This window comes from Sinomonas sp. (assembly GCF_036848755.1).
Taxonomy (GTDB): Bacteria; Actinomycetota; Actinomycetes; order Actinomycetales; family Micrococcaceae; genus Sinomonas.
The window spans coordinates 1-46592 of record NZ_DAIUJO010000013.1 but is presented as its reverse complement, the minus strand read 5'-3'; the positions used below and the strand labels follow the sequence as shown (position 1 = coordinate 46592).

The 46592-nt window shown below is 69.8% G+C and carries 40 protein-coding genes, 3 tRNA genes and 1 pseudogene; 8 read left to right on the top strand and 36 right to left on the bottom strand.

The genetic code is table 11. The annotated features are described in order from the left end of the window. Nucleotides 1-111: 111 nt before the first annotated feature. The 4 genes from V7053_RS03570 to V7053_RS03555 form a co-directional block, all read right to left on the bottom strand. Nucleotides 112-450: a P-II family nitrogen regulator gene (locus tag V7053_RS03570; RefSeq protein ID WP_334170893.1), complete on the bottom strand. Its 339-nt coding sequence runs from the start codon at nucleotides 448-450 to the stop codon at nucleotides 112-114. Beyond that, complete coding sequence (locus tag V7053_RS03565) at nucleotides 447-1850, bottom strand: ammonium transporter (protein ID WP_334170892.1); 1404 nt, start codon at nucleotides 1848-1850, stop codon at nucleotides 447-449. The genes V7053_RS03570 and V7053_RS03565 overlap by 4 nt, the downstream gene beginning before the upstream one ends. Before the next feature lie 351 nt (nucleotides 1851-2201). Next, nucleotides 2202-2540: a P-II family nitrogen regulator gene (locus V7053_RS03560; RefSeq protein WP_334170891.1), complete on the bottom strand. Its 339-nt coding sequence runs from the start codon at nucleotides 2538-2540 to the stop codon at nucleotides 2202-2204. Further along, the gene (locus tag V7053_RS03555; RefSeq protein WP_334170890.1) at nucleotides 2537-3913 is read right to left on the bottom strand and encodes an ammonium transporter; all 1377 of its coding nucleotides are present in this window, start codon (nucleotides 3911-3913) and stop codon (nucleotides 2537-2539) included. Before V7053_RS03555 ends, V7053_RS03560 begins: the two co-directional genes overlap by 4 nt. A 208-nt stretch (nucleotides 3914-4121) precedes the next feature. Here V7053_RS03555 and V7053_RS03550 point away from each other — a divergent pair, with 208 nt between their 5' ends. After that, complete coding sequence (locus tag V7053_RS03550) at nucleotides 4122-5342, top strand: MFS transporter (RefSeq protein WP_334170889.1); 1221 nt, start codon at nucleotides 4122-4124, stop codon at nucleotides 5340-5342. Between the two features lie 70 nt (nucleotides 5343-5412). On the opposite strand, the gene V7053_RS03545 is transcribed toward V7053_RS03550, so the two are convergent. The 8 genes from V7053_RS03545 to coaD all read right to left on the bottom strand — a co-directional run bounded on the left by V7053_RS03545 (nucleotide 5413) and on the right by coaD (nucleotide 16975). Further along, entirely contained in the window at nucleotides 5413-8787 is a 3375-nt protein-coding gene (locus V7053_RS03545) for a fibronectin type III domain-containing protein (protein WP_334170888.1), read from the bottom strand. A gap of 98 nt (nucleotides 8788-8885) precedes the next feature. Next, complete coding sequence (gene ftsY, locus V7053_RS03540) at nucleotides 8886-10106, bottom strand: signal recognition particle-docking protein FtsY (protein WP_334170887.1); 1221 nt, start codon at nucleotides 10104-10106, stop codon at nucleotides 8886-8888. 58 nt (nucleotides 10107-10164) lie between these two features. Further along, nucleotides 10165-13743, bottom strand: coding sequence for a chromosome segregation protein SMC (smc, locus tag V7053_RS03535; RefSeq protein WP_334170886.1), 3579 nt, complete (start codon nucleotides 13741-13743; stop codon nucleotides 10165-10167). 133 nt (nucleotides 13744-13876) lie between these two features. Beyond that, nucleotides 13877-14830 (bottom strand): bifunctional DNA-formamidopyrimidine glycosylase/DNA-(apurinic or apyrimidinic site) lyase, encoded by a 954-nt coding sequence (gene mutM / locus V7053_RS03530; RefSeq protein ID WP_334170885.1) that lies wholly within the window; start codon nucleotides 14828-14830, stop codon nucleotides 13877-13879. Nucleotides 14831-14832: 2 nt separating this feature from the next. After that, nucleotides 14833-15570: a ribonuclease III gene (gene rnc, locus V7053_RS03525; protein WP_334170884.1), complete on the bottom strand. Its 738-nt coding sequence runs from the start codon at nucleotides 15568-15570 to the stop codon at nucleotides 14833-14835. 32 nt (nucleotides 15571-15602) lie between these two features. Beyond that, complete coding sequence (gene rpmF, locus V7053_RS03520) at nucleotides 15603-15806, bottom strand: 50S ribosomal protein L32 (RefSeq protein WP_241053399.1); 204 nt, start codon at nucleotides 15804-15806, stop codon at nucleotides 15603-15605. Between the two features lie 29 nt (nucleotides 15807-15835). Beyond that, complete coding sequence (locus tag V7053_RS03515) at nucleotides 15836-16366, bottom strand: YceD family protein (protein ID WP_334170883.1); 531 nt, start codon at nucleotides 16364-16366, stop codon at nucleotides 15836-15838. 120 nt (nucleotides 16367-16486) lie between these two features. After that, a complete protein-coding gene (coaD, locus tag V7053_RS03510; RefSeq protein WP_334170882.1) occupies nucleotides 16487-16975 on the bottom strand; it encodes a pantetheine-phosphate adenylyltransferase in 489 nt (162 codons plus the stop codon). 50 nt (nucleotides 16976-17025) lie between these two features. Here coaD and V7053_RS03505 point away from each other — a divergent pair, with 50 nt between their 5' ends. Together V7053_RS03505 and V7053_RS03500 are read left to right on the top strand one after the other, a co-directional pair. After that, nucleotides 17026-18222 carry an aminotransferase class I/II-fold pyridoxal phosphate-dependent enzyme gene (locus V7053_RS03505; RefSeq protein WP_334170881.1) on the top strand — a complete coding sequence of 399 codons (1197 nt, stop codon included), beginning with the start codon at nucleotides 17026-17028 and terminating at the stop codon, nucleotides 18220-18222. Continuing rightward, complete coding sequence (locus V7053_RS03500; RefSeq protein ID WP_334170880.1) at nucleotides 18219-18989, top strand: spermidine synthase; 771 nt, start codon at nucleotides 18219-18221, stop codon at nucleotides 18987-18989. Before V7053_RS03505 ends, V7053_RS03500 begins: the two co-directional genes overlap by 4 nt. Nucleotides 18990-19009: 20 nt before the next feature. On the opposite strand, the gene V7053_RS03495 is transcribed toward V7053_RS03500, so the two are convergent. Genes V7053_RS03495 through V7053_RS03470 form a run of 6 tightly spaced genes read right to left on the bottom strand, consistent with a single transcriptional unit; the run spans nucleotide 19010 to nucleotide 24469 of the window. Then, a complete protein-coding gene (locus tag V7053_RS03495; protein WP_334170879.1) occupies nucleotides 19010-19198 on the bottom strand; it encodes a hypothetical protein in 189 nt (62 codons plus the stop codon). After that, the gene (locus tag V7053_RS03490) at nucleotides 19195-19647 is read right to left on the bottom strand and encodes a hypothetical protein (protein WP_334170878.1); all 453 of its coding nucleotides are present in this window, start codon (nucleotides 19645-19647) and stop codon (nucleotides 19195-19197) included. The genes V7053_RS03495 and V7053_RS03490 overlap by 4 nt, the downstream gene beginning before the upstream one ends. After that, entirely contained in the window at nucleotides 19644-20222 is a 579-nt protein-coding gene (rsmD, locus tag V7053_RS03485; protein ID WP_334170877.1) for a 16S rRNA (guanine(966)-N(2))-methyltransferase RsmD, read from the bottom strand. Before rsmD ends, V7053_RS03490 begins: the two co-directional genes overlap by 4 nt. A gap of 12 nt (nucleotides 20223-20234) precedes the next feature. Then, entirely contained in the window at nucleotides 20235-22481 is a 2247-nt protein-coding gene (locus V7053_RS03480) for an ATP-dependent DNA helicase RecG (protein ID WP_334170876.1), read from the bottom strand. Beyond that, nucleotides 22471-23418 carry a DAK2 domain-containing protein gene (locus tag V7053_RS03475; RefSeq protein WP_334170896.1) on the bottom strand — a complete coding sequence of 316 codons (948 nt, stop codon included), beginning with the start codon at nucleotides 23416-23418 and terminating at the stop codon, nucleotides 22471-22473. Before V7053_RS03475 ends, V7053_RS03480 begins: the two co-directional genes overlap by 11 nt. Before the next feature lie 34 nt (nucleotides 23419-23452). After that, the gene (locus V7053_RS03470; RefSeq protein ID WP_334170875.1) at nucleotides 23453-24469 is read right to left on the bottom strand and encodes a thiamine-phosphate kinase; all 1017 of its coding nucleotides are present in this window, start codon (nucleotides 24467-24469) and stop codon (nucleotides 23453-23455) included. Nucleotides 24470-24544: 75 nt separating this feature from the next. On the opposite strand from V7053_RS03470, the gene V7053_RS03465 reads away from it, so the two are divergent. Then, nucleotides 24545-25159: a DUF3515 family protein gene (locus tag V7053_RS03465; RefSeq protein ID WP_334170874.1), complete on the top strand. Its 615-nt coding sequence runs from the start codon at nucleotides 24545-24547 to the stop codon at nucleotides 25157-25159. Between the two features lie 57 nt (nucleotides 25160-25216). Here the strand turns inward: V7053_RS03465 and V7053_RS03460 are convergent, their stop codons facing one another. The 6 genes from V7053_RS03460 to leuC all read right to left on the bottom strand — a co-directional run bounded on the left by V7053_RS03460 (nucleotide 25217) and on the right by leuC (nucleotide 31783). Continuing rightward, complete coding sequence (locus V7053_RS03460; RefSeq protein ID WP_334170873.1) at nucleotides 25217-26344, bottom strand: D-alanine--D-alanine ligase family protein; 1128 nt, start codon at nucleotides 26342-26344, stop codon at nucleotides 25217-25219. A gap of 1 nt (nucleotide 26345) precedes the next feature. Continuing rightward, entirely contained in the window at nucleotides 26346-27362 is a 1017-nt protein-coding gene (locus tag V7053_RS03455) for an NAD(P)H-dependent glycerol-3-phosphate dehydrogenase (protein WP_334170895.1), read from the bottom strand. Nucleotides 27363-27415: 53 nt separating this feature from the next. Further along, a complete protein-coding gene (locus V7053_RS03450) occupies nucleotides 27416-28210 on the bottom strand; it encodes a lysophospholipid acyltransferase family protein (RefSeq protein WP_334170894.1) in 795 nt (264 codons plus the stop codon). A 23-nt stretch (nucleotides 28211-28233) separates the two neighbouring features. Then, nucleotides 28234-29559: a UDP-N-acetylglucosamine 1-carboxyvinyltransferase gene (gene murA / locus V7053_RS03445; protein ID WP_334170872.1), complete on the bottom strand. Its 1326-nt coding sequence runs from the start codon at nucleotides 29557-29559 to the stop codon at nucleotides 28234-28236. Nucleotides 29560-29688: 129 nt separating this feature from the next. Continuing rightward, nucleotides 29689-30288 (bottom strand): 3-isopropylmalate dehydratase small subunit, encoded by a 600-nt coding sequence (leuD, locus tag V7053_RS03440; protein WP_334170871.1) that lies wholly within the window; start codon nucleotides 30286-30288, stop codon nucleotides 29689-29691. A gap of 52 nt (nucleotides 30289-30340) precedes the next feature. Beyond that, nucleotides 30341-31783: a 3-isopropylmalate dehydratase large subunit gene (leuC, locus tag V7053_RS03435; RefSeq protein ID WP_334170870.1), complete on the bottom strand. Its 1443-nt coding sequence runs from the start codon at nucleotides 31781-31783 to the stop codon at nucleotides 30341-30343. A gap of 121 nt (nucleotides 31784-31904) precedes the next feature. Between leuC and V7053_RS03430 the strand changes: the two genes are divergently transcribed. After that, on the top strand, nucleotides 31905-32624 hold the full coding sequence (locus V7053_RS03430; RefSeq protein ID WP_334170869.1) for an IclR family transcriptional regulator: 720 nt from the start codon (nucleotides 31905-31907) through the stop codon (nucleotides 32622-32624). A 40-nt stretch (nucleotides 32625-32664) separates the two neighbouring features. Next, complete coding sequence (locus V7053_RS03425) at nucleotides 32665-33270, top strand: DUF1697 domain-containing protein (protein WP_334170868.1); 606 nt, start codon at nucleotides 32665-32667, stop codon at nucleotides 33268-33270. Here the strand turns inward: V7053_RS03425 and V7053_RS03420 are convergent. The 3 genes from V7053_RS03420 to V7053_RS03410 all read right to left on the bottom strand — a co-directional run bounded on the left by V7053_RS03420 (nucleotide 33268) and on the right by V7053_RS03410 (nucleotide 33620). Next, nucleotides 33268-33340, bottom strand: a tRNA-Glu gene (locus V7053_RS03420). The genes V7053_RS03425 and V7053_RS03420 overlap by 3 nt on opposite strands. 83 nt (nucleotides 33341-33423) lie before the next feature. Then, nucleotides 33424-33496 (bottom strand) — tRNA-Glu (locus tag V7053_RS03415). 52 nt (nucleotides 33497-33548) lie between these two features. Further along, nucleotides 33549-33620 (bottom strand) — tRNA-Gln (locus V7053_RS03410). A 221-nt stretch (nucleotides 33621-33841) separates the two neighbouring features. Between V7053_RS03410 and V7053_RS03405 the strand changes: the two genes are divergently transcribed. Beyond that, nucleotides 33842-35311, top strand: coding sequence for a hypothetical protein (locus tag V7053_RS03405; protein ID WP_334170867.1), 1470 nt, complete (start codon nucleotides 33842-33844; stop codon nucleotides 35309-35311). On the opposite strand, the gene V7053_RS03400 is transcribed toward V7053_RS03405, so the two are convergent. From V7053_RS03400 to V7053_RS03385, 4 genes are all read right to left on the bottom strand, one after another. Next, nucleotides 35308-36078 (bottom strand): HAD family hydrolase, encoded by a 771-nt coding sequence (locus V7053_RS03400; RefSeq protein WP_334170866.1) that lies wholly within the window; start codon nucleotides 36076-36078, stop codon nucleotides 35308-35310. The two genes, V7053_RS03405 and V7053_RS03400, sit on opposite strands and share 4 nt — an antisense overlap. After that, a complete protein-coding gene (gene gltX, locus V7053_RS03395; protein ID WP_334170865.1) occupies nucleotides 36071-37594 on the bottom strand; it encodes a glutamate--tRNA ligase in 1524 nt (507 codons plus the stop codon). The genes V7053_RS03400 and gltX overlap by 8 nt, the downstream gene beginning before the upstream one ends. Nucleotides 37595-37670: 76 nt before the next feature. Further along, the gene (locus V7053_RS03390; RefSeq protein ID WP_334170864.1) at nucleotides 37671-38459 is read right to left on the bottom strand and encodes a fumarylacetoacetate hydrolase family protein; all 789 of its coding nucleotides are present in this window, start codon (nucleotides 38457-38459) and stop codon (nucleotides 37671-37673) included. Between the two features lie 31 nt (nucleotides 38460-38490). Then, entirely contained in the window at nucleotides 38491-40002 is a 1512-nt protein-coding gene (locus V7053_RS03385) for an HD domain-containing phosphohydrolase (protein ID WP_334170863.1), read from the bottom strand. A gap of 109 nt (nucleotides 40003-40111) precedes the next feature. On the opposite strand from V7053_RS03385, the gene V7053_RS03380 reads away from it, so the two are divergent. Then, entirely contained in the window at nucleotides 40112-40906 is a 795-nt protein-coding gene (locus V7053_RS03380) for an alpha/beta fold hydrolase (protein WP_334170862.1), read from the top strand. Between the two features lie 142 nt (nucleotides 40907-41048). Here the strand turns inward: V7053_RS03380 and V7053_RS03375 are convergent, their stop codons facing one another. From V7053_RS03375 to V7053_RS03355, 5 genes and pseudogenes are all read right to left on the bottom strand, one after another. Next, on the bottom strand, nucleotides 41049-42161 hold the full coding sequence (locus V7053_RS03375; RefSeq protein ID WP_334170861.1) for a branched-chain amino acid aminotransferase: 1113 nt from the start codon (nucleotides 42159-42161) through the stop codon (nucleotides 41049-41051). 103 nt (nucleotides 42162-42264) lie between these two features. Then, entirely contained in the window at nucleotides 42265-43317 is a 1053-nt protein-coding gene (locus V7053_RS03370; protein ID WP_334170860.1) for a 3-isopropylmalate dehydrogenase, read from the bottom strand. A 58-nt stretch (nucleotides 43318-43375) separates the two neighbouring features. Further along, nucleotides 43376-44092 carry a glycosyltransferase gene (locus tag V7053_RS03365; protein WP_334170859.1) on the bottom strand — a complete coding sequence of 239 codons (717 nt, stop codon included), beginning with the start codon at nucleotides 44090-44092 and terminating at the stop codon, nucleotides 43376-43378. Continuing rightward, nucleotides 44089-45483, bottom strand: coding sequence for a bifunctional PIG-L family deacetylase/class I SAM-dependent methyltransferase (locus V7053_RS03360; protein WP_334170858.1), 1395 nt, complete (start codon nucleotides 45481-45483; stop codon nucleotides 44089-44091). Before V7053_RS03360 ends, V7053_RS03365 begins: the two co-directional genes overlap by 4 nt. Continuing rightward, nucleotides 45480-46592, bottom strand: a pseudogene (locus tag V7053_RS03355) (PIG-L family deacetylase); the annotation flags it as partial. The gene V7053_RS03360 and the pseudogene V7053_RS03355, both read right to left, overlap by 4 nt.

The following is a 46592-nucleotide window of genomic DNA, read 5'->3' as shown; positions in this document are numbered from 1 at the left end:
GCTGGGCAACGTCGTCCCCCACCGAGGACGGAACGGCTGCGGGACTCGCGGGACCTGAGACGGCAGGCGACGCCTAGCCACTGCGGCGTCGGGTCCGACTCCGCTCGATGGTCAGATCGCCGCGGGTCCGCGCTCGCCGGTGCGGACCCGCACGACCTCGTCCAGCTGGATGACCCAGACTTTCCCGTCGCCCGCCCGGCCGGTGTTCGCCGTCGTGATGAGGATGTCGAGGATGTCCTCGGACTGGTCCTCCGCGGCGAGCACCTCGACCCGCACCTTGGGGAGCAGGTCGACGCTGTACTCAGCGCCTCGGTAGACCTGCGTGTAGCCCCGCTGGCGGCCGTAGCCGTTGGCACGGCTCACCGTGAGGCCCTGGACGCCGTAGGATTCGAGGCCTTCCCTGATCGCGTCGAGCTTCTCCGGCCGGACGATCGCAGTGATGAGTTTCATGCGCCTGCCTTCCCGCCGCTGCCGCTCTGCACGAGCTGTCGCTCGCGGTGTCCGGCCACCAGCTCGTCGTCCTCGAAGTCGAGGGCATCGCCCACCGGGCCACGCTCGCCGAGCGGATGGAAGCCGCCCGCCGAGGACGAACCCGAGTGGTAGGCGGTCTCTGCGTGGATCGCGAGGTCCACTCCGTCCTCCTCGACCTCCTTCGTGACGCGGAAGCCCATGACAGCCTTGATGGCATAGCCCAGCGCAAGCGAGACGAGGAAGGAGTACCCGAGCACCGAGACCGTCCCGAGGGCCTGCTTCCCCAGGAGCTCGAAGCCGCCGCCGTAGAACAGCCCCGCGCCGCCCACCGGCGCGCCCGGGCTCGCGGCGAGGCCGATGAAGAGAGTGCCGACGACGCCACCGACGAGGTGGACGCCGACGACGTCGAGCGAGTCGTCATAGCCGAACCGGTACTTGAGTCCAACCGCGAGAGCGCTGACGGCGCCCGCCACAGCACCGAGCACGATCGACCACAGGGGCGAGAGGGAGGCGCAGGAGGGGGTGATCGCGACGAGGCCCGCGATCGCGCCGGACGCCGCGCCGAACGACGTCGCATGGCCGTCCCGGAGCCTCTCCACCAGGAGCCAGCTCAGGACCGCCGCACACGGCGCCACGAGGGTGTTGATCCACACGTAGCCTGCCGTGCCGTTGGCGGCGAGGGCCGAGCCAGCGTTGAAGCCGAACCAGCCGAACCACAGCAGGCCGCATCCCAGCATGACGAGCGGAAGATTGTGCGGGCGGTGGTTCGGGTCCTTGCCGAACCCGATGCGCTTGCCGAGGACGATCGCCAGCGCGAGGCCCGCCGCGCCGGCGTTGACCTCGACCGCTGTGCCGCCGGCGAAGTCGATGAGGCCGAGGTGGTTGAGCCACCCGCCGATGAAGGTCCCTGCCGCGTTCTTCGAGCCGTCGAAGACCCAGTGCGCGACCGGGAAGTAAACAAGGACGCCCCACAGGGCTGCGAAGACCATCCAGGAGCCGAACTTGGCACGATCCGCGATGGCACCCGAGACGAGCGCCACCGTCACCGTGGCGAAGACCCCCTGGAAGCCGACGAAGACGATCTCCGGGATCGTCCCCACGAGCGGCATGTCCTTCCCGGTCGAGAGAAGCCCGTGGAGCCCGAAGAACTCGAACGGGTTGCCGAACAGGCCGGCGAAGGCGTCGTTGCCGAACGAGATCGAATAGCCGACGACGACCCACAGGACGCCGATCACCGCGAGGGCCCCGAAGCTCATCATCATCATGTTGAGCATCGACTTCACTCGGGTCATGCCGCCGTAGAAGATCGCGAGTCCGGGGGACATGAGCAGGACGAGGGCTGCCGAAACGAGAACCCAGGCGGTGTCGCCAGCATTCATGAGTCGTGGGGCCTTCCAGAGGGGGAACAGTCGTCGGGTCCCTCCCCACCGCTCGAAGCGATGGACGGTGGGACCACTCGGACTAGATTCCCCCCGCGGTGTTTCGGACTTTCACCCTCCGTGTTGCCCGTAAGTTACAAGATTGCCACCGAAGTTAAGAGGCGGTCACGCGCGTGTTTCCACCATGTTTCCTCTGCGTGATTCCGGGCCTCTCGAGACCTGGTCCCCGACGTTCCGCCTCGGCTGTGTAACATCCGGCGCAACGCAGGGCCGGGCGGACAGCGAACGACGGCGGGAGGTTCCCGCCGTCGTCCGCGTGCCTTGTGCCAGCACTCGCTTTCCCGCGGCTCCTTAGATGGCAGCCGCCCCGCGCTCGCCAGTCCGGACCCTGATCGCCTCGTGGACGTCGACCGTCCAGACCTTGCCGTCGCCGGCCCGGCCGGTGTTCGCCGTCGTGATGATGACGTCCAGGATGTCGTCCGTCTGCTCGTCGGTCGCGAGGACCTCGATCCGGACCTTCGGCAGGAGGTCGACGTTGTACTCGGCCCCGCGGTACACCTCGGTGTAGCCGCGCTGCTGGCCGTAGCCGCTGGCCGAGCTCACCGTGAGCCCCTGGACTCCGTAGGACTCGAGGCCCTCCCGAATGGCATCGAGCTTCTCGGGCCGGACGATCGCGGTGATGAGCTTCATGAAGTGACCTTCCGTGCCTTGGTGGATTCGGTGAGCAGGTCATCGGCATTGAACCCGGAGAGTTCTTCCGCCGCGGCCTTCCCGCCGAGGGGATGGAAGCCGTTGCCGCCCGAGGAGGCCGAGGAGTAGGCCGTCTCGGCGTGGATCGCGATGTCGACGCCGGCCTCCTCCGCCTCGGTCGTGACACGGAAGCCCATGGTCTTCTTGATCAGGAAGCCGATCAGGAGCGACACGATGAACGAGTAGCCGAGGACCGTGAAGGCGCCGATCGCCTGCTTGCCGAGGAGTTCGAAGCCGCCGCCGTAGAAGAGGCCCTGACCGGCGGACGGGGCTCCGGGGCTGGCCGCGAGGCCGATGAAGAGGGTGCCGACGATTCCGCCGACCATGTGGACGCCGACCACGTCGAGCGAGTCGTCGTAGCCGAACTTGTACTTGAGGCCGACCGCGAGGGCGCACACCGCGCCGGCGAGAACACCCAGGATGATCGCCCAGAGCGGGGAGATCGCGGCACAGGCCGGCGTGATGGCAACGAGGCCCGCGACCGCGCCGGAGGCGGCACCCAGGGACGTCGCGTGGCCGTCGCGGATCTTCTCCACGATGAGCCAGCCGAGGGTCGCGGCGCACGGGGCGACGAGGGTGTTGATCCAGGTGAAGGCAGCCGTGCCGTTGGCCGCGAGGGCGGAGCCGGAGTTGAAGCCGAACCAGCCGAACCACAGCAGGCCTGCGCCGAGCATCACGAACGGAAGGTTGTGCGGGCGGTGGTTCGGGTCCTTGCCGAAGCCGTTGCGCTTGCCCAGCACGAGGGCGAGCGCAAGACCCGCTGCGCCGGCGTTGATGTGGACCGCCGTGCCGCCGGCGAAGTCGATCACGCCGAGGTGGTTGAGCCAACCGCCGATGAACGTCCCGTTCGCCGTCGTGTTGGCGTCGAACACCCAGTGCGCGACGGGGAAGTAGACGAGGACCGCGAAGAGGGCCGCGAAGACCATCCACGAGCCGAACTTGGCCCGGTCGGCAATGGAGCCTGAGATGAGCGCAACCGTGATGATCGCGAAGACGGCCTGGAAGCCGACGAAGGCGAGCTCGGGGATCGTGCCCTGCAGCGGCATGTCCTTGCCAGTCGACAGGACCCCATGCAGGCCGAACTTGGCGAGGTCGCCGACAACGCCGCCGAAGGCGTCTGTGCCGAACGACATCGAGTAGCCGATCAGCACCCAGAGCACGCCGACAAGGGCGATGGCGCCGAAGCTCATCATCATCATGTTGAGGACGGACTTGGCACGCGTCATGCCTCCGTAGAAGAACGCAAGCCCGGGGGTCATCAGCAGCACGAGCGCTGCCGAGGCGAGTACCCAGGCGGTGTCGCCAGCATTCATGGTGAGTTGCCTTTCGAGGGGGTGGAACGGGGGGCGTCTGGCCCGCCTCCGCCGCTGCCCCGGCGGTTCGAAACGGACCACTGATAAAAGATTGACGCCGCGGTGTTTCATCTGCTCGCGGCCAAAATTGCTCCGCCGTTACAACTTCGTCCTCGGTGTTAATGCAGCGTCACGCGCTCGTTTCCGCTGTGTTTCGTAATCTTGTGGCATGCCCCGACCTGCCTTCCGTGTGCCCCTTCGCGGCGCCCCCCACGGCGAAAGCCCTTCCCGGCCACCCATTCCGAGAGACATCTGGGTGCTCGTCGTCGCGGCATTCGCCATCGCGATCGGCTTCGGCCTCGTTTCTCCCGTGCTTCCGCAGTTCGCGGCCAGCTTCGGAGTCGGCGCGACGGCCGCGTCGATCATCGTCAGCGCGTTCGCGCTGACGCGCCTCGTCCTCGCGCCGAGCGCGGGGGGCCTCGTGAACAGGATCGGCGAGCGCCCTGTGTACGTCATCGGAGTCTTGACCGTCGCAGTCTTCACGGGGGCGTGCGCGTTCGCTGGAAGCTATTGGCAGCTGCTCCTGTTCCGCGGGCTGGCAGGCCTCGGCTCGACGATGTTCACGATCTCCTCGTCGGGTCTCATCGTCCGGCTCGCTCCCCCGGAGGCCCGAGGACGGGTGAGCGGCCTGTACGCGTCGTCGTTCCTGCTCGGCAGCATCGCGGGCCCGCTCGTCGGCGGCCTGCTCGCCGGGTTCGGACTCCGCGTACCGTTCCTCGTCTATGCAGGGACGCTGGTCGTCGCCGCGTCGATCGTCGGCATCCTCCTCGGCCGCGGCCCGGACTCGGTCCCGCGCACCGCGCTGCCCCCGCTCCGTCTCGCCGAGGCCCTCGAGCTTCCGTCCTACCGTGCCGCGCTGGTGTCCAACTTCGCGAACGGGTGGGCTACGCTCGGAATCCGCATGGCCCTGGTCCCGCTGTTCGCCGCGCAGGCGCTTCAGGCCGCGCCTGCCGCGGCGGGGCTCGCGCTAGCACTCTTCGCCCTCGGCACGGCGGCGGCGCTGACGTTCTCCGGCCGCCTCGCCGACACCTGGGGACGGCGTCCCCTCGCCCTTTCGGGCCTCGCGACCGCCGCGGCCGCAACGGGCGTCATGGGGCTGAGCCCCAACGACGCGCTCCTGTTCGTGCTCTCCGCCGTCGCGGGCTTCGGCTCGGGGCTCCTGAGCCCGGCGCTCCAGGCGACGGTGGCTGACACGATCGGCCGGGAGCGCAGCGGGGGCGCCCCGCTCGCCGTCTTCCAAATGGTCTCCGACGTCGGAAGCATCGTCGGTCCGCTGCTCGCAGGCATCCTCGCCGACCGGGTGGGATATGTCTGGGCCTTCGGGGCGTCCGGCTTCTGCCTGCTGGTTGCCATGCCGGTGTGGGCAGGACGACGACGGCAAGCCGCTTAGACGGCCCCGGCAAGGGCCCTTGGGCCGCGCCGGACGCCAGAGGATCCGCTTCCCAGGAGCGGCGGGACTCTCACGCGTGCCGGAAGACGACGACTCCGGCCAGCCATAAGGTCTGTGCACCGGTCGAGAAGGTCGCGTCCGCGGTCGCGGCAGCGGCAACGGGCTGATCCTCGGCGAGGAACTCCATGTCCTGCTCCGGCGAGACGTTGATGCGCGGTGTGAAGCCTGTACCTGCGGCGAGCGTGTCGCCGAATCCCGAATCCGCGTAGAAGCCGACCGCGAGTTCGTTCGCCGAGCCCGCAGCCGCCGTGGCCCCTGAACCGACGCTCGCGGCTTTGGCACCCGTGGTTCCGGTGGCGTGGGCCTGGACGTCCACCGCACCGCTGCCGGCCGCCGTGGAGAGGCCCGAGTACTCGAGCACGCCAAGCCCGACGTCGGCTGGGGACGTGGTCTTGGCCGTCACGGTGAGCGTCGAGCCGCCCCCTCCCGTGATCGGCGCCGTCCACACGCTCATCTCGGTGTGGTCCGAGGCCGTGAAGTGCGTGAGCTCGGTGTAGGTGTTGCCCGCGGAGTCCGTGACGCCGTTCGCTGTGGCGTTCGACGAGCTCCAGACACCCAGCTCGACGACCAGCCTGTCCCCCGCGGTGATCGCGCGCCCGAGTGTCACCGTGGTCTGGGCTGAGTTGCCCGCATGGACCGCGCCCTCCTGGACGAACGCCGGCACGACGGCGGAGGTCGGGGTGACGCTGTTGGAGGGCGCCGACGCGGGCGACGTCCCGACGGAATTGGTGGCGCTGACGGTGAAGGTGTACGCGACACCGTTGGTCAGGCCCGTGATCGTTGCGCCGGTGGGTGCGGGGTTGCCCGTCACGGTGGTCGAGGCCAGGGCCACCCCACCCGTCCACGGCGTCACCGCGTACGACGTGATGGTCGAGCCGCCGTCGTTCGGTGCATTCCAGTTCACGTTGGCGGAGGCGTTGCCAGCCGACGCCGTCACCCCTGTGGGCGCAGCGGGAGCGGCTGGCGGCGGCGCTACGTGCACGGTAGCGGCCACCGAGGGCACTCCGGCTCCGTTGACGATGAAGAGCATGTAGTCCCCGGGAGGCGCATAGGCGCCTGAGGCTGGAGCTTGGACGCTCAGGGAGCCCGACCCTGCTGTGAAGCCGAGGGGGACGAAGTGCTGGTCCATGTCGGCCTGGTGCGTGTCGGCCGCGAAGGAGACGAGGTTGACCGCGCTGATCGACGCGGCATCCGGGGTGCCGATCGCGAAGCTCGCTCCGTACGCGATCGTTCCAGGGGTGGACGAGATGGCAGGCCGGGCGCCCCCGAACAGGTACGACGGAGAATAGACCTGCGCGTTGTACTGCCCAGGGTTGCTGAGGGAGTCTTCGTGGCCCCCGCCCGCGATGAGGACCGTCCCGTCGGGCTGCAGAACGGCCGTCGAGTGGTAGTTGCGCGCCGTCGCGATCTGGCCGATCACGCTCCATGCGCCGGTCGCCGGATCCCAGATCTCGGCGGGCAGGACGCCGCTCGTGACTTGAGTCTGGTCTGAGCTGGGCTCCCCACCCACTGCGAGCACGCGACCGTCCGCGAGGGTGGTGAGGGTGTGGTAGACGCGAGGGTAGTTCATGGGTGCGATGGCCTTCCAGGCCGGAGTGCTGGCCGTGAGGTCGATCGTCGCGGCCCCGGCGGCCGCCGTCGTCGTCGAGATCACGCTCGGGGCGCCGCCGCTGTACAGGATCTGCCCCGGCCGGTACATGACGGACGAGCCGTTCGTGAGCCCGCTCGCCCCGACCGGCGTCCACGTCTGGGCGCCGGCGTCGAGCCAGTAGGAGACGTCCTCGGACGGACCCATCGTGAAGACCTTGCCATTGGGGGCGAGGTAGGAGAACGGGTACTCCTCCTCGTGGACCTGAGCCGTGCTGATCTTCGAGAGCAGGGTCCACGTGTTCGCGGACGGGTCATACACCTCGGGGGTGTCCGCCCACGTCGAGGCGTTGGTCGAGTTGCCGCTGACCGCCAGGTAGCGGCCGTCAGCAAGTTCCACGAGATCGGGGTACCACCTCGGAATGTTCATGCTCGCGAGGCGGCTCCAGGCTTGGGTGCCCGGATCGAAGACGTTGGTGTCGGTCAGCCCCTGGTTGCCCGTCGTCGTGACGCCGTAGCCTCCGGCGACGATGACGCGGCCGTCGGCGAGCTTCGCATTGCCTGAGCAGAAGATGCTCGACGGCGCGGTGATGGTCGTGAACGAGCCGGTCGAAGGATCGTAGAGGGAGGTCGGCTCGGGCGTCTGCCAGCCGTCCCACTGGAGCAGCTTGCCACTGTCCAGGACAACAGAGTGGACGGCGACGATCGGCCAGGTGAGCAGGGCACCCCATTGGCCGTTTGCATACGTACTGGGCACGACGGCGTTCGACGGCGCAGACGCGGGCCCTGTGCCGACGGCGTTCGTCGCGGCCACGGTGAAGGTGTAGGTTGTCCCATTCGTCAGTCCGGACACCTTTGCCGACGTTGGGGGCGGCGATCCCAACACTGTCGTGGCCGGCTGCGCGGCCGTCCCCACGTACGGCGTCACCGTGTACGAGGAGATCTGGGAGCCGCCGTTGGAGGGCGCCGTCCAGGAAACGGTCGCAGAGCCGTCGCCGGGGCTGGCCGCCACGCCGGTGGGCGCGGCGGGAAGGGTCGGCTGGGGCGCTGCCGCGTTCTTGAGGACCACCGTCGCGGCGAGCCACACCGTGTTGGCGCCTGTCGTGAAGCTCGCGTTGGGCGTGGCGCCCGAGCCCACGACGGCGTCCTCGTCCACGAACTCCATGTCGGAGGTCTTCGACACGTTCGTGCGCACGGTGAAGCCCTGTCCCCCGCCGAGCGTGTCCCCGAATCCCGAGTCGGCGTAGGCGCCGAACGCGAGTTCGCCGTCGCCCATGGTCGCGGGCGTGGCTCCAGAGCCGACGGTCCCGCTTGTCGAGGTTGACCCCGACGCCTGGGCGTGGACGTCCATCGCCGAGACCCCGGACGCCGTTGACAGGCCGGCGTACTCGACCACCGAGACGCCCACGTCCGCATTGGACGTCGGCTTCGCGGTCACCGCCGGGCGCGTCCCACCGCCGACCGTGATCGGCGCGCTCCACACACTGAGCTCAGTGTGGTCGGACGCCACGAAGTGCACGAGCTCGGTGTAGGCATTCCCCGCCGAGTCAACCACGCTCGCGGCAGTCGCGGACGAGCTGTTCCAGACCCCGACGGTCACCACGAGCCGATCGGCAGCCGTCACGGCTGATCCGAGGGTCACGGCGAGCGAGGCGACATTTCCTGCGTGGGCCGAGGCCTGCTGGACGAAGCTGGGACTCGTTGCAGCCTGCGCCGGCGGCGTCCCCACGCTGAGCCCGACGGCCGTCAGAAATACGGTGGCGAAGGCGAGGATCCGGGAACGAAGGGCGGGGCGCATGGGTCCTCCCGCAGAGTGGAGACCGCAAAGAAACTCCCAGCCCGATCACCATGCGACCTTGCCCGCGTCCCGTCAAGAGCCGGACAGGGCGAATGGCCTCAGGCCAGGATCGCGTCCACGAAGCCCTCGACGTCGAAGGGGGCGAGGTCGTCGGGCCCCTCGCCGAGGCCCACGAGCTTGACGGGCACGCCGAGCTGCTTCTGGATGGCGACGACGATGCCGCCCTTCGCCGTCCCGTCGAGCTTGGTGAGGACGATGCCGGTGATCCGAACGACCTCAGAGAAGACCTTGGCCTGGTTGAGCCCGTTCTGTCCCGTGGTCGCATCCAGCACGAGGAGCACCTCGTCCACCTCGGCCAGCTTCTCGATGACACGCTTGACCTTGCCGAGCTCGTCCATGAGCCCGACCTTGTTCTGGAGCCGCCCTGCGGTGTCGACCATGACGACGTCGACCTCCTGCTCGATGCCCGCCTTCACGGCCTCGAAGGCAACGGAAGCAGGGTCGGCGCCGTCGACGTCGGACTTCACGGTGGGGACGCCCACGCGCGCGCCCCATGTCGCGAGCTGCTCCGCCGCGGCGGCGCGGAAGGTGTCGGCCGCGCCGAGGAGCACATCCTTGTCCTCGGCGACGAGCACGCGGGCGAGCTTGCCCACGGTCGTCGTCTTGCCGACGCCGTTGACTCCTACGACGAGGACGACGGCGGGCTTGCCGCCCTTGCGGTCGACGTTGAGGGAGCGGTCGAGCGTCGGATCGACGAGCTTCACGAGCTCGTCGCGGAGCATAGCGCGCACCTCGTCCGGGTTGCGGCTGCCCATGACCTTGACGCGGCCCTTGAGCGTCTCGACGAGTTCGAGGCTCGGCTCCGTGCCGATGTCGGCGAGGAGGAGCGTCTCCTCGACCTCGTCCCACACGGTGTCGTCGATGCGGTCGCTCGAGAGCAGCGCAAGGAGGCCCTTCCCCAGCACGTTGTTGCTCCTGGCGAGCCGCTCGCGCAGCCGCTGGAGGCGTCCCGCCACCGGCGCAGGCGTCTCGGTCGGGACCTCCTCGACCGTCGGCTGCTCGAAGACTTCAGGAACCTCAACCGTCTCGTCGGGCTCGAGGACCGGGGTGGGAGGCTCGTCGACCGCGGTCGGCGCCCCCGTGCGGTCGCCTGCGACGTTGGGCTGGTTGGGCGCGAGGACCGGATCGTTCGCGTCCCTCGCCCCCGGGTAGCGCACCTTCGATCGGCGGCCGCGCACAAGCCCGATGACGGACCCGGCGACGACGAACAGCACGATCACGGCAATGATGAAAGGCAGGAGTGCGGAGAGGTCTGTCACGAGACCTAGCTTCTCACAGGCGCTTCGGCCCCCGCCCTCCGCGAGTCCGCTCCGTCCGTCACACCCGCTCGAGCTTCTGGCTCACGACGGTCGAGACCCCGTCGCCGCGCATCGACACCCCGTACAGCGCGTCGGCGACTTCCATCGTGCGCTTCTGGTGGGTGATGACGATGAGCTGGCTGGATTCGCGGAGCTCCTCGAAGATCGTGATGAGCCGGCCGAGATTCGTATCGTCGAGGGCGGCTTCGACCTCGTCCATGACATAGAACGGCGAGGGCCGCGCCTTGAAGATCGCGACGAGAAGCGCGACCGCGGTCAGCGAGCGTTCTCCGCCCGAGAGCAGGGAGAGGCGCTTGATCTTCTTGCCCGCGGGACGCGCCTCGACCTCGATGCCGGTCGTGAGCATGTCGTCCGGGTCCGTGAGGACCAGGCGGCCCTCGCCTCCCGGGAACAGTCGGCCGAAGACCCGCTCGAACTGGGCGGCCGTGTCGGCGTAGGCCTCGGCGAACACGCGCTGCACGCGTTCGTCGACGTCCTTGATGATCGCGAGCAGGTCCCGCCGGCTCGACTTGAGATCCTCCAGTTGCTCGTTGAGGAAGCGATGCCGCTCCTCGAGTGCCGCGAACTCCTCGAGCGCGAGCGGGTTGACCTTGCCGAGGGCAGCGAGGTCCCGTTCGGCCTTCTTGAGCCGCTTCTCCTGCTCCCCACGCACGAACGGCGCCCCGTCCAGCGGCCGTCCCTCGTCGTCGACCTCGACGCGGAGGGAGGCCCACTTGTCGGCGCCGTCGTCCGGGACGGGGATCGGGAGGTGCGGCCCGAACTCGTCGACGAGCTGCTGGGCCGAGAGCCCGAGCTCCTCGATCGCGCGATCCTGCAGGGCCTCGAGCCGAAGGCCGAGCTCAGCGCGAGCCAGTTCGTCACGGTGGGCGGCGTCGCTCAATTCGGCGAGCTCCTTGGTCAGCACCTCGGTTGAGGCGCGCAGGGCCGAGAGCCGCTCGTCGAGAGCCTGCCGCCGCTCCTCCGCGGCGTCGCGCTCCTCCGCGGCCTCCTCCACGGCGCGGTCCATCGCGGCGACGCCGGCCAGCGCAGCGCGGGCGACGGCCTCGGCACGCGCTGCCTTGCGCGCCCGGTCCTCGGCACGCCTCCGCGCCTCGGCGGCCGCCTTGCGCTCGGCCGCGGCCGCGCGCTCGAGCGACTCGGCCCTTGCCTCGACCGCGCGGTGCTGTTCCTCCACCGTGCGCAGCGCGAGGCGGGCCTCGAGCTCGGCGGCCCGGGCAGCCGTCGCCTGCTGCGCGAGCCTGTCACGCTCGGCGGCTGAAGGTTCGTCGTCGTCCTCGGCCGCCTCGGCCTCCTCGGCGGCCTCGAGCCGCTCAGCAGCAAGGGCCAGTGCCTCCTGCTCCGTCTCGAGCTGCGACTGGGCGGCGGCCAGCGAGGCCCGGAACCGCTCGTCCTCGGCAGTAGCCCCCCGAAGCTGTGCGCCGAGGGCCGCGAGCCGCTCGGCGACCGCCGCGAATTTGGCGTCCGAATCGTGGAGGGCCGCGAGGGCGGCATTCGCGTGTTCCCGCGCCTCGCGCACGCGCTCGCGCGCCCCGGCGAGCTCGAAGCCAACGCGCTCGTGCTCGGCGACGGTGACCGCGAGCTGCGCCTCCGCCTCCTCGACTTGGGCCTGCAGCTCGATGGTGGACGGCGCCCCCGCCGAGCCGCCGCGCATCGCCCCGGCGGTGAGCACGTCCCCCTGCGCCGTCACCACCGTCAGCTCTGGATGCGCGGTGAGGAGCGGCAGCGCGCCGTCGGCGTCCTCCACGGCGACCGCCCCGGAAAGGAGACGCTCGACGGCGCCCCGCACGCGAGGGTCGGCCGACACGACGCTCTCGAGCCAGCGCGCCCCCTTCGGGAGGTCAGGCCGATCGGCAAGGCCCGAGGGCGTCGCCGCACCGCCCACGAGCAGGGCGGCCTGACCGCCGTCGTCGTCTCTCAGGCGCGTCAGCGCGCGGAGGGAGGACTCGGCGTCCTCCATCGCGAGGCCCTCGGCGACGTTTCCCAGGGCGGCCGCGACCGCCGCCTCGAATCCTGGCTCGACCTTGACCAGTGAGGGCACCGTGCCGAGGACGCCGTCCCCCGAGGCAAGGACCGCGGCGCTTCCGTCCCGCCCGCGGAGCCCGGCGCGGAGGGCATCGAGCCGCGCCTCGAGCGAGCGGCGGCCCGTCTCCGCGGCTCGTCGGCGCTCCTCGAGCGACGCGAGCTTCTCCTCGGCGGCCTCCTGCAGGGCAGCGGCCTCCTCGTAGTCCGCGTCGAGCCCCTCTTCGCCCTCCTCCACGCCCGCGACCTGCGTCTCGAGCGCCGTGAATTCGATCTCCGCGTTCCGCCGGCGCTCAGCGGCCGAGGCCAGCGATGCCTGCAGGCGTCCGATCTCCCCCTCGGCTGCCTCGACCCGGCTTCTCGCGGCACCCACCGCCCCTGCAAGGCGGGCCAGGCCTTCGCGGCGATCCGCCGAGGCGCGCAGGCGCGCGGTGTGCCGGCGGTCTTCCGCCGCGGCTTCCTCCTCCGCCCCGACGCGCGCCTCGGACGCCTCCTCGAGGGCCTCGGAGCGGACGTCGATCGCCTCGGCCAGCACCGCGAGCTCCTCGCGGGCCTCCTCGGCCTGCCGGTCGAGCCGCTCAGGGTCGCGCCCTGAAGGGAGGGCCTCCGAGGTGCCGAGGAGGCGGCGTCGTTCTTCGGCCACGCTCGCGAGCGAGCGGAGCCGCTCGCGGCCGGCGGAGAGTCGGTACCAGAGATCGCGGGCGGCGTTGAGCCTGGGGGTTGCAAGGGCCGCGGCACGCTCGGCCTCGGCCTGCTCTCGGCGCGCGGCCTCGAGCTCGCGCTCGACCTCGGCCCGGCGCGCCGTGAGCGCGGATTGGTCGGCGCGGTCCTGCTCGAGCGTGTCCCGCAGCCGGACGACGTCGTCGGCCAGCAGGCGCGCCTTGGCGTCGCGGACGTCGGCCTGGATGGTCTGGGCGCGCCGCGCGACCTGCGCTTGGCGACCGAGCGGCCCGAGCTGCCGCCGGATCTCCCCCGTGAGGTCGGCGAGCCGCTGGAGATTGCCCTGCATCGCGTCGAGCTTGCGGACGGTCCGTTCCTTGCGCCGCCGGTGCTTGAGGATCCCGGCGGCTTCCTCGATGAAGCCGCGCCGGTCCTCCGGCGTCGCATGGAGGATCCGGTCGAGCTGTCCCTGCCCCACGATGACGTGCATCTCACGCCCCAGCCCCGAATCGCTCAGGAGCTCCTGGATGTCGAGCAGGCGGCACGACTCGCCGTTGATCGCGTATTCCGAGCCGCCCGTGCGGAAGAGGGTGCGCGAGATGGTGACCTCGCTGTACTCGATCGGGAGGGCCCCGTCCGCGTTGTCGATCGTGAGGGAGACCTGCGCTCGTCCGAGAGGCGGCCGCCCCGCGGTTCCCGCGAAGATGACGTCCTCCATCTTGCCGCCGCGAAGAGTCTTCGCGCCCTGCTCTCCCATCACCCACGCGAGCGCGTCGACGACGTTCGACTTGCCCGAGCCGTTGGGACCGACGACGGCGGTCACGCCAGGCTCGAACTCGAACGTCGTGGCCGAGGCGAAGGACTTGAAGCCTCGGATGGTCAGGGTCTTGAGGTGCAAGGGACCCGTTTTCTCCTGTCGTCAGCGTCTGCAGTCGATGTCCGCGGACAGCGCGTATGGCTGTGCGTCATTCTGCCACCGGTCCCCAGCGTTTCGGCGCAGGGCCTCCGCCGGGCTCTCGCGCAGGGCGCGGCTACCAACGGGCGTTGCGCGGCGTCCGCTGGCACGAGGGGCACCGGTACGACGAGCGGTTCATGAACGGTTCGCGGACCATGATGCTCGTGCGTCCTTCCCCAGCACAGCGGAGGCACGGCTCGCCAGCGCGCCCGTACGCCGAGAGCGAGCGGTCGAAGTAGCCCGAAGCTCCGTTGACATTGACGTACAGCGAGTCGAAGCTGGTCCCGCCGGCGGCGAGGGCGCGGAGCATGACATCCCGGACGGCGTCGACGAGCCGCAGCGTCTCGGCCCTGCGCAGGGTGTCCGTGGGACGTGCATAGTGCAGGCGCGCCGACCACAGCGCCTCGTCGGCGTAGATGTTCCCGATCCCCGAGACGAGGCGCTGATCGAGCAGGGCGCGCTTGACGCCGGTGCGGCGGGCGCGGAATCGCTCGTGGAGCCCGGACGCCGAGAACAGCGGATCGAGCGGGTCCCTTGCGATGTGCGCGGCCTCTGCCGCTATGAGCGGGAGAGGCTGTGATCCGCATCCCCCGGGCCCGCCGTCGTCGGTCGCCACGAGCGGCACGACGGCGAGGCCGCCGAAGATGCGCTGGTCGACGAAGCGAAGCTCGGCAGGCAGGCCAGGGACGTCGGAGAGCGTGAGCCTGACCTTGAGGTGCTTCTCGTCCGGCTGCTCGGGGTCCTCGACGAGGAGTTGGCCGCTCATCCCGAGGTGGGCCATGAGGGCGGTGTGCGGAGGCTCTTCCGCGCTGCCGTCATCACCGTCGGCGATCGGGAGCCACAGGAATTTGCCGCGACGCACCGCGTCGAGGACGACGGCGCCCTCAAGCTGGCCGCGGAAGTCCTCGGGTCCGAGCGTGTGGCGACGGACCGAGCGGGGGTCGAGAACGTCGACCCGTTCGATCCGGCGCCCTGCAACCCACGTCGAGAGGCCGCGGCGCACGACCTCGACTTCGGGGAGTTCGGGCAAGGCTAGACGGTTCCGCCAGCGCTTTCGCGCTCCCCGGGCACGCTGCCGATGATGCCGGACTCATCCGGGCACAGCACCTTCCAGGCGTCGGCAGCCGAATACTGCTCGGCTTCCTTCTTCGAGTTGCCTGTTCCTGTGCCGTACGGCACGCCGCCGATCGAGAGCGTTGCCGTGTACGTCCGGGCGTGGTCCGGGCCGTCGCCGACGACGGCATAGTGGATGGCGCCCAACTGGCGATTCGCAGCGAGCTCCTGGATGTGGGTCTTCCAGTCCGTCCCAGCGCCGAGCACGGCTGCGTCCTCGAGCAGCGGCCCGACGAGCCGGACCACGAGGCGCCGGGCCTCTTCGAGGTCGTTCGAGATGTACGTTGCGCCGATGAGCGCCTCCATCGTGTCAGCGAGGATGGAGGACTTGTTCTTGCCGTTCGTGACCTTTTCGCCGTGCCCGAGGTAGATGCACTCGCCGACGCCGAGGCGCCGCGCAATGGCCGCGAGCGCTCGCGTGCTCACGACGGCGGCACGCCGCTTGGCGAGCTCGCCCTCGGGGAGATCCGGGTACGTCCGATACAGGTAGTCGGTGACCGAGAACCCGAGGATCGAGTCGCCCAGGAACTCGAGACGCTCGTTCGTCGGGATCCCGCCGTTCTCGTACGCGTACGAGCGATGGGTCAGGGCAAGACGAAGCGTCTCGGCGTCGATGTCGACGCCGAGACGCTTCAGAAGCTCATCGTGAGCGGGCATATCGCGCGGCTGTGCTGTCTTCGTACGACAGCTCAGGCGTCGGCGACCTTGCGGCCCTTGTACTCCATGAAGAGCGGGGTGCCAGCGGAGTCGGTGACGACCTTCGCCTGGTGGGGAAGGCTGTAGACCACGCGGCCGTTCTCGACCGTCTTGATCAGGTTCGGCGCGGTCGCCTTCCACTGGGAGCGGCGGGCTCGCGTGTTCGAGCGGGACATCTTCCGCTTGGGAACTGCCACGGCTAACTCATTTCTCTTAGGGCCAACACTTATTCATCGCTGTGCCGGTCGGGCCTGATCAGATCCGCCAGAGCCGACCATCGCGGGTCAACGACCTCGTGATGGTGGCCCGGCTCGTCCGCGAGGCGGATCCCGCACTCGGGGCAGAGCCCCGGGCAGTCCTCCCGGCACACCGGCTGGAACGGCAGCATGGTCACCACTGCGTCCCGCAACACCGGCTCAAGATCGATGGAATCGTGCTCGACTCGACGTTGCTCTTCATCGTCTTCTCCGTCCGAGGGCTCGGCACCCTCGTAGGAGAAAAGCTCTTGCACATCGACGTCGAGGCTGTACTCGATGGGATCCAGGCACCGCCCGCACTCGCCAGTTACGTCGACGCGTGCGGTTCCCGATACCAGGATCCCCTCGTGGACCGCCTCGAGCCTCAGGTAGAGATCCACGGGGGACCCTTCCCTGACGCCGATGAGCGCCGCACCGAGGTCACTCGGTGCGGGCACATGCTCTTCGAGTGTCCGCATCGTGCCCGGGCTGCGCCCGAGGTCCTTGACGTCAACCGTCAAGGGCGAACGATCTTCGCGCTTAATGAGAACTCCTGTAGAACATAGACCGACAAATAATCCTAGCCTGTGCCGTGCGTCAGGCCCAAACTGACGCCGCCGGCGCGCCGCGACCGGCCGAGGTCAGGCCCCCCGACCCGATGACGTCGCGTCGAGGCGCGCCAGCACAGACCGCGGTACGAACTCGGAGACGTCGCCGCCGAGGTCGTGCACCTCCTTGATGAGCGTCGAGGAGAGGTGCACGTAGTGCGATTCGGCAGCGAGGAAGACGGTCTCGACCCCGGTCAGCTGCCGATTCATGATCGCCATGGGCAACTCGTAGTCGAAGTCCGACGAGGAGCGCAGTCCCTTGACGATGGCCGACGCGCCCCGCTCGTGGCAGTAGTCCGCAAGGAGGCCCTCCCCCATCGGTTCGACGAGGATTCCGCTGATCGCACTGAGGGTCCGGCGGACCATCTCGATCCGCTCCTCGAGACGGAACCGGTACTTCTTCGCGTAGTTGGTCGACACGGCAACGATCACCTCGTCGAATTGATTCGCGGCGCGGGCGATGACTTCGAGGTGGCCGTTGTGGATCGGGTCGAAGGAGCCAGGGCAGACGGCGCGTCTCATGCAGCCAACATAACCGAAGCCGGAGGCGCCCTGCTCGCTAGCATGGCTCCATGACTTCTCCTTGGCAGCGCACCGCCGCGGGCGCCAACGTGTTGGGGGCGGACGGGCGCCTCGGGGTGACGATCTTCGAGGAGATGACGGGCCTCGCCGTCCGGACCGGCGCCATCAACCTCGGTCAGGGCTTCCCGGACGAGGACGGCCCCGCCATCATGGCGGAGGCCGCGCGCCAGGCCATCGCCGAAGGCACGAACCAGTATGCGCCGGGGAAAGGCATCCCTGCCCTCCGGGTGGCCGTTGCGGCCCATCAGAAGCGCTTCTACGGCCTCGAACCGGACCCCGAGACGGACGTCGTCATCACGACCGGAGCGACCGAGGCGATCGCGGCGGCTGTGCTCGCGCTCGCCGAACCCGGCGACGACGTCCTGACGTTCGAACCTTTCTACGACTCGTACGGCGCCATGATCGGACTCGCCGGAGCAAACCACGTGACGGTCCCCCTGCACGCTCCGAGGTTCCAGCCGGATCCGGGTGAGCTCGAGGCCGCGTTCGGGCCCCAGACCCGCGTCGTGATCGTCAACAACCCGCACAACCCGACGGGCGCCGTCTTCGGCGCGGAGACCCTCCAGCGGATCGTCGATCTCGCAGCCCGGCACGACGCCGTCATCATCACCGACGAGGTCTACGAGCATCTCGTCTTCGGCCGGCCTCACGTTCCGGTCGCGACGCTTCCGGGTGCCGCCGAGCGGACGCTCAGCATCTCCTCCGCGGGCAAGACCTTCTCCTTCACGGGGTGGAAGGTCGGCTGGGTGACCGGCCCCGAGGAACTCGTCGCCAAGGTTCGCACGGTCAAGCAGTTCCTCACGTACAGCTCTGGCACGCCGTTCCAGGCCGCCGTCGCCCGCGGGCTCCGCCTGCCGGACGAGTTCTTCACGGGCGCGGCCGACGCGCTGCGTCGGAAGCGCGACATCCTCGCCGACGGGCTCCGACGCGCGGGGCTCACCGTGTACCTCCCCGAGGGCACCTACTTCATCACAGCCGACACTGCATCCATCGGCTTCGACGACGCCCTCGACCTCGCGCGGAGGCTTCCCGAGCTCGTCGGCGTCGCGGCGATCCCCGTCTCGGTCTTCTGCCACGAAGAGGGCGCACGGAGAACCCGCTCGCTCCTGCGCTTCGCGTTCTGCAAGCGCGACGACGTCCTCGAGGACGCCGCCGGGCGCCTTGCCGGCCTCAGCGAGCTCGTGTGAGCCCGGAACGCTATCTCGCCGGAATCGGGACCCACGCGACCATCTCCCCCGACGACCTCGTGGACGGCGCGTTCGTGCTCTCAATCGGCGGCGCCGAGCAATCCCACGTAGACCTCGCCCACCCCGAGCGGGTCTTCTACGCTTACCTGCGGCGGATGGCCAACGTCCTCGACCTGCTCGCCCCGCCGGGCGAACCGCTGCGGGTGCTCCATCTCGGTGCCGGGGCGCTCACCCTCGCACGGTACGTGCAGGCGACGCGCCCGGGCTCGGCGCAGGTCGCCGTCGAGCTCGAACGCGAACTCCTGGACTTCGTCCTCGAGAGTCTCCCCCTGCCGGCCGGGACTGCCATCGAAATACGTATCGGCGATGCGCGCTGGGAGCTTGAGGAGCTGGGGTCCCGTGAGCCGTTCGACGCCGTCGTGCTGGACATCTTCTCTGGCCCCGAGGCGCCAGCCCACATCGCGCACCGGGACTTCTACGCCGAGGCCGCAGCTCTTCTCGCGCCGCGCGGTGCGATGCTCGTCAACATCGGCGACGATCCGCCCCTCACCCTCGTCCGGTCACAGCTCGCTGCCATGCGAACCGCCTTCAGCGAGGTCGCTGCGCTGAGCGAACCGGAGGTGTTCGAGGCACGCTATCCGGGGAACGTCGTCGCCGTGGGCCTCAGAGGCACCTGGCCGGCGGGGTGGACTGCGGAGCTCGCTGCAGCCGGCCCGCATCCGACGGCCCTCCGGCGCGGCGCCGAGCTCGACGGCCTCGTCGGATAAGGCTCGCCGATTGAGGAGGATCAGCTCGCGAGCTTCTGCTCCGCGAGCCGCTTGACCCATTCCGGCGTCTCGCGCTTGAGCCGTTCGTCGAGGACGACGCGGAGCCTGGCCGCCGCGATCTGGACCCGTCGGTCCGACGATCCCGGGCGTCGTTCGTGGCTCTCCGCGGAATCGTCGTGCTTCGACGTCTGGCTGTCCTGCTCGGTCATCGCTCCCCCGTGGTGCCTTGCCCGGAGTCCGGGCCCTCATGGGTCGGGCCGTCGTACGGCCCCTCCAGTCCAGTATCCCCCCGATCCTCGTCGGCGCCCAGCTCCTCGTCGAGGCCCTCGGCCTCTGCCTGAGCGATCGGGTCGACCCACACAGCGTCGAGGAGCATGAGCTCCTCGTCGCTCGCGATCAGGTCGCTCTTCGCGAGGCTCGCGAGGACCATCGTGGCCATCGTCTGCATCTGCGGATCGGGGTGGACGGAAGCTTCGAGCGCCCACTCCGTGCGCCGCCAGAACTCCGCGCGCCGGTCGGCGTAGGACCGCTGCCGGATGGTGCGCAGGCCGATGACGGCGGCGACGACGGCCGCTGCGAACGTGCCGACGGGCGCGAAGGCCGAGATGATCTCCCACCACTGGGGTGCGGCCGCCGCGGCCTGCTCGAAGTACCTCATGCGCGGGTGCCCGCGGGCTCGGCGAACCACAGGCGCGTCTCCCCGTATTTCCGGTCCCCGTAGTGCACGAGTCTCTCGGGCCAGGTCGGCTCCGGCGAGCGGGCGGAGCGTTCGACGACGACGAGGGCGTCCGGCGCCAGACGGTCCGCGACGGCCCCGAGGACTGCGGCGAGCTGCTCTTCCCCCAATGGGTAGGGGGGATCCATGAGGACGAGATCCCAATGCGGCCCGGGTGGGATGCGCTCGAGGAACGAGCTCACCTTGGAGCGGCGGACCGTCACGGCACGTCGGCTCACGGCGTCGTTGACGGTCCGGGCGTTCCTCTCGCACACGTGGGCTGCCTTGGCCTCCGACTCGACGAGTTCGACGGTCGAGGCGCCTCGGCTGGCGGCCTCGACGCCGAGCGCGCCTGAGCCCGCGTAGAGGTCGAGCACACGGGTCCGGGCGACCATGCCGAGCGCGTCCAGTCGGGAGAACAGGGCCTCCTTGACGCGGTCCGTCGTCGGCCGCGTCGCGGAGCCGGGCACGGCGGCCAGCGGAACGCCGCCGGCGATCCCCGAGATGATCCTGCTCATAACGGAACTTCCTTACCCACGTTCGAGGAAGACCTCCTTCTCGGGCCCGAGGTAGTCCTCGATCGCGGCCGCGAGCTCGCGGTGCCGCTCGAGGTCCGGATCGTCCGCGACGAGCGCGAGCGCGTCCTCCCGGGCATTCGCGATGACATCTCCGTCCCGGAGGACCCGCAGGAGCCGAAGTGTCGAACGCCGGCCCGACTGGCTTGCGCCGAGGATGTCTCCCTCACGGCGGAACTCGAGGTCCTTCTGCGCGAGCTCGAAGCCGTCGGTGCTTGCCGCCACGGCGGCGAGACGCTCCCGGCTCGGGTGCCCGGGCTCGAGGCGGGTCACGAGAAGACACGTGCCAGCGTGCCCGCCCCTGCCGACCCGACCGCGGAGCTGGTGCAGCTGGGCTATCCCGAAACGGTCGGCGTCGAGGATGACCATGAGGGTGGCGTTCGGCACGTCGACGCCGACCTCGACCACCGTCGTGGCGACCAGGATTCCCGTCTGGCCTGCCGCGAAAGCTCGCATGGCAGACGCCTTCGCCTCCGTGTCCAGCCGACCGTGGAGAACGCCGATCCGGACCCCTTCGAGCGCGGGCTCTCCCGCGAGCTGTTCGGTGACCTCCGCCACCGAGGCCGGCTGGACTTCGGGGCCGATGGCGGCGGAAGACGCGAGCGGCGTCCCTCCCCACGTCGCATCGTCCAGCGCCTCAAGGTCGCCCTCGTCGCCTGCACCGGCACCGATGGTCGGGCACACGACGTAGACCTGCCGCCCGGCGTCGACCTCTTCCCGCGCCCTCTGCCAGATGCGCCGTTCCCACGCCGGGTTCTCGACGAGGCCCACCGTGTGCGTGGCGATGGGCGAGCGGCCTGCGGGAAGCTCGCGAAGGACAGACGTCTCGAGGTCGCCGAACACCGTCATCGCGACGGTGCGGGGAATGGGCGTGGCCGTCATCACGAGCAAGTGCGGTGTGGCGAGGCTCTTCGCTCGCAGCGCGTCCCGCTGCTCGACCCCGAAGCGGTGCTGCTCGTCGACGACGACGAGCCCGAGGTCGGCGAACTGGACGTGTTCCGAGAGCAGCGCGTGGGTTCCGACGACGATCCCTGCCTGGCCGCTCGCCGCAGCGAGGAGACTCCGCTTCTTCTCTCCCGCCGATTGGGACCCGGTCAGGAGCGCGACCTCGACGCCGTCGTCGCCCGATCCGCCGAGCAGCCCGTCGCGCGCGAGGGGACCGAGGGTCGCCCGGATGGACGCGTAGTGCTGGGCAGCGAGGACCTCGGTGGGGGCGAGAAGCGCGGCCTGCCCGCCGTCGTCGACCACTTGCAGCATGGCCCGCAGCGCCACCACGGTCTTGCCCGAACCCACCTCGCCCTGGAGGAGCCGGTTCATCGGGTGGTTCTCGGCGAGCTCACGCGCGAGGACCTCGCCGACCTCCCGCTGGCCCGCCGTGAGCTCGAACGGGAGCTGGCGGTCGAAGGTCTCGAGCAGGCCGCCGCGGCGCGCGGGGCTCGGGCGCGACGGAAGCGCCGCGTGCTGGGCCTTGCGGCGGGCGAGGGCGGTCTGGAGGACGAGCGCCTCCTCATAGCGGAACCGCTTCTGGGCGGTCCTCCACGCGCCGTCGTCCTCGGGCTCGTGGATCATGCGGTAGGCGTCCGACACGCGCGGAAGGCGGTACGTGAGGCGGATGTCCGCCGGAAGGGCCTCGGGGAGGGAATCAAGGTCGAGCTGGCCGAGTACCGTTCCGATCGCCTTCGCGATCGTCCAGCTCGGGATGGAAGCCGTCGCGGGGTAGACCGGGATGGGGCGGCCTGCGAGGCGGGCAGCGGCGTCCGCGTCGAACTCCTCCGGGTCCACCAGCTCGTAGATCGGATTGGTCAGCTGGAGCTTCCCCCGGTACAGCCCGACTTTGCCCGAGAACATCGCGATCACGCCCCGCGTGAGCTGCTTGGCCGCCTGATAGCCGTTGAAGAACGTCAGGGAAAGCGTGCTCGGGCCCTGAGTCTGGCCGGGGCGGTCGCTCACGAGGACCTCCGTGATGCTGCCCTTGCGCGTGGTCATGCGGCGGTTGGACGACGAGACGACCTGGGCGATGAGCGTCACGTCCTCGTCGAGCGGCAGCTCTCGAATGGGTGTGAGTTCCCCGCGAGCGAGGTAGCGGCGCGGGAAGTGGTCGAGCAGATCGCCGGCCGTCTCGATGCCGAGCTGGTCGGCGAACTTCTTTCCGCTACGGGCCCCGATGAGTCGGTTGAGAGGGGTGTCGCGATCAGCGGGCATGGTCGGAATGGAGCTCGGTGAAGGCGACCTTCTCGGGCTCGCCGGTGTGCCGGATCTCGGCGAGGGCGGCCTCGGGGTCGCGCACGTGGACGTGGACCCGCCAGCGAACGCACCCTGAATCCTCGTCGAGCGGGCCGAGCGGGCTCATGATGACTGACTCGCCGATCTCGTCCAGGCGGTGGCGGAGTCCCGCCGCGTCGAGCGGGCTCAGCGTGATGGTGCACATGAGCTCGACGCCCTCGGCAGGAGGCTGTTGGGCATGGATGTGCGGGTCCTGGACGGCGTAACCGTGAAGCCTGTCGAAGATCTGGTCCCCGAGCCCCTCGCCGATCACCGCCGCACGAAGCGCGCCGAGCACCAGGAGCAGCCCGACTGCCCCCGCATCGACCACGCGGGCGTCGTGGAGAGTCCGTAGCTGGGCCTCCGTGTCGACGACGGCGGCCACGGCCGCGTCGACGACGGCGTCGATCGTCCGGACCAGGACCGCATTGCTGTGCGGGGCCTCCCCCGCGTCTGCGGTCTCGGAGGCGTTCGCGGCCGCGTCGGCGGCCGCGGCAAGGACTGAGAGCATCGTTCCCTCGACGGGTTCGCTAAGCGCGGACCACGCGCGGATGCGGCAACGGTGGAGGGACTCCGCAAGGAGCGGACCGCTCAAGCGGGACTGTCCCGCGAGCGGGACCGCGAACGCGTCGAGGAAGACGGCGAACAGCGTTCCTGAGTTGCCCCGGGCTTCCTCCATGGCGGCCTGCCCAGCGGCTCCGATGACGACGCCGAGATCCTGGCTGTCCATGGCCGCGGCCGCCTGCGCCGCCGCGCGGGCCGTCAAATAGAGGTTGGTGCCCGTGTCGCCGTCCGGAACCGGAAAGATGTTGATCGCGTTGAGGCGGTCGCTGTGGTTAGCGAGCACGGTCTCCGCCATGCCGAGCCAGCGGCGCATCGCCGCGGCGTTCGACGCCGTCTTGGCGGAGTTTCTACTTGGCAAAGTGGTCCCATCCCCTCGTCGCCGCCGGCTTTCCCCCGACGGACACTCCAGGCTCTCCACCGTCGGCAGGCATCACCGAGCCTATCGCAGCGAAGCCGTGCGGGAGCTGTGCGTGGGCAGGGAAGGCCGCGAGGAGCCCGTGGTCCTCCCCGCCGCCCAACACCCAATCCAGCGGATCGGCGCCCACCGCCTCCGCCGCGTGCACAAGCAGCTTCGCCCGGAGCGTGAGGACGTCGGGGTCGAGATCGAGGCGCACGCCGCTCGCCGTGGCGAGCCTCAGGCCGTCGCGGAGGAGTCCATCGGACAGGTCCATCAGTGCGCTCGCTCCCGACGACGCGGCGGCGGGCCCCGCATCGAGGGGAGGAACCGGGCGGCACTGGCGGCCCACGAACTCCCGCAGCGCGGGTTCCAGCCCCTCATACGCGGGCCCGTGTTCGAGCAGCGCGAGCCCCGCGGCCGCGGATCCGAGCGAACCGGCGACGGCGAGGGTGTCTCCGACGCGGGCACCGCTCCGCAAGACGGGCTGGCGGCCGTCGAGCGTACCGAGGACGGTCGCGGTGACAGACAGCTCGTCGCCGCGGCCGAGATCGCCGCCTGCGAGGGCGCAGCGGCTCGCCCCCAGGCTCCGGACCGCATCCAGGAGTCCGTCCGCGAGGTCTTCGACCCACCCGACCGGCGTCGTCGTCGGGAGGGTGAGGCTCACGACGATGCCGGTCGCGACCGCACCCATGGCGTTGATGTCACTCAGGTTCTGGGCTGCGGCCTTCCACCCGACGTCGTACCCCGTATGGGCGTAGCCGTTCGGCCATGTGAGCCGGAAGTCGGCATTCTGCGTCTGGGTGTCGGTGCTCACCACGACCCGGCCATCCGGCGCCGCGAGGACCGCGGCGTCGTCCCCGGGGCCGAGCAGGGCCGAGGGGCCGGCGGCGAGGCGGGGCAGGATGCGATCCAGGAGCTCGCCTTCGCTCAGGTCGCCGACGGTCAGAGGCAGCGGGGACGTGCGCACGATCCCAGCCTAGTAGTCTGGAAGAGACGGTCGTCCGTGCCGGACACGCCCCCACCCCACGTTCTGAGGAGAACCATGCCCCGCAGCCGTCGCCGCGCAGCAGTCCTCGTGCGCGCCACGGCGCTCACCTCGGCCCTCGTGCTGGGCGCCTCGCTTTCGGCGTGCAGCGCGGCCGTCTCGGTCGATCCCGCCCCCGACGCCGCGAACCCAGCGTGCGCGCCGGAGATGATCGCGATGCCCGACACGCTCGGCGACGCGGCATTGCGGACGACGACGAGCCAGGCGACCGCGGCGTGGGGCGACCCGTCCGCCGTCATCCTCCGCTGCGGCGTCCCCACGCCGGGGCCGACGACGGACCGCTGCGTCACTGTCAACGGCGTCGACTGGGTGATCAAGGACCTCACGACCGCGACGCCGTCCTCGAGTCCTTCGGCATCCCCTCAGGCCGGATCCACTCCCTCCGCCTCCGCAGGGACGGGGCCCACGCCCTCCGGTGACGCAACCGAGGGTCCGAACGACACGTACCTCCTCACGACCTTCGGGCGCACGCCTGCGACCGAGCTCGTGGTCGACACGTCGAAGATCAGCTCGGCGACCGTCCTTGCCACGATCGCGTCCGCGGTTGCCAAGGTCCCGCAGACCAAGAAGTGCGTGGGAGAGTCCGAGGTCGCCCAGCTTCCCCAGAGCTGACGGCCCCCTCCCCTCAGGAGAGAGGGCCGGCGCCGCTCAGGAGAGGGCCGGCGCCGCTCAGCGGAGCCCGGTGGGCCGCTCGAGAGCCAGCTGGATGAGCTCGTCGATGAGGTCGTGGTAGGACAGGCCGGTCGCTGCCCACATCTGGGGGTACATGCTGATGGGCGTGAACCCGGGCATCGTGTTGATCTCGTTGATCACTAGCTCGCCATCGGGGGTGTAGAAGAAGTCGACCCGGCTGAGTCCCTCGGCCGAGACCGCGTCGAACGCGCGAGCGGCCTGCTTGCGCACCTCGGCAATCACGTCGTTGGGCAGGTCGGCGGGACAGCTGAGCGCCGCCGCGTTGTCCTCGACATACTTGGCCTCGAAGTCGTAGAACGTGTGCGATCCGCCCTGGACGACGATCTCGCCCGGCAGGGAGGTCCGCGGGGCGTCGCTGCCTCGACCTTCCAGCACTCCGCACTCGATCTCCCGACCGGCGATGGAGGCCTCGACGACGATGCGCAAGTCGTGGCGCCGCGCCTCCGAGACGGCCGCGTCGAGGTCTTCTTCGCGCTCGACGCGGCTAATGCCGACGGACGATCCTGCCCGGCACGGCTTGACGAACACGGGGTAGCCGAGGGCGCCGACCGCGTCGCGGACCGCTTGGGGATCGCGCCGCCATTCCCTGTCCGTCACGGCGACGTAGGGCCCGACCTTGAGGCCGGCGGCTTCGAAGGCCACCTTCATGAAATGCTTGTCCATGCCGACCGCCGAGGCGAGCACGCCCGCGCCGACGTACCGGACGTCGGCGAGTTCAAGGAGACCCTGAACGGTGCCGTCTTCGCCGAACGCGCCGTGCAGGAGCGGAAAGACGACGTCGACGTCCCCAAGTTCGCGAGGGACCTCGTTGGGCCGCGAGACGACAAGCCCGGGCCGACCGGGACCGCCCGCGAGCCGCACGGTCTCCGAGCCGGAGCGGACCTCGGGCATCGCCCCTGCGTTGAGCGCCCACTGCTGCCAGTCTCCGTCGGAGAGCACCCATTGGCCGTCCTTCGCGATCCCGATCGGAACGACCTCGTACTTGGCCTGGTCGATCGCGTTCATGACGCCGGCGGCCGTCACACAGCTGACCGCGTGCTCGCTGGAGCGGCCGCCGAACAGGAGCGCGACGCGGATCTTCCGGCCGGGGCTGGGGTTGGGCACGCTATTCGCCTTCCGATTTGAGCTCCCGCGCAAGCAGGAGCGATTCGAGCTGGTCAACGCCGACGCGGCCGGCCAGAACGCCGACGACGGCCTCGGTGATGGGCATCTCCACGCCGACGCGGCGGGCAAGTTCACGAACAGCGGGAGCGGACTTGATGCCCTCGGCGACCTGCGTCATATGGTTGCCGAGCTCCTCGACACTGAAGCCCTGGCCGAGGAGCGTCCCCGCCGTGTGGTTGCGCGAGAGCTTGGACGCGCACGTGGCCACGAGGTCGCCGAGCCCGGCGAGCCCGGCGAGGGTGTGCGGATCCGCGCCGAGCGCGACGGCGAGCCGGGTCGTCTCTGCGAGGCCACGCGTCATCACGGAGGCCTTCGTGTTGTCGCCCATGCCCTTGCCCTCGCAGATGCCGACGCAGAGCGCGATGACGTTCTTGACGATGCCGCCGATCTCCGCGCCCACGACGTCGTTCGACGTGTAGGGGCGGAAATACGGTGCCGTGCACACGCGCGCGATGCGGCGGGCGAGCTCCTCGTCGGCGCAGGCGACGACGGAGGCCGTCGGCTCCCTGCGCGCGATCTCCATGGCGAGGTTCGGGCCCGAGAGCACGGCGATGCGGTCCGGAGCGATCCCCGTGACCTGCGCGATCACCTCGGTCATCCGCAGATCAGTGCCGACCTCGAGCCCCTTCATGAGGGACATCACGACTGCGTCGGCGGGGATGAGGCTCCGCCACTGCTCGAGCTGTGCGCGCAGCGACTGGGCGGGGACCGCGAAGACGACGAGCTGAGCCCCGGCGAGGGCCACCGAGGGGTCCGTGGTGGCCTGGATCCCTTCAGGCAGCTCGATGTCGCCGAGGTAGCGGCCGTTGCGCCGGCGGTTGATGTCCGCGATCGTCTCCGGGTTCCGTCCCCACACCCGGATGCTGCGGGGAGTGCCGTGAGCAGCGGCCGCGTCGGCGAGGACCTTCGCGAAGGTGGTGCCCCAGCTTCCGGCGCCGAACACGGCGACGTCGGTGATGTCGTTGGCGACCTCATGCGCCTGCGACGCTCCCCCCGGGGCGAGCCCAGCGCTCACGCTGGGATCCCGCCGTCGTTCGTTGCGGCGCCGTCGGCGCCTGCCGGATCCGTCGCAGGATGGGCGCCGCGATCGACGTCGCGGCCGTGCAGGCTCTGCTGATGCGCCGACGGGTCCCAGCGCTCCACGGGTGGCTCCTCGCCGCGAAGCTCTGCCAGAAGCCCGGTGATCGCCGCCATGATCTTGTCGGTGGCAGCAACGAGAGTGGACTTGTCGAGCGGGCGGCCCTCGAACTCGCTCAGGTCGACGGGCTCGCCGACGATCACCCGCACGCGCTTCCTGGGCCAGACGTAGAAGCGCTTGGCGTAGCGCGGAAAGACCTCCTGAGCGCCCCAATGGGCGATCGGGACGACGGGCGCTCCCGTCTTGAGGGCGAGACGCGCTGCGCCCGTGTGGCCCTTCATGGGCCAGAGGGCCGGGTCACGGGTGAGCGTGCCCTCGGGATAGATGAGGATCGCACCGCCTTCGTCGAGCACCTCACGCGCAACCTCGAGGGACTTGCCCGCTCCGGTGCCGCTGCGGTCCACGGGGATCTGCTTCGTGCCCTGCATGACCTGCTTGAGCACGGGGGGCTTGAAGAGCCCGGCCTTGGCGAGGAAGTGCGGCGGCCGCCCTTGGTTGTAGAGCATGTGTCCCACGACGAGCGGATCGATCTCTGTGCAGTGGTTGGGGCACGCGATGAAGCCGCCCTCGGGAAGGCGCTCCGTCCGGAGCCAGGTCTTGCCCATGAGCGCATTCATGATCGGACGGACCACGGCTCCGGCGAAAGCGAAGGCGACCCGCTCCCCCATGCTCTCCGACGCGGCTCTCCGGCTCACGCGGCGCCCTCCAGGAGGTCGAAGTCCGCGCCGAGCGATTCGAGCTTGTCGGTGAAGTGCTCGTAGCCGCGCTTGATGACGTCGACTCCGGTCGCGCGCGATGTCCCCTGGGCGGCGAAGGCGGCGATGAGGTGGCTGAATCCTCCGCGCAGGTCGGGAACGTCGAAGTCGGCCCCGTGGAGGCTCGTGGGCCCTGAGATGACTGCCGAGTGCAGGAAGTTCCGCTGGCCGAAGCGGCACGGGACGCTCCCGAGGCATTCGCGGTGCACCTGGATGGCCGCGCCCATGCGGCGCAGGGCCTCAGTGAAGCCGAAGCGGTTCTCATACACGGTCTCATGGACGATCGAGACGCCCTCGGCCTGGGTGAGCGCCACGACGAGGGGCTGCTGCCAGTCCGTCATGAAGCCGGGGTGGACATCGGTCTCCACAACCAGAGGGGAGAGCTTTCCCCCTCGGTGGTAGAAGCGGATCCCGTCGTCCCTGATCTCGAGGCCGCCGCCGACCTTCCGGAACGTGTTGAGGAAGGTCATCATGTCCCGCTGGAGCGCACCTTCGACGAAGATGTCGCCCTTCGTGACGAGCGCCGCCGAGGCCCAGGACGCCGCCTCGTTGCGGTCCGGAAGCGCGGTGTGGGTGAAACCCCCGAGGGACCGGACGCCCTCGATCCGGATGGTCCGGTCCGATTGAATCGAGATGAGGGCACCCATCTTCTGGAGCACGGCGATGAGATCGACGATTTCGGGCTCCGTCGCCGCGCCCGTCAGCTCGGTGATGCCCTCGGCCTTCGTCGCGCTGAGCAGAACCTGCTCGGTGGCCCCGACGCTCGGGTACGGGAGGGAGATCTTGGCGCCCTTGAGGCCCTTCGGCGCGGAGATGCTGATCCCGCCCGGGCGCTTGTCGACGACCGCCCCGAACTGCCGGAGGACGCCCAAGTGGTAGTCGATCGGACGGTCACCGATGCGGCACCCGCCGAGGTCCGGGATGAAGGCCTCGCCGATCGCGTGGATGAGCGGCCCGCAGAAGAGGATCGGGATCCTCGAATCGCCCGCGTGGGCGTCGATATCGGCGACGTGCGCAGTCCGGGCGTTCGAGGGATCGAGTGTGAGGTCCCCGGCGGCGTCCTGGGCGATCTCGACTCCGTGGAGCCGCAGAAGGTTGCGCACCACCTCGACGTCCTTGATGTCCGGAACGTTCCGGAGCACGGACGGCTCGTCACCGAGCAGCGACGCGACCATGGCCTTCGGCACGAGGTTCTTCGCTCCCCGGACGGTGACCCGCCCCGAGAGCGGCACGCCGCCGCGGATGGTCAGGACACTGCTCATAGATGTTGCTTCCTCACTGCTCGCCTGGCCCCACGGCTCGGCCGCGGACCCTGCTAAGCATAGAAGCTCGCCGCTCGGCCTGCGAAACACCGCCCCGCGTGCCGCCCGGGCCGGGCGGCACGCCATGGCTCAGCTTCGGGCCGGGAGGGTGGTGGGCTTGAAGGGCTCCCGCTTGGCCTCGTAGGCCGCGATCTCGTCCTCGTGCTGGAGGGTCAGCCCGATGTCGTCGAGGCCCTCGAGGAGCCGCCACCGCGTGTAGTCGTCGATCTCGAACGGCGCCACCAGATTTCCGCACGTCACAGTCTTGGACTCGAGGTCCACGGTGACCTGAGCGCCCGGGTGGTTCTCGAGCTCCTTCCAGATCAGCTCGATGTCGTCCTGCGCGACCACGGCGGCCAGCAGCCCCTGCTTCCCGGAGTTGCCACGAAAGATGTCGGCGAAGCGCGAGGAGAGCACCGCGCGGAAGCCGTAGTCCTTGAGGGCCCAGACGGCGTGCTCGCGGGAGGAGCCGGTACCGAAGTCAGGGCCAGCGACGAGCACCGAGCCCTGATTGAAGGGCTCCTGGTTGAGGATGAACGACTCGTCCTTGCGCCAGCTCGAGAAGAGCGCGTCCTCGAACCCTGTGCGCGTGATCCGCTTGAGGAACACGGCGGGGATGATCTGGTCGGTGTCGACGTTGCTCTGGCGCAGCGGGACACCGATCCCGGTGTGGGAGGTGAACTTCTCCATGGCGGCTTCCTGTCTCGAAAAGGTCATCGGCCCGACGGCGGGACCGTGGGGCTCAGGCGGAGAGGCCGCTCGTCGCGGCAGCAGCGGGCAGCGCGTCGAGGTCCGACGGCGAAGAGAGGGTCCCGCGGATCGCCGTCGCCGCGGCGACAACGGGCGAGACGAGGTGCGTGCGCCCGCCCTTGCCCTGCCGTCCTTCGAAGTTGCGGTTGGACGTCGAAGCACACCGCTCGCCGGGGGCGAGCTGGTCCGGGTTCATTCCCAAGCACATCGAGCAGCCGGCGAAGCGCCACTCTGCGCCGAAGTCCTTGAAGACCTGGTCCAGGCCCTCGGCCTCGGCCTCGAGCCGGACGCGTGCCGAACCGGGGACGACCAGCATGCGCACGTTCGGGTCCTTCCGGCGCCCACGGATGACCTCGGCCGCCGCCCGCAGATCCTCGAGCCGGGAGTTGGTGCATGAGCCGAGGAAGACCGTGTCGACCCGGATGTCCTTCATGGGCGTGCCGGGAGCGAGGTCCATGTACGCCAGCGCACGACGGGCGGCAGCCTTGGCATTCTCGTCCGCAAACGAGTCGGGGTCCGGGACGGACTGCGAGAGCGAGACGCCTTGGCCGGGGTTCGTTCCCCACGTGACGAACGGCTCGAGCTCGTTGGCGTCGAGGAAGACCTCGGCGTCGAAGACGGCGTCCTCGTCCGTGTGGAGGGTGTTCCAGTACTCGACGGCGGCGTCCCACTCTTCGCCCTGCGGGGCGTGGGGGCGCCCCTTCATGAAGGCGTAGGTCGTCTCGTCCGGAGCGACCATGCCGGCCCTTGCACCGGCCTCGATCGACATGTTGCAGATCGTCATGCGCGCTTCCATCGACAGGGCGCGGATCGCGGAGCCACGGTATTCGAGGACGTAGCCCTGCCCACCGCCCGTCCCGATCTTGGCGATGACGGCGAGGATGATGTCCTTCGAGCTCACGCCGGGCTTGAGCTTGCCCTCGACCGTGACGGCCATGGTCTTGAACGGCTTGAGCGGGAGCGTCTGCGTGGCCATGACGTGCTCGACCTCGGAGGTGCCGATGCCCATGGCCAGAGCACCGAAGGCGCCGTGCGTGGACGTGTGCGAGTCCCCGCACACGATCGTCAGGCCGGGCTGCGTGAGGCCGAGCTGCGGACCGACGACGTGCACGATCCCCTGCTCCTTGTCCCCGAGGGGATGCAGCCGGACGCCGAACTCCCGGCAATTGGCCCGCAGGGTCTCGATCTGGGTCCGGCTCGTAGGGTCGGCGATCGGCTTGTCGATGTCGAGCGTCGGAGTGTTGTGGTCCTCGGTCGCGATCGTCAGGTCAGGTCGGCGGAGCTGCCGGCCGGCGAGGCGGAGCCCCTCGAACGCCTGCGGGGAGGTAACCTCGTGGACGAGGTGCAGGTCGATGTAGAGAAGGTCGGGCTGGCCAGCTTCGCCCTTGCGCACGACGTGCGCGTCCCAGACCTTCTCGGCCAGAGTGCGTCCCATGGCCAGCTCCCTTCGGTTCTCTTCCGCGCCGTCGGCGCCTGTCTACCAGTCCAGCAGGACACCCGCGATCGGGCTAGTCCGCCGACTTGCATCTCAGATGTTGAGACAGCAATATCAAGCTATGGACAATTCTAGTGGCGTGGGCGTGATCGACAAGGCCGCCATGGTGCTCGACGCACTCGAGGCAGGACCGACGACTTTGGCGCAGCTTGTCTCCGCGACTGGCCTTGCCCGGCCGACGGTTCACCGGCTCGCCCTCGCCCTCGTCCACCATCGCCTCGTGGCCCGCGACATCCAGGGTCGCTTCGTGCTGGGGTCCAGGCTCGTCGAGCTCGCCTCGGCGGCCGGCGAAGACCGGCTCATCGCCGCGGCCGGCCCGATCCTCGTCCAGCTCCGCGACGCGACCGGAGAGAGCGCCCAGATCTTCCGGAGGCAGGGCGACTGGCGGGTGTGCGTGGCGTCGGCAGAGCGACCGGTCGGCCTTCGCGACACCATTCCGGTCGGCACGCAGCTCACGATGAAGGCCGGGTCGGCCGCCCAGGTCCTCGTCGCGTGGGAAGACCACGACCGCCTCCTGGAAGGCCTCAACAACGCGCGGTTCACTCCGACCGTCCTGGCAGGCGTACGACGTCGGGGCTGGGCCCAGTCGCTCGGTGAACGCGAGCCGGGAGTTGCCTCGGTGTCGGCGCCGGTCAGGGGGCCTTCCGGGCGAGTCATCGCTGCCGTGTCCATCTCCGGGCCCATCGAGCGCTTGACGCGCCAGCCCGGGCGTCAGCATGCTGAGGTCGTCTGCAGCGCCGCGCGGCTCCTTACGGAAGCACTGCGCAAAGGCAACGACTGAGCTTCCGCCCCGAACGACCGAATCCTCCGAAGGAGGCCCCATGACCGCTTACGCCGTCTTCCTGAGGGGCGTCAACGTGGGCGGGATCAACCTCAAGATGGCAGACGTCAAGGAGACGCTCGCCGCCCTCCCGGTCACCGATGTCTCGACCCTGCTGGCCAGCGGCAACGCCGTCCTCCGTTCGGACCTCTCCGCAGAAGCTCTCAAGCGAGCCGTCCAGGACGCGCTCCGCGCACGGTTCGGGTACGACGCGTGGGTCATCGTCATCACGGCCGACGACGTCGACGCCATGGTGAGCGCCTGCCCCTATCCTCCGGACGACGCGTCGACCCATACCTACGTGACCCTCTCGACGGACTCGGCCGTGCTCGAGGAGCTGTGGGTCCTCGCCGAAGGCGCGGGGACCGAGCACGCGCGCCTCTCCCCTACCGCCACGGCATGGCTCGCCCCAGTCGGCGGAACGCTCGACAGCACGATGTCGAAGGCAACGGCGAAGGCCAAGTTCAAGGCCACCACCACGACGCGGAACCTTCGCACCATGCTCAAGGTCCAGGCCGCAGTGCAGAAGCTCGCCGAACAGGGCCAGCATGGGGCCGGAAAGCAGAACGCCCCCGGCCTTTCGGACCGAGGGCGTTCGTCGCAGTGACCCCAGCGGGATTCGAACCCGCGTTACCGCCGTGAGAGGGCGGCGTACTAGGCCGCTATACGATGGGGCCTGGCACTGCACCTCCACGCGGGAGCCTCGCGGCAACCCTGTGAAGGCTTGAAGAAAGGCCCGGCGAAATTCGCGGACCCTTCGTGACCCCAGCGGGATTCGAACCCGCGTTACCGCCGTGAGAGGGCGGCGTACTAGGCCGCTATACGATGGGGCCGTGTACTTTACCTGACCGTCAGACCCGCCGCTCGCTCACGGGGCATCAGGAGCTGGGATACCAGGACTCGAACCTAGAATGACGGTACCAGAAACCGTAGTGTTGCCAATTACACCATATCCCAAGGCGTCTTCCGGGCCCGGGCCTCCTCGAACCAGCCGGTCCAAGCGCTCCGTGCCCCTCAGCACGAGTATTCACTTTACAAGATCGAATGGCGCGCTGCCAAATCGCCGAGGCCGGAAAGCGGCAAGTGCGCCCGGGGCCGAAAATCAACCCTTGCAGTGTGATCTCGATCATGTTTACTCTCGGTAAGTTACTTGTTGGTAACCACCGAGAGAGGTCCACGTGCCCATCCCTCCATTCTTCGTCCCGCGGCTCCCCTCGAGCCCGTCCGTCCCCGGCCGCCGCGCCGCCGTCGTCGTCCTCGCGGTGTTGCTCGTCGCGTTCCTGGCCTTCTACACGCTGCTCTCCGCTCAGCTCACGGACGGCTCACGCCAACTGAGCGAAGGGGCGGCCAAGGCGGCATCCGGGGCATCGCAGCTCGACACCGGGGCCCACGCGGCCTCGACCGGTTCGGACGCGCTCGCCCATGGCGCCTCGCAGCTCGACGACGGGGCGCACGAGGCGCAGTCGGGCTCGGCCGCACTCAGCGCCGGTGCCGCAACGCTCCGCGACGGGATTCGGGACAAGCTCGCCCCCGGGGCCCAGCAGCTCGCCGACGGCGCCCAGCGGCTGCTCACGGGAACCCAGAAGGTGGCTGGTGACGTGCACTCGAAGCTCGCCCCCGGCGTCTACAAGGTCGACGACGGCGCCCAGAAGCTCCGCGACGGCGCGGCAGCTCTCGCGGCAGTCCTGACCCCGACCTCGTCGGGCACCTCCCCGAACAACCTCGCCGACGGCGCCTCCCAGCTTGCTTCGGGGGCTTCCCAGCTCGCGAACGGCACCTCCCAGCTGGCAGCGGGGACACAACAGCTCAAGGGATACCCGGGAGCCAACGGGGACCCCACGCAGGGCACGGGCACCGCCGCCCTCGCCCAAGGCCTGCAGCAGCTGTTGGACGCCGCGAGCGGAGCCACCGGGGCCCTTCCGCTCGCACTCGTGAAGGACAAGATCGCCCTGCTCGCGGCCGGCGCAGCCCGGCTGGACGCCGGCGCCGGCCAGCTCGCCGGAGGCGCCAACCAGCTCAACGCCGGCGCCGGCCAACTCAGCGGCGGTGCCCAGCGGCTCAAGGACGGCTTCGGCGTCCTTGATCAGAAGATCGACAGCCAGGACCCGAACGCTCCCGGCCTCGTGCTCGGAACACAGCAGCTCGCCGCGGGCACGGCCGCCATCGTGGTGGGCATGAACGGTGTCCCGGGCGACCCCGAACACCCGGGGCTGCTCAACGCGACCAACTCTCTCCATGCCGGTGCCGCAGCCCTCGCCGACGGAACCACGCAGCTCAACGACGGCATCACCGGCGCCAACGATCCGAACAGCGGGCTCCTGGGCGGAGCGTCCAAGCTCGCAGACGGGGCGGCGCAGCTCTCCCAGGGCAATACCGCTCTCGCCGACGGCAGCCAGAAGGTCTCCCACGGCGCCGCCGAGCTCGCGGGCGGCAACCAGCAGTTGGCTACGGGAGCCGGCCAGCTCGCCGCGGGCAACAAGGCCCTCGCGGACGGAGCCGCCCGCCTCCACGCCGGGACCGCCGGCGTCTCGCCGACATCGTCGACAGGAGCACCCGCTGCGCTCGCGATCATCGGAGCACTCGTCGTGTTCGCGGTGCTCGCCACGCTGATCCGCAGCCGCGTCAGGGCTGGGCTGGTGCGCGTCTAGCGGGTCTCGGCGGCCAGCCTCAGGCCGATGAGGGCAGGCAGCTCCGCCAGGCTCCCGACCTGCGCGCGAACCCGCGCGGCGAGGTCCTCGGGGAGCTCCCTGCCCGAACGGTTGAGCCAGATGCCGCGCAGGCCTGCACCCTCGGCGCCGACGACGTCGTGATGGGGGTTGTCCCCGACGTAGACGGTGCCCCCTGCGCTGGTGCCGAGCAGACGAAGGCCCTCGCGGAAGATCGCCGGATCCGGCTTCGCCGCCCCGACGGCGTCGATCCCCACGAGGACCTCGATCCGTGCGAGGCCAGCGTGGTCCAGCTTGGCCCGCTGGTAGTCGTGGACGTTGTTGCTCACTGCACCGTACGGCACGCCTGCCTCGTCGAGCGCATCGAGGAGGGGCTCGACGTCGTCGAACGCCCGCACGTAGCCGGGCTGCGCCGCCTCGTAGGCGCTGAGCCACGTCATCGCCGCCGCGCCGTCCGGGAACCCCGTCCCGGCGTTCGCAAGGCACCGCTCGGCCCGCAGCAAACGCTGTTGGGCGAAGGTGATCTCGCCGGCGACGTACTGCTCGTAGATGTCCTCCGAGCCGCGCGTGAAGAGGTGGCAGAACTCGGCCCAGCCCGCCTCGTCCAGCCGGACGTAGGGCGCGGTTACCTCACGGAGCGCTCGGTGCATGGCCCCCTCGAGGTCCACGAGCGTCTCGTCGATGTCGAGGAGAACGCCCTCGAGGGGACGATCGCCCAGATCCGCGGGGCCGCGGGCCCCGTCAGCCACGGAATGCCTTGAGCCTCGCGAGCGATGAATCCTTCCCGAGGATCACCATCGACTCGAAGAGCGGCGGCGACACCCGGCGGCCCGACACGGCGACGCGGACGGGACCGAACGCGAGCCGCGGCTTGATGCCGAGACCGTCGACGAGCGCGGCGCGCAGGGCATCCTGGATCGCCTCGGCGGTCCAGTCCGTCACCGGCTCGAGGGCCCCAATCGCGGCGTCGAGCACTTCGGCGAGGTTCTCCGGGAGGCCCTTCCGCGCGTCGTCCTCGACTGCGATGGAAGCGTCCTCAGCGAACAGGAAGCCCAGCATCCCCGGTGCCTCGCCGAGCAGGGTGATCCGCTCCTGGATCAGGGGCGCGCCCTCGGTGAGGATCTCCTCCTCACGCGGCGTCAGCGATTCGCCGACGATGCCCGCGGAGCGCAGGTAGGGCACGAGCCGGTCGCGGAAGTCCGCTGGATCAAGGAGCCGCACGTGGGTTCCGTTGATCGCCTCGGCCTTCTTCTGGTCGAAGCGGGCCGGATTCGGGAGCACATCGGCAATGTCGAAGTTCTCGACGAGCTGCTCGACCGTGAAGATGTCCTCGTCCGCGGAGAGCGACCACCCGAGCAGCGCGAGATAGTTCAGCAGGCCCTCGGGAATGAAGCCGCGGTCGCGGTGGTGGAACAGATTGGACTGCGGATCGCGCTTCGAAAGCTTCTTGTTCCCCTCGCCCATGACGTAGGGCAGATGGCCGAAGAGCGGCATGTAGGACGCGACGCCGACGGCGTGCAGCGCGTGGTACAGCGCGACCTGGCGCGGCGTCGAGGAAAGGAGGTCCTCGCCACGGAGCACATGGGTGATGCCCATGAGAGCGTCGTCGACCGGGTTGACGAGCGTGTACAGCGGCGAACCGTCGGCTCGCACGACGACGAAGTCCGGCACGCTCCCCGCCTTGAAGCGGATCTCGCCGCGGATGAGATCGTCGAAGGCGACGTCCCCGTCCGGCATCCGGAACCGCAGGACCGGCTCCCGGCCCTCGGCGCGGAAGGCGGCGATCTGCTCCGCGGTCAGGTCTCGGTCCGAGTTGTCGTACCCGAGCTTCGGGTCCCGGCCCGCGGCGCGATGGCGCGCCTCGATCTCGTCGGGCGTCGAGTAGGACTCGTAGAGGAAGCCGGCATCCTTGAGCTTCGCGGCGACGTCCTTGTACAGGTCGAGGCGCCGAGACTGCCGGTACGGCTCGTGCGGGCCGCCGACGTCGATCCCCTCGTCCCACGTGAGGCCGAGCCACCGCAGTGCCTCCACGATCTGCTGGTAGCTCTCCTCCGAGTCGCGCTGCGCGTCGGTGTCCTCGATGCGGAACACGAAGGTCCCACCGGTGTGGCGTGCATAGGCCCAGTTGAAGAGGGCGGTTCGCACCATGCCGACGTGTGGCGTGCCCGTCGGCGACGGGCAGAAGCGCACGCGGACAGGGGTGTCGGGAGTCACGGAAGGGATGGCGTCGGCGTCAAGCAAGGCGGTATCGGCGGAGGAAGTCATAGTGAGCCCATTCTAGGCCGCAGCCGCGCTGGCCATCCTCGCCACCGCAGGGGCTCGTCCCCTCAGCGGCTCAGTGTCATCGACGCACGATGGGATTGGACAGCGTTCCGATCCCCTCGATTTCGACCTCGATCCGGTCGCCTTCCGTCACGAGGCCCACGCCCGCGGGCGTTCCGGTCATGATGACGTCGCCGGGGAGGAGCGTGAAGGCCTGCGACACGGCGGCAACGAGTTCCCGCACGCCGAAGACCATGTCCGCCGTCGTCCCGTCCTGGACGACCTTGCCGTTCAGGCGCGTCACGAGCGAGAGATCCTCGGGGTCGAGTTCGGTCTCAATCCACGGGCCGAGCGGGGCAGACGTGTCGAACGACTTTGCACGCGCCCACTGGACATCGGACCGCTGCTTGTCGCGTGCCGTGAAGTCGTTCCCCACGGTGTAGCCGAAGATGACCTCGTGGGCCTTCTCTGCCGGCACGTCCTTGCAGATGCGGCCGATCACGACGCACAGCTCGCCCTCGTACGAGACCTCCTCGGTCCACTCGGGCAGGATCACCGGGTCCCCGGGGCCCACGACGGCCGTGTTCGCCACGAGGAACATGGCCGGTTCGGTGGGCAGCTCGTTGCCGAGTTCCTTCGCATGGTCCGCATAGTTGCGCCCTATGCCCACGACCTTGCTCCTCGGAATGATCGGAGCCACGAGGCGGACGTCCTCGAGCCGGTGGACCTGGCCCGTCGGCGTGATGCCCTGGAAGAACGGATCGCCCTTGATGACTGCCACCTGTTCGCTCCCGGGGTCCCCTTGGACCACGCCGTAGAGGGGAGTCGGGTCAGAGGCAGCATCAATGACAAAACGGGCGATTCGCATGGCCCCTACCCTATCGCGGGGGAGCTCGAGGCTAGAGGAGGCCGTGTTCGGCCGCGAAGAGCGTGACCGCCGCGCGTGAGGAGACTCCCGTCTTGGCATAGATGTGGCGTACGTGGTGGTCGGCCGTGCTCGCGGAGACGGTCAGGGCGACGGCCACCTCCTTCTTGGTCGCGCCTCGGCAGATCAGGCGCAGCACCTCGACTTCCCTGTCGGTCAGCCCCGCGGCGTGAGCGCGTGGACCGCTGTGACCCCTCAGGCCGGCGGCGGCCAGCACCGCATCCACCGCGTCGCGGTCGAGCTTGGCGGGCCCGAGCCTGGCGAGAGCATCAGCGGCCCGTTGGGGCGTGGTGGCCGGGGAACCGGGAGGGCTTACGAAGTGCTCCTGGAAGGCGTCGGCCGCAGCGAGGACGCGTGCTTCCCAGGGGAGCTCGGAGGCCGAGGCACCGCGGTAGTAGCCGGAGCCGTCGAGGCGTTCGTGGTGCAGGCCGGCGAGCCGTGCGAGAGGCGCTGTCGTCGGTACGCGGGCGAGGATCCGCTCGCTGTAGTAGGGGTGCAGCCGTCGCCGCTCCTCGACGAGCGGGCCGAGCGAGCGCCCAAGACCGCTGGGCACGCCCACCCGTCCGAGATCCTGGACCAGAGCGGTCTGCCGCAACCGCTCGGCGTGATCCGGGACGGCGGATGCTGCCAGAGAGGCCACCGCACGCGAGAACCCGGCCCGGCTCGGTTCCTTGAGATCGGCGAAGTCAGCGAAGACCGTGAGGACCGCCTCGACGCGGTCCGACGGGATCTCGGCAACCGGCTTCGGCTCGCTCCGGAGGGCCACCTCCCATGCCGCGTCCGTGACGGCGGCATCCAGCAGACGCGCGAGCTGCGAGAGTGCGGCGGCCGCGAGCTCGGGGTCGTAGGACTTCCCCGCGCGCTCGCGGAGGGCGGCCTTCACGGCGTCTTCACCGGCGAGGCGCGCGATCACCTCGATGTCACGGGCGACGGCGACGATGCGGGCGGCAAGCGGGATCGATTCACCCTTCACGCCGTCGGGGAAACCCCGGCCGTCCCACTGTTCGAATGCGGCACCGAGCGCGGAACGGACGCCGGCCGGGAGATCGAGCCGAACGGCGAGCATCTCCGCCGCCTCGCAGTGAGCGCGCACTCCGGCCCTGAGCCGTTGGGGTCCTGCCACGAGGAAGGCGGTCCGGAGCGCCGCCCTGCGCGGCCCCGTCAGGCCGGCGCCGAGTGCGGGCATCACGGCCTGCAAGAACGTGGCTGGGGAGCCCCCCAGGACCGGGGCGATGGCGGCGCGCAGCGCAATGTCGTTGCCGGCGATCTGCCCGGCCTCGAAAGCGTCGGCGGTGCAGCCGAGGAACCTGAGGAGGGCGGTGTAGTAGACCTCGCGCACCGTGTCGGGCTTGGCCCCGGCTGCGTCGGCGAGCTCGAGGGCCACGAGGCACGTTCTCAGCCCCTGTTCGAGGGGCTGCCCCATGCCGAGATCGGTTGCGAGGGACACGGCGGCGATGAACTCGGCGAGGCGCAGGGGTCGCGTCATGCAATGATCATGGACTGGCCACGCGTCCAGGGATAGCGCACACACCACGTGGCCTCACATAGCGCGTTCACGCGATGTGCCCGGACGCTTGCCGTCTCATTCTGAGAGCATGGAGACCGGCCAGAATCGCCCACACCGCGTCATGCTCCTCCCCGGAAGCGTCCTTCCAGCAGCCCCCGCCTACGGGGCGCTCCTCGAGTCGCTCGGCGACCACGTCCAATCCATTGCCAAGGACCTCGAGGTCTACTCTGGCTTCACGCCTCCGGCCGATTACAGCCTCGACACCGAGATCGCGGGCATCCTGCGCGCTGCCGAAGACCACGGCTGGGACACCTTCAACCTCGTCGGCTACTCGGGAGGAGGCGCATCAGCGCTCGCGTTCGCGGCCAAACACCCCGGCCGGCTCGAAAGTCTTGCCCTCCTCGAACCCGCTTGGGCGGGAAATTGGGGATGGACGGAAAAGCATCGGGCGCTGTGGGACAAGTACAGGGCCCTCGAGGCATTGCCGGCAGCCGAGTTCATGGCCGAATTCGTCAAGCTCGGCGTAAGGCCCGGCGTAGCCGCAAACCTCCCGGCCAGGGAAGGACCCGAGCCACCGTGGATGGCACTCAGGCCGGCTGGGATCAGGGCCTTCCTCCGGACCTTCCGGACCTATGACCTGGACAGGGATGCTCTGACCCGCTTCACGCAGCCCGTCTACTTCGCTTTGGGAGCCCTCTCGAATCCAGACGACTTCGGCGAGATCGCCGAGAGGCTCTCGACCGTGTTCGGCGACTTCCGGCTCGAGGTCTTCGCGGAGCGCCATCATTTCGACCCCCCGCACCGCATAGAGCCTGGGCGGCTCTCGGCTTCGCTCCGCCGCCTCTGGGCCGATGCGGCAGCAAGGGCTATGACCCGGACCTAGCCTGCCCTAGCGCACGACGACGGCGCGCCCCTTCTCGAGGGACGCGCCGTCGTCGTCTGTGCGGGTGGACCGTTCGTGCGGGCCGCTCGTGCGGGCGGGCCGCCTGTATGGGTGGGCCTTGTGCGGTTGGCCTGCCGGGAGGTCAGGCGAGTCGAGTGAGCCAGCCGTGGAGGTCCTCGACCGCCCCCGTCTGGATGCCAAGGAGCTGCTCGCGGATGCTCATCGCGACTGAGTCAGGGCCAGCCTCGGGCGTGACCAGCGAGCCGTCCGCGGTCTTGAGCTCGCCGATCGGCGTGATGACCGCCGCGGTCCCGCACGCGAAGACCTCCGCAAGCGTGCCGTCGGCGACCGACGCGCGCCACTCGTCGATCGTGATCTTGCGCTCCTCGACCGAGAGGCCGCGATCCGACGCGAGCTGGAGCACCGAGTCCCGCGTGACGCCATGCAGAATGTTGCCGTTGAGCGCAGGCGTCACGACCCGGCCGTCGGTGAAGACGAAGAAGATGTTCATCCCGCCGAGTTCCTCGACGGCGTTGTCGTTGAACGGATCGAGGAAGAGCACCTGCTTGCAGCCGTGGGCCTCGGCTTCGAGCTGGGCCGCGAGCGACGCCGCATAGTTGCCGCCGCACTTCGCCTCGCCCGTGCCGCCGTGGCCCGCGCGGGCGTAGTGCTCCGAGAGCCAGATCGAGACGGGCTTGAGCGCGCCGCCGAAGTAGTTTCCGGCGGGCGAGGCGATGACGCGGTACGAGACTTCGCGGGCCGGCCGCACCCCCAAGAAGGCCTCGGTGGCAATCATGAACGGGCGCAGGTACAGCGCCTCGCCGTCACCGCTCGGCACCCACTCCTTGTCGACCGAGACGAGCTGGCGCAGGGACTCGATGAACAGCTCCGGCGGAAGCTCGGGCAACGCGAGGCGCTGCGCCGAGCGGTTGAACCGGTGCGCGTTGGCCTCGGCACGGAACGTCCACACGCTGCCGTCGGCATGGCGGTAGGCCTTGAGGCCTTCGAAGATCTCCTGGCCGTAGTGAAGCACGGCTGCCGCGGGGTCCATCGCGATGGGGCCGTAGGGCTCAATGCGGGCGTGGTGCCAGCCACCCCGGCCTTCGGCGTCCATCGTCCAGTCGATCACTGCGGTGTGGTCGGTGAAGTAGTTGCCGAAACCGGGATCCTCGAGGATCGCGGCGCGCCTCTCAGCGGTCGTCGGATTCTCGGTGAGCCGCTGCGCGAAGTCGACGCCGACGGCGTTCTGAGTCATGCTTCCTCCACATCATCCTGCGCCTTGATCCCGCTTGTGCGCGTTCTTTTCCGCGGCACGCGCGCCCGCGGCGACGGGGCTGTCAGTCCCTACAGCTTACGCCTCAGACCCTGCTCGCAATCGCGTCGCCGACCTCCGCCGTCGAGCGCTCCTGCCCCGGCGTCCGAGACTCGACGTCAGCCCGCACGGCGGCCTCGATCCGCGCCGCCGCTTCGCCCAGGCCGACGTGGTCGAGCAGGAGCGCCGCCGAGAGGATCGCTGCGGTCGGGTCCGCCTTCTGCTGGCCTGCGATATCGGGGGCCGAGCCGTGGACGGGCTCGAACATGGACGGCGCCGTTCCGTCGAGGTTGATGTTGCCGGACGCCGCGAGTCCGATGCCTCCCGTGACGGCCCCGGCGAGGTCGGTGAGGATGTCGCCGAACAGGTTGTCCGTCACGATGACATCGAAGCGGGACGGATCGGTCACGAGGAAGATCGTGGCGGCATCGACGTGCAGATAGTCATGCTCGACCTCGGGGAACTCGGCCGCCACGGCCTCGACCGTCCGCTTCCAGAGGTGGCCCGCGTGGACGAGGACGTTGTGCTTGTGGACGAGCGTGACCTTCTTCCGAAGGCGTGACGCAGCGCGCCTGAACGCGTCGCGGACGACTCGCTCGACCCCGTAGGCCGTATTCACCGACACTTCGGTGGCGATCTCGTGTGGGGTGCCGGTTCGCATCGAACCGCCGTTGCCGACGTAGGGACCCTCAGTGCCCTCGCGCACCACGACGAAATCGATCTCTCCCGGAGCGGCCAGCGGGCTGCCGACGCCCGCGTAGAGCCGCGACGGACGCAGGTTGACGCAGTGGTCGAGCGTGAACCGCAGCTTGAGGAGCAGTTCGCGCTCGATGATCCCGGAAGGGATGCGGGTGTCCCCAGGAGCAGCCCCGACGGCCCCGAACAGGATCGCGTCCCGGCCGCGGATATCGTCGAGCACGTCACCGGGAAGCGTCTCGCCTGTGGCGAGCCAGTGCTGTGCTCCGAGGCTGTAATGAGTCTCCTTGACGTCGACGTCCGTCCCCTCAAGGGCCCGGTGGAGGACCTTGAGGGCCTCCGCCGTGACCTCGGGTCCGATGCCGTCGCCGGGGATCACTGCTAGGTCGAGAGTCTGCGTCATAGTCCCACGGTAGGAACGCCATCCACATTTTGAACAACCCGTCTCAGATGACAAGACATCAGAAGGCGGCGAGAAAGTCCGCGAATCCCCCGCGCGACCGGCTGGAAAGGCGGCCCGACGTGAGGACCCGGGCACCGTCTGTGGCTCTCACGACCATCCCCAGTTCCCTGGCCCTTTCGGCGAGCGTGACGTCCTCGCCGGACGGAACGTCCGGAAAGCCGCCGATCGCGAGATAGGCGTCGGCGCGAATGCCCAGGTTCGCGCCGAACACGTGCCCGTGCCCGTCGGCGAGGTGGTGGACAGCGAGCCATTTCGCGTAGCGGCGGGGATCGACGTCAGCCGGATCCGGGATCACGGTGCCGAGCACGAGGTCGGCTCCCCCATCGGCGACCTCCAGCTGATGGAGGAGCCACGGCTCCGGGACGGCGCTGTCGGCATCAGTCGAGGCGATCCACACGTTCTCGGGGGGTGCCGCGGTGAAGGCCAAGGCCTCCTTCACGCCCGCCGCGCGGGCCGCCCCCGCACTGCCGGCCTCAAGATCGATTCCCCGCACGTTCGGCCAGCCCGAGATCACCTCCGCCGAGCCGTCGCGGCAGCCGTCGAGCACCACCGTGACGGAGGTCCTGACACGGGGCCGCGAGCGGGTGAGCACCCGGAGTGAGGCCTCGACCGACGCGAGGCAGCGCGGGAGCAGCTCCTCCTCGTCCTTCGCAGGGATGACGACGACCACTTCGCGGAGCTCCCCCCGTCCGCGTGCCGCGCAAGAGGGGCTCACGCGATGCCCTCGCGCCGCGCAACAGACACGGCCGGTGGCCTCACGAAGACGTCGAGCACGAAATCCTCCTCCTCGTGGTGGGCGAGCAACGCGAGGCTGGGTTCAGCGCGAAGGCGCCCATGCACTTCAGCGCCCGTGAGCGTCCAGCCCTCGATCGGGCCGAGCCAATGGCACGCCACGAGGGCGCCGTCGTCGTCGAGGCTGGCGAGACACTGCCGCACCACGTCCTCGAACTCGTCATGGGAGAAGTAGTACCCGACTTCCGATACAACGATCAGGTCGAAACGTCCGTCCGGCCATTCGCCCGGAAGCCGACGGCGCTCCCAGGTGATCGAGGCAGCGGCGGGCAGGCGGGCGGCCGCGAGGTCCAGCGCCCGCTGGCTCACGTCGGTGGCGACGACCGCGTCGGCCCGTTGCGCAAGTTCTCCCGTGAGAACGCCGTTCGAGCAGCCCAGCTCGAGCGCGCGCCGGTATCGCCGGGACGGGAGCGAAGCGAGGGTGAGGGCGCGCTTGCGTGCCTCGTACCAGCTCGTCTCGAATCGCCAGGGGTCGGCGTCTGCCGTGTGCAGCTCGTCGAACACCGCCCGCGCGTCCCGGGGCGCCCCGACGAAGAAGAGCTCGGCGTCTCGGTCGAAGTGCTCCTGCATCCCCAGGCTCAAGAGGGCTTCGTCGCCGGGCAGGTCGGACAGCGGCTCCGTCTGGCTCCTGTGCATCCCAAGCGCCGCCGCCTTCCTCGCGCGCAGGTCCGGGTCGAGGCGCAGGCGACGCGCCCGGTCCCAGGGCGCATCCTCACCAGCTGGCGTTCCCCAGTGCCACAGCCACACCGGATATTCGACGAGGAGCGCCTCGGTGCCCTGGGCGACGCGAGCGGCGGCTTCACCCGCGGCGTCATGATCCGTGTGGCCGTCGCCACGCCAGGGCGCGGCGAGGACGACGGCGGCTCGGCGGCACTCGGCCGTGCCCGCCTCGGGCGCGCCGTCGACTGCGGCTTCGTGGAGCACGGCATGCAATGCCCGGGCCAGGGCCTCCCCGCCCTCGGCGACGCCACCGTCCGCGATGCCCAAGCGGTGAATCCGGGCGGCGGGGGCGAGAGAGCGGACGGCGGCCTCGACCTCGCGCCGACGGATGGCGGCGAGCTCCGGCGGGGAGTGAGTCGGCGAGCGGGGGTGGGATCCCTCGCCGTCGGTGGCGATGACGACGTCGACGGGCCAGCCGCGGCGCGCGGCTTCGGCGATGAGGCCTCCCGCGCCGAGCGTCTCATCGTCCGGATGGGCCGCGAGGACGACGAGCCGTCCATAGTCTTCGAGGTCGAGGTCGGGGGCATCGCGGATTGTGGAGTCGTCCCGCCAATCAGATTCGGGCGTGCCGGCCTCCCAGTGGCTGAAGGTCACCACGGCATGCTCCCCTCGGCGAGGAGCGATCGGCCGAGTGCTGCAAGGTCGCGTTCTGCGTGATGCTGGCGAACGTACAGGCGGAGATCGGCGACCCGCTGGGCGTGTTCATCCTCGAATGCGAGCGGAGCGGGTCCGAGCGCATGATCGACCGCTGCGAGGATCAGCTCGACGGCCCCGGCGACGACGCCGCGGACGCGCAGGGCGAGCACGGCGCCGGCGCCGCCCTCGGCGCGGCCTGCATCGACGTCGTCGGCCGCTTCGGCGAGCGCGGCACGGGCCGTGCCGAGCGCCAGGTCCACCGCGCCGAGCTGGGACAGTCCGATCTGGTCGGGGCCCCGCGACGAGTACCCCGACCACAGCCGACGGGCCACCCCCACGGCCCCGCCGAACCAGACCGCGGCCACCCCTATCCCGCCCCACGCGAAGCCCGGGCGCTCGAGGTACCAGCCGTCGACTCCCACGGATTCCGCGGGCACATCCTCGAAGCGCACGGGAGCGCTGACGATGCCGGGAAGTCCGTGCCCAGTCCAAGGGACCGGCTCGCGGACGACGCCGGGCGACGCAAGGCGGATCCTGAAGGCGCGTCGGCTCGACTCGCCCGTGTAGGCGGTCACGACGGCGTGGCTCACCGAGCCGGCCAACGAGCACCACGGCTTGACGCCGTCGAGTCGCCAACCATCCTGCGTCTCGCGCGCCTCGAGGCGCGCATTCCTGCCCTCGGCTGCGAAGACTCCCCACGTCGTCGCCTCTTCAGGCCGCTGGCCGGCCTGGTGCAGGATCGCGAGCGCGTCGAGATGCGGCTCGACGGCCCGTGCGACGCCGAGGTCCGCCGCTCCGAGGGTCGCAAGGAGGTCCCAGAGGGCAAGCGTTTCCCCCTCCCCCGGATGGGGGGCCCAGCGCCCGAGCTCGGCCGCGAGCTCAAGCACCTTCCCCGGCCACGCGCCGGAACGTTCGCGCGCTCCGCGTCCCAGCCCGCGCGCCTGAGCGGCGAGCTCCTCGAGGTCGTCCGTCTGGGAACCGGGCACCACTCCGTCTCGTGAGCGGAGCCGCACGGCACGAACGGGTTCCCGCGGGAGATCGCTCGCGGAAGGCTGCCCGTGCGCCGC

Bases quoted from the DNA above. Each gene is read 5' to 3' on its own strand.
- V7053_RS03565 (WP_334170892.1), bottom strand. From the start codon at position 1,850: ATGAATGCTGGCGACACCGCCTGGGTTCTCGTTTCGGCAGCCCTCGTC.
- leuD (WP_334170871.1), bottom strand. From the start codon at position 30,288: ATGGAGAAGTTCACCTCCCACACCGGGATCGGTGTCCCGCTGCGCCAG.
- V7053_RS03495 (WP_334170879.1), bottom strand. From the start codon at position 19,198: ATGACCGAGCAGGACAGCCAGACGTCGAAGCACGACGATTCCGCGGAG.
- V7053_RS03480 (WP_334170876.1), bottom strand. From the start codon at position 22,481: ATGCCCGCTGATCGCGACACCCCTCTCAACCGACTCATCGGGGCCCGT.
- V7053_RS03545 (WP_334170888.1), bottom strand. From the start codon at position 8,787: ATGCGCCCCGCCCTTCGTTCCCGGATCCTCGCCTTCGCCACCGTATTT.
- V7053_RS03430 (WP_334170869.1), top strand. From the start codon at position 31,905: ATGGACAATTCTAGTGGCGTGGGCGTGATCGACAAGGCCGCCATGGTG.
- V7053_RS03475 (WP_334170896.1), bottom strand. From the start codon at position 23,418: ATGCGCCGCTGGCTCGGCATGGCGGAGACCGTGCTCGCTAACCACAGC.
- rsmD (WP_334170877.1), bottom strand. From the start codon at position 20,222: ATGAGCAGGATCATCTCGGGGATCGCCGGCGGCGTTCCGCTGGCCGCC.
- V7053_RS03560 (WP_334170891.1), bottom strand. From the start codon at position 2,540: ATGAAGCTCATCACCGCGATCGTCCGGCCCGAGAAGCTCGATGCCATT.
- V7053_RS03505 (WP_334170881.1), top strand. From the start codon at position 17,026: ATGACTTCTCCTTGGCAGCGCACCGCCGCGGGCGCCAACGTGTTGGGG.
- coaD (WP_334170882.1), bottom strand. From the start codon at position 16,975: ATGAGACGCGCCGTCTGCCCTGGCTCCTTCGACCCGATCCACAACGGC.
- V7053_RS03425 (WP_334170868.1), top strand. From the start codon at position 32,665: ATGACCGCTTACGCCGTCTTCCTGAGGGGCGTCAACGTGGGCGGGATC.
- rnc (WP_334170884.1), bottom strand. From the start codon at position 15,570: ATGCCCGCTCACGATGAGCTTCTGAAGCGTCTCGGCGTCGACATCGAC.
- V7053_RS03380 (WP_334170862.1), top strand. From the start codon at position 40,112: ATGGAGACCGGCCAGAATCGCCCACACCGCGTCATGCTCCTCCCCGGA.
- V7053_RS03555 (WP_334170890.1), bottom strand. From the start codon at position 3,913: ATGAATGCTGGCGACACCGCCTGGGTACTCGCCTCGGCAGCGCTCGTG.
- V7053_RS03490 (WP_334170878.1), bottom strand. From the start codon at position 19,647: ATGAGGTACTTCGAGCAGGCCGCGGCGGCCGCACCCCAGTGGTGGGAG.
- V7053_RS03450 (WP_334170894.1), bottom strand. From the start codon at position 28,210: ATGGGGGAGCGGGTCGCCTTCGCTTTCGCCGGAGCCGTGGTCCGTCCG.
- V7053_RS03570 (WP_334170893.1), bottom strand. From the start codon at position 450: ATGAAACTCATCACTGCGATCGTCCGGCCGGAGAAGCTCGACGCGATC.
- V7053_RS03465 (WP_334170874.1), top strand. From the start codon at position 24,545: ATGCCCCGCAGCCGTCGCCGCGCAGCAGTCCTCGTGCGCGCCACGGCG.
- murA (WP_334170872.1), bottom strand. From the start codon at position 29,559: ATGAGCAGTGTCCTGACCATCCGCGGCGGCGTGCCGCTCTCGGGGCGG.
- V7053_RS03550 (WP_334170889.1), top strand. From the start codon at position 4,122: ATGCCCCGACCTGCCTTCCGTGTGCCCCTTCGCGGCGCCCCCCACGGC.
- gltX (WP_334170865.1), bottom strand. From the start codon at position 37,594: ATGACTTCCTCCGCCGATACCGCCTTGCTTGACGCCGACGCCATCCCT.
- V7053_RS03385 (WP_334170863.1), bottom strand. From the start codon at position 40,002: ATGACGCGACCCCTGCGCCTCGCCGAGTTCATCGCCGCCGTGTCCCTC.
- V7053_RS03370 (WP_334170860.1), bottom strand. From the start codon at position 43,317: ATGACGCAGACTCTCGACCTAGCAGTGATCCCCGGCGACGGCATCGGA.
- V7053_RS03375 (WP_334170861.1), bottom strand. From the start codon at position 42,161: ATGACTCAGAACGCCGTCGGCGTCGACTTCGCGCAGCGGCTCACCGAG.
- leuC (WP_334170870.1), bottom strand. From the start codon at position 31,783: ATGGGACGCACTCTGGCCGAGAAGGTCTGGGACGCGCACGTCGTGCGC.
- V7053_RS03390 (WP_334170864.1), bottom strand. From the start codon at position 38,459: ATGCGAATCGCCCGTTTTGTCATTGATGCTGCCTCTGACCCGACTCCC.